Source organism: Microcoleus sp. bin48.metabat.b7b8b9.023 (genome assembly GCF_013299185.1).
Lineage (GTDB): Bacteria > Cyanobacteriota > Cyanobacteriia > Cyanobacteriales > Microcoleaceae > Microcoleus.
The window spans coordinates 57,058-104,075 of sequence record NZ_JAAFKG010000013.1 but is presented as its reverse complement, the minus strand read 5'-3'; the positions used below and the strand labels follow the sequence as shown (position 1 = coordinate 104,075).

The window sequence follows — 47,018 nt, the reverse complement described above, 5'->3', positions numbered from 1 at the left end:
CGGGTAAAGTTGCGGAATTTTCGACTAATTTTGGAGGTGCGACATCCGACAAAGTTTCGACGACTTCAGAAATTGGCAAACTTGCGGGAGTTTTGAGATTGGAGTTAAGGCTGTCGGGTAAAGTTGCGGAATTTTCTAGTAATTGTCCCGATGCGACACCTGATAAAGTTTCGACAACTTCAGAAATTGGCAAACTTGCGGGATTTTTGAGATTGGAGTTGAGGCTTTCGGATGAACTTGTCGAATTTTCCGCTGCGACATCCGATAAAGTTTCTACAACTTCAGAAATTGGCAAACTTGCGGGATTTTTGAGATTGGAGTTAAGGCTGTCGGGTAAAGTTGCGGAATTTTCGACTAATTTTGGATGTGCGACATCCGACAAAGTTTCTACAACTTCAGGAATTGGCAAACTTGCGGGATTTTTGAGATTGAAGTTGAGGCTTTCGGGTAAAGTTGCGGAATTTTCGACTAATTTTGGAGGTGCGACATCCGACAAAGTTTCGACAACTTCAGGAATTGGCAAACTTGCGGGAGTTTTGAGATTGGAGTTGAGGCTTTCGGATGAACTTGTCGAATTTTCCGCTGCGACATCCGATAAAGTTTCTACAACTTCAGCAATTGGCAAACTTGCGGGATTTTTGAGATTGGAGTTAAGGCTGTCGGGTAAAGTTGCGGAATTTTCTAGTAAATTTGGATGTGCGACATCCGATAAAGTTTCGACAACTTCAGAAATTGGCAAACTTGCGGGATTTTTGAGATTGGAGTTAAGGCTGTCGGGTAAAGTTGCGGAATTTTCCGCTGCGACATCCGATAAAGTTTCTACAACTTCAGAAATTGGCAAACTTGCGGGAGTTTCTTGAGTTGAAGTTGTACTTTCGGGTAAAGTTGTCGAATTTTCGAGTAAGTTTGGAGATATGATATCCGCCAAAGTTTCGATGACTTCAGCAATTGGTAAACTTGCGGGATTTTTGAGATTGGAAGTTCGGCTTTCGGATAAAGTTGTCGAATTTTCGAGTAATTTTGGAGATATGACATCCGACAAAGTTTCAACGACTTCAGCAATTGGTAAATTTTCCCGACTTGGCGACTGCGAAACATCAGGTAGAGAATCAACCTCGGCAACTTCCGGCAAAAACTGACTCTCAATCAAAGACAAATAATCAACAGCCTTGGCAAACTCCAACCTTGGGAAAAAAGGCGACAATTTCCAGCGTTTCGCCACTTCTAGCATATCGCGAGTCGGGCCGCCGCCGTGGTCGCCAACTCCCGGCAACCAAAGAGCATCTGGCAAACCAGTCTTAACTTGCCAATCAAAAGCATGACTTGCCATTTTAACCGATTCTATACTTTCGCCGATCGCACCAGACATCATGCTAAATATTTTAGTACCATCCAACCCTTCCCACCAAAACGCACCGTGGGGAAATTGCGTCGAATCATTCCAGCGCAACTTCTGCGTCACAAAATAGTCAACTCCACCTTGCCGCAAAATCTGAGGTAATTGCCACCCAAAACCAAAAGTATCCGGTAGCCAAGCCACCCGCATCAACTCCCCAAACTTTTCTTTCGCATAACGCTGTCCGTAAAAAACTTGCCGCACCATTGACTCAGCCGAAATCAAGTTTAAATCCGGTTCAACCCACATCCCACCAACAACTTCCCAACAACCAGCCGCCACCTGTTTTTGAATTGCTGCAAATAAGTCCGGGCGGTGCTCTTCCATCCAAGCATAAAGCGCTGGAGTTGAATGACAGAAAATCAAATCGGGAAACTCAGATTGCAATTTCAATACCGACTCAAAAGTTCGTTCCGCCGCTTCCCAAGTTTCCGGGACAGGCCACAGCCAAGCTAAGTCTAAATGAGCGTGACCAACCAAATAGATTTTACCATATATAGATGTATGGCAAGTTTCAAGTGAGTCAGGTCTAAATTGGGAATTTGTAATTGGGAATTGGTGATTTACTGGTGAGTGGATGACTTGATTGAGAAAAGCTATATCGGCAGTTTCATTTATATATATAGATGTAGAGTTCTGATTTTCTGAAACCTGAGAAAGTATCTGCCTACATCCTCCCTCTGCGCCCTCTGCGCCCTCTGCGGTTAAATCATCTAACTCTCCAGAAAAAGAAGGAATATCGGCAGTTTCACCTATATATATAGATGTAGAGTTCTGATTTTCTGAAACCTGAGAAAGTATCTGCCTACATCCTCCCTCTGCGCCCTCTGCGCCCTCTGCGGTTAAATCATCTAACTCTCCAGAAAAAGAAGGAATATCGGCAGTTTCACCTATATATATAGATGTAGAGTTCTGATTTTCTGAAACCTGAGAAAGTATCTGCCTACATCCTCCCTCTGCGCCCTCTGCGCCCTCTGCGGTTAAATCATCTAACTCTCCAGAAAAAGCCCGCAGATATCCCAGTAAATTGTGTCGCAATACAGATAAAGATCGATCGAACTTGGCGCGATTCGGCAAAGCAGACCAATCAATCAAACCAACCGCCAAATCAATCCCAGATTGCAGCCTTTCTCCCTTGACGTACATTGGGCGACTTGCTAAAATTTCAATGGATAAATTTTGGGAATGTTTGTTTCCTAAATTTCGAGCGATCGCACTTTGCAAAATCTCTAATTCGTCCGCCACAAAACCCGGATCGAAACAAGTAGAGTCCGCAGCTTCATACAAACAAATCGATCGCACTAAAGCACCGTTATCGTGTCCAGGACTTACCAACCGCAAAATAACTAAAAATTCATCTCCCGGATTCACCGACGCACTCAACAAAACTCGATCGGCACAATCGAATAAATCACCTTGTCCAACTAACTCACCGTTGACAAAAATAGTCGCATCTTCCGCCCACCAAGTCAAACTCAACAGCAAACGCAAACCTGCTAGAGGATAGCCGTGCAAATTGTCAGGAATGACAAATTTCTGTCCTAAATAAACAACTTGCTTCCCAGAGGGCCAAGCAATATGTCCTTTTTCGTTAAGTTCGACAACCTGCTTGTTAGAAATACCTACCGAACCGACAGCAGCCGAGTCAGCATCGCAGTACCTCCAACCAGACTGAACCTCCACTTGACTGAGGCGGCGCAACTTCTCTACAACTTCAGAAATATTATTGCTAGCAGGTGGCACAGCGACGCTCATATTTAGCTAAAATAGGACTTGCGTAGGAATCTGGGCTCAGTATCGAACCGCGAAGACGCAAAGGACGCGAAGAAATAAAGGTTTCAGAGGGTTTGAAACTGCGATTAATATCCAGTTTTGATTTTACTGCAAAATTCAGACATTCCGGCGCTAATCTAAAACCTGAATTCAATAATTAAACTTATGTCCGACGGTTACTACGGCCCATACCAAAGCCGACTATTAAATTTTATATCCAAACAGTCCCGCCAAGTTGCCGATAATTGCGATCGCACTTGGCGACAAATTCAAGCAGCAACTCTCACCGCTACCCAAATTCTACTTTATCCAGCTTACCTGCTCGTCCAAAGTTCCCGAATGTTGAGCCGACAGTTGCGGGAATCCAGCCAAAAAGTAGATTTACCCGAACTTCAAGAATATGACGGCGATGAAAATCCAGATTTTTCGGGAAATTGGTATCCAGGAGAAGTTTCTGATGAAAGTTCGATCGACCAAATCTTAAACCTGGCTGCAAATTTGCTAAACTCGTCCCAAACCGCTACAACTTTAGCCAGTTTTGGGCTGTTAATCCAGACAAACCCAGCAACTGAGAAAGCCGATCGCGATTTGCATCCAGCCATCAACTTTATCAAACAAGCTGCCAAGCATCAAACAACTTCCGTCTTAGAACCTCCCCAGGCCAAAACTCAATTAGACAGCCAATCCCAAAAAGTTCAGGGAATCGCGACTTTCATCCCAGCCCGCACTTTAGTCTTAGTCGGAGATGGCAATCGCATATTAGATATTTTGACACCCGAACAGCAAGAACTTCTGGAAAGTCGCATAACTTGGGAAGTCGCCAACGACGGGCCGGAACGGCGAGAAATTGCTCAAAAAGAATTAAAATTTAATCTCGGTTTAGAGTCTGCTGCGAAAAAATCTCGGTTGGCGCCGGTGCGTCGTTTTTGGGAATTGATGGCCTGGCTCCAGTCGAGTCCGGTTGCTGTGAAAAGAAATCAGTTTGGAGAATCAATCCTCGCAGTCAAAGGCGCGATCGACCGCAATGCGATCTTAGTTCAAAGAGCCACCGCATCGATCGCTCCGGCCAACACCGCAGGGCCGGCGATTGCTCCATCAAATTCGATCGACCGCAATACCCCAAAATTAGAACCTAATTTTAACAGCAAGTTCGATCGCACCGACAATCCGATCTCCTTTGTCACATTACTCGATCGCGCTGCCGTCAACCTCGAAGAATTTACCCTCCCCCCAACAGCCAAAACCACCGCTGACAATCTAGAGGTAAAAATTAATACTTCCGCCCCAGAAACAAATTTAGGTTTGTCAGCCCGCGAAATCCTCGAAAAATACGCGAAAAACATCGAAAAAATGATTTGGTCGTCCGTAGACCAACTGCTGGGCAAAGAAACGGCAGCTAGTGATAATACCGAAAAAGCTGTCGCAATTCAGTATTATTTAAAACAACGTCACCAACAAGATCGAACGGAAAACAGCCAAAAGGTCGATCGACCTTGGTTGAATTGGCAAGACTTATTCGGAGAACCAGCACCGCAGCACTTAATCGCAGGAAGTGCCGAACCCGAGGCAAATGTTAAAAACCTCATATCAGAAAACAGCCCAGAAGTCAAGCATGAAATTGCAGAAACAGTAGAATTGTCAGAAAGTCGATCGACCGCAGTCTCAATATCGCCTTACCCCGAAGCAATTCACAGGATGCTCGCCCAGCTAAAACAGAGCTTGCTTACAAAAGTCCCACAAAGTCAATCCCAAACAGGCTCAAACTTAGCCGTCACTCCAGAAAATAAATCTGGACTCGCAGCAGAATCAACCCCAGAGCGCGCGCCGGAGACCCAAGTGCCAAAAAACACCAACCCGAACACCGCACAAACCAGCAAATCCCCAGCAGCAATCGCCCCCACCACCAGCAGATACACCCCCGCCACCAGCGTCACAGCACCCAAAAATCAGAGCGCAGGTCTCCCGCCCGCAGACGAATACTTAGAAACCAAAGCAGAAGCGATGGGTTACATTAAACACCCACTAGAACAAGTGCTCGAATGGCTCGATTTAGTCATGGTGCGCGTCGAAAAAATCATCGAGCAAATCTGGAATTGGGCAAAAACCAACTTGCCAACCATCCTCAAAAGCAAAAATAAAATTGACTAATCTTTAGTTAAGCTGTTGTGCATTTAAATTGTATATTTCAAATCCCGATCGAACAATCCTCGAACCCTCTCCCTCTCCAACACCACAGGCAATCTAGATCCAACACAGCTTATCAGAACGTCAAATTGAAAACCCCGTCCTTGATGAGGATGGCTTTTTGCCATTGTTAAGTAAAAAACAAATCCATCTTCACAAATCAATATGGTAGAATCAGCACATCAGACAAGATGTAAAAACCTACCCCTGGACTGGGGGAAAGTCTACGCCCAAAACATTTTTGAGGAGATATGACGGGAGCACGCTTCGTGCAAACCCAGTCAGCCTGGGAACCCTAGCAATAGGGATATTTTGACAGAAATGTCTTAAGAATCCCCGTGCCTGTATGTCGGGGACTGTCAAGATAAAAATGTTGCCGCAACAGCAGCAAATCAGCCCGCTATTATGCCATCTTTGGAGACTCCCACAGTGCTAACCCTCAAAATCGTAGTTAATGTAGTTGTTCTATTCTTTGTTTCCCTGTTCATATTTGGGTTTTTGTCCAATGACCCAGCCCGGAACCCCAACCGCAGAGACATGGAATAAACCAGCTATCTCCGTCGCTGACTCGGGGGCACGTCACCGCAGCCCCCGCGAGTCAGCCAGCAAATCCCCAAAAATTAGTCCAACAAAACTTGACCTCGCACCACTAGCGAGGTTGACGTACAGTAAAGTATTTGCTTACATTTGTTAATTTATGCTCATATTTGCTGTATGCCATACGTTCCGCTCAGAAAAGCAGTCGAATTTCTGGGCTTGCATCCACACACAGACAAGAAAATATGCAGGCGAAGGGAAGATCAAAAGCATCAAAAACGAAGCAGGGCAACGACTCTATGATGTCGAGTCCGAAGAGCGCGGTGCAACTAGAACTACCGTTGTTTGCTACTGTCGCGTCAGTTCGCCCAAATAGCGAGACGACCTCGCTAGACAAGTTGACTTTATGCAACAGTAATACCCCAACGCCGAAATCATCCAAGATATCGGGTCAGGACTCAACTTCAAAAGGAAGGGACTGCAAGCCCTACTGGTCAGACTTATGCGCGGCGAACAGCTCACGATTGTTGTTGCCTGTGGCGACATCTAAAGCAGATTCGGATTTGAATTATTCGAGTTCATGGTTCAACAAAACGGTGGACAAATCGTGGTTCTTGACGGAACTGTTCACGCGAGCGAAAGCGAACTCACAAGCTATCTTCTCGCCATCCTTCACGACGACCGTTGCAGAATGCAGGGACTCAGAAGTTACAGCAAGAAGATCAAAGAAGATCCGGCTATTCCTAAATCCTGAACAAAAAGCTTTAATCAAGCAGTGGTTTGGAGTGAGTCGTTTTGTCTACAACGCGACTATCAAATATCTCCAAGAACCAGGCACAAAAGCTAACTGGATGACAATCAAAACTGGAATACTCAACAGTTTGCCAGAATGGGCAAAACCTGTACCTTTCCAAATTAAATCGATTGCCATCAAAGATGCCTGTTTAGCAGTCAAAGCAGCTAAACAGGGTTTTAAAAAAGATGGTCTACTCCGCCAATGCAAGTTTCGGAGTAGAAAAGACACCAAGCAATCTATTTATGTGCCGAAGTCGGCTGTAAAAGACTGCGGTGTCTACCATTCCATTCTGGGTAAGTGTCAATTAACAGAATCTTTGCCTGAAAAGTTCAGTGATGGGAGGTTGACTCTCGCCTACGGAGAATACTATTTAGTTGTTTCTGAAGAAGTGCAACAAACCAAGACCGATAAACAAGGTCGCGTCGTTGCCTTAGACCCCGGTGTCCGTACCTTCATGACGTTTTTCTCTGAAGATTCCTATGGCTGGCTTGGAAATGATTCTAATTTGTACATCCAGAAACTGTGTTTTCGGTTGGACAAATTGGTATCGAAAATCTCTAAAGCCCCCAGTCGGCAGAAAAGAAGATTCAAGAAATCAGCCAGCAGGCTTCGTTGTAAAATCAAGAACTTAGTCAGAGAGTTACATCACAAAGTAGCTAAGTTTTTAGTTGATAACTTTGATGTAATCTTACTGCCTACGTTTGAGACTTCTCAAATGATGTCGAAGTCACGCCGTAAGTTGAGAAACAAAACGGTGCGACAAATGTTGACTCTAAGCCATTACGAATTTAAGAATTTCCTTAAGTGGAAAGCTTGGGAAAATTCCAAACTCGTGATTGACTGCAACGAAGCTTATACCTCAAAAACGGTGTCATGGACGGGCGAAATTGTCAAAAATCTAGGTGGTGCTAGAACTATTAAGTCCGCAGCCACCGGATTGAAGATGGATCGGGATCTAAATGGTGCTCGCGGGATTTTCCTACGGGCATTGGTTGACACGCCTTTGTTGAGAGACTCTCTTAACTTATACGTTTGTTAGCATTTGTTAGCAAAAAAGTGTCGGTTATCTTATGGCGAAAGAAACCCAGTTGACAGTTGACAGTTGACAGTTGACAGTTGACAGCAAACAGGCTGACAGTTGACAGTTGACAGGCTCTTCTGATTTTGAAACGAAGAGGATTAGAGCAACGAATAGTCAGATTTTAATTTCTCCCTACAAGGGTGGAGGCTTTAAACCAATTGTTTCTGGCAATCAACTCAGTTTCTGAGGATCAGTCGGTTAGCTGCGAGGCACACCAGAAGATTTCCGGTTAACCTTGAAACGCTGCCTGTTAAATGCAAAAATTTGGACGATCGATTTTCCGCTATAAAATAATCCTCTAAAATTTAAAAGCTAAAATCTAAAATCTAAAATCGGATGATTCACCTGTTGTAACTATGCCCTATCCGGTACCGCCGCCCGAACCCTCTGCCATCATCTACATCGCGAAGCCCAAAAAAGTCGCCCTCACTGTGGCAGTAAATGATGGAGACACCCGCAGCAACTCCGCAGAAATACCGGAACCCAGCCCAGAAATCGTTCAGCCCGAACCAGAACCCTCAGCAGCACTCCTCGGCACCACCCCAGCCATCAGTGGGGCGCCAGAAATTGCTGACCCCGCAACCTCTGTGGAAAGTAACGGCGCAGCAGCGGAATTTCAGCCTCCGACTGCTGTAGGACAACCTGAAACTGTGACAGCCCAGAAAGATACCTCGTTTACTGCTTACCAATTGGGTTCAGTAGAAAATGCCATTGCCGCTCGGAATCGTCAACGAACAGCAAGGGATCAGAGCAAAAAGGACAATAATGCTGTCCGACAGCCAGACGACGGGTATCAGGCTAAAGGCGAGGAGTTAAAAAATAACTCCCCCGAACCTGCGGAGATTCCTGTTCCCGAAGCGCCAGAACCGCCTGCTACAAAGCAGCAAGAATTGGAGATTCCAACGACACCAACGACGCCAACGACACCCAAACCAGCCACTCCCGCAGCACCGAAACCGCAGCCCAAACCGGCCGCGCCCGGAGTCCGCACCGCGCCTTCTCAGCGGACGGTGCCATTTCCGGTAAGTCCGGCCGACACTATCGAAATTAAGGCCGACAGCCAAGAATTTGACGACAAACAGCAAATTGTCACGGCGGTTGGTAGGGTTGTGGTGCGGTTCCGACAAACTGTGATTGATGCCGATCGCGCGATCGTCAACCTAGTCACCCGCCAAGTGATAGCATCCGGTAATGTCGCCTATACCCGCGGTCAACAAGTAGTCCGCGGCAGGCAGATGGAATTCAATCTCGGACTCAACTCCGGCGCAGTCGAACAAGCCAGCGGCGAAATATTCCTCCCCGCAGCAGGTAGCGAGTTAACCCCCACACTACCCACAGATATTAGTGCTGGAACCATTCTAGAACAGCCGCTGAGCGATCGGCTCACCAGCCAACAGCCCCTACGCGGAGTCAAATCCCCCGGCGCTGCTACTATTACCATCGGTGGTGGCGGCAGCAGCGGCGGTGGCGGACAGTTAGCAGCCCCCCAAATTGTCGGCGCCGTCAACCGCGTCCGCTTTGAAGCAGACCGCCTCGAATTACTGCCAAATGGCGTCAGAGTAGCAACCAACATTCGGATTACTAATGACCCGTTTTCCCCGCCGGAACTCGAATACAGGGCTCGGAGGGCAACGATTACCAGGATTTCGCCCACGGCTGAGGAATTAGTCACAAATTCGCCCCGCTTGGTGTTCGACAACCGCATCAAAATACCCGTGTATCCCCGCAGGCAAGTTTTTGACAGCCAACAGAAAAACGGCCCCTGTTTGACTTTCGGCTACGACGGGGGCGACAGGGGCGGTTTGTTTGCCGAGTGCGGTTATGAAGTGTTCCAGGATGGGCCCGTGCGCCTGACTCTAACACCCCAAATTTACCTCCAGCGAATCGTGGAAAAGAACGGCGGCAATCCGTTTTCCCCCGACAGCTACGGGCTGAAAGCCAAGTTGAACGCGACTTTGGGCCCTCGCACCAGCCTGGAAGGATCCGCGTTATTTCTGAATTTTGATAATTTCCCGGATTTAGCTGAAAATGCTTTTCGGGGCAATTTGCGGCTGCGACAGTCGATCGGCAATCACAATCTAGCCGCAGAATATAGTTATCGCGATCGACTGTTTAACGGTTCTCTAGGCTTTCAAACCGTCAACAGCAGTCTCGGGGCCGTCCTCACTTCCCCACAGATGCAAATCGGCAACACAGGCATCAATTTCAGCTACCAAGCCGGGTATCAATTTATCAATGCTGACACCGATCGAGCAGATTTGCTCGATCCCGTGCGCGAAAACAACCGCATCGATTTGGGCCGCGCCCAAGTCAGCGTCGCCCTCAGCCGCGGCTTCAACCTGTGGCAAGGTCAACCGCTGCCCCGCACTCCCACCCAGGGTTTGAAGTACACCAGGACGCCGGTGGTTCCCTTCTTGCAACTGGCTTTGGGAGTCCGAGGAGTTGGCTCTTATTATAGTAGTGGCGATCGACAAAATTCGATCGCCAGCAGCATCGGCATTCAAGGGCAGTTCGGCCATTTCTCCCGCCCTTTCCTCGACTACACTGGATTTAACGTGACTTACACTCAGGTAGCGCGGGACGGGGTATCGCCTTATTTGTTCGATCGGCTAGTAGATTTGAAAGTCCTGTCTTTTGGACTTGTGCAGCAAGTTTACGGAGGGTTTCGAGTCGGGTTTCAAAGTGCTATTAATTTAGATAGCAGGGAAACAATCAGTACGAACTACACTTTAGAATACAGCCGTCGCAGCTACGCAATTATTTTGCGTTTTAATCCTGAGCGTCAAGTCGGCAGCCTGACATTTAGAATTAGCGACTTCAACTGGAACGGCACACCCCAACCATTTTCCGGGGACGTGCGAACAGTAGAAGGAGGTGTGCGTTTATCCGATTAATTGAATTGGGTAATGGTTCAACAGTTGACAGTTGACAGTTTGTAGGGGCGGTGCCCCCGTGCCCGCCCTCTTAACAGTTTGAGAGCTACCTCTACCCTTAAGGAAGAGGATTGGAGTAATGAATAGTCCGATCGTAATTTCTACGTCAAAGGGTTCCGGCTTTCTACCAATTCTTTCCGGTAATTGGTAATTGGTAATAACGAAGCAAAAACAATCACCAATTTCCAATTTTTCAATTTCCAAGGACTAAGGACTAAGGACTAATGATAAAGTTTGCTCTTCGGGGACAGACAACTGACAACGAAGAGGGCGGGCACGGGGGCACCGCCCCTACTAACTGACAACGAAGAGGGCGGGCACGGGGGCACCGCCCCTACTAACTGACAACGAAGAGGGCGGGCACGGGGGCACCGCCCCTACTAACTGACAACTAACAACTGACAACTGACTAATTACCAATTCCCATGACAGAAGTGACGGCAATATCTGCACAAGCAGCGGCTCTGCTGGTTCACTACGGTTTTGACCTAGGTGGCAAAAAAGCAGAGAAATTGGCTGGTGAATGGTTGACCAAGTATCCCGGCTATTGGTTGCGTTTAGCAGTGGTTGAAGCGCTTTATCAAGGGCGCTACAAAGCTGTTTCTGTCGGACAGCTATTGAGTATGTGGCACCGGATAGGTCAGCCACTCTATCATTTTAATCGCGAGTTTGAACGCTTAGTTTGCAACAATTTTCCTCAAGATTTAACCTTTGAAAGTTATGCTCAACCGTCGCAGGAAGAGATACTTTTATCCCACCCAGAATCCGAATTCGGTGTCGCCGAAATAGATACGAGCAAGCAGTCAGAAGCAGAAATCGATCGCGCGTCAGATGCAGAAGTCCCCAATACAGAGGCCCTGGAAACAGAAAAAGTCGCCACTGCCGGCGATCGCACTCAAGAAAATACAGAAGTTGTAGTATATGAAGATGTGGATGTTACCGCCCTGGCCGATGGAGCCGAACCCGATCGCAAATTAACAGACAAACCTGTCAAAAAATCATTTCCTGTTGCCAAACACACTGATTTTCACGCCAAGTTAAAAGCCGTTGCCCGGGAAGGCCGCAGAAAGAAAGGAGAAAGCATCAAAAATAAATAAGCTGTCAGTCAATTTTCCATTTTTCAATTTACTTCACAGATTCATCTGGGAGCTTGAAAAGGAGTCTAAATTTTGGGGAGAATTACTCAGAATAGTTGGGGCTTGTATTCATTTTTGGAAATTAGATATAGAGGTTCTCCCTGCAAGTCAGGTACTCACCAATTACCAGAAAGAATTGGTTGAAAGCCGGAACCCTTGTCTGGAGAAATAAAAATCAGACTATTCATTAGACTTCTTGCAAAAGTCGGGAATAGGGAACAGGGAACGGGGAACAGTCAACAAGAATTAATGCAAACAACACCGCAAAAATATTTTGGCAATTCAAGTCTATTACTCCAATCCTCTTTCTTTCTTTCTTTTTTTCTTTCTTTCTTTCTTCCTTCCTTGGTCAACTGTCAACTGTCAACTGTCAACTGTCAACTGTTTTTCGGACTTCCACCCATCCGAATTTCCGAACAAAAAGATGCTTGTTCCGTACCGTCTGCTTGCTTGACAACGCTAGTCCGCAAGCGCAGATTGGGGATGAGATACCACAGCCTTTCTTCAGCATGGACGGTATCTGATTCTGTAATCAATGTCAGCACATCGTCGCCGCCCATCACGTAACGGGTGTTTCCCTTGGCTTGCAACACTTTGCCTTCGCTAGGATTGTCGGGATTCGGGACGATCGCTAATATTGTAGAACCAACTTGTTTAGCTTGGTTGCGATCGGGAACACCGTCCCAAGAAATCCGAACGCCCCTGAGTCCAGTTGAGTCCGGGTTAGTCGAGTGCTGTTGGCAAAGTTTGACGACTGCTGCATCGTTAGCTGTCAGCATTTCTATTTTGAGGTCAGATTTACCTGCTTGCAATTCCCCAGAATTGAGATTGTGTACGGTGCGCTGGGAAAACCATTTGCCTGCACTTAACTCGAAAAACTCGATAACATCCATGAAATTTGTCTCTAAACTTAAATAGTTCTTGATTTGCGATCGCGACTTGCGCGCTATGGAGTCAGAAAACCGGTTTCTTTTTGAGTAACTAGCCGCCAAACCAATGATTTTAGCGAGAAACCCGGTTTAAGAGTGCAAGTCCTGTTTTCTATTTTAAAGGAACGGGGCGCACCTGCAAAGCTTTTCGGGAGGTTTGAGCCAAGCAGGTGCGGTTGAGGTACAAAACCCAAGCAGGCGGACATCTGTCGGGCCGATGCAGCCCGATCGACCTAAAATTAGAGCATTCGCTACCGTATTTCGCTAAACAAGTCTTGGGGAGCACATCAAACAGGATGGCGCGCTCACAAATTTTACCTTAACTCCGTCCAAAAACGGGTACAGCCTGCCAACTTAAGTTCTGCAAATTTTAGTACAACGTTCAACTTTCCAGATTCACTGCGCTCGAAGTCAATTCTTTAATTGTAAGAGCGATCGTCCTAGCCTCCGTCTCAAACTTGTACAGCGACTTTTCCTGAAGGTAGCCGAAGGAAGTCGAAGTATCCAAAATCAAAAATCAAAAATCAAAAATCAATTGTGTGGAGCGATCGACAATCATTGCCCAAAACCCGTTATGTTAAGAAAAACAACGATATATGTCAGATAGTTGTCGATCGGTAGATTTTGGGCTTTGAGTTGAACGATCTTGGTGGTGGTTGATGGCAATCGCAGGACTTGAAAATTCTCAAACCAGACTCAGACTAAAAAACCAGCGATTCATCGAAGGATCGCCAAACCGAGGGCAGCAGCCCGGTAGCAAATAGCCTTCAAATATGCCATGCTAAGTAAACGAGCAAAGTAAGTGAGAAAACTTTCTCGATCGGGTTTTGGGCAAGGTGCAGCTAGCGATCGCATACATTAAAAAAAGACATACACAAATTTATGAGCGAGTTTACACAAGGGCTGGATAAAATGCAGCCCGCAGAACAGACGCACTGTTTGGGAATCCTACCAAGTCAGCTAGCAGCGACTTCCGACTCAGAGAAATTATACAGCTTACTAACAGATTACAATTTTATTGAAGCCAAGCTGTCAGCAGCGGGAGCACAAGCGCTAATAGAAGATTACGATTTAGCAACAAGTCCCGATATTATCACCTCCGATGAAAAAGCCGACAAACTCAAATTAATCCAAGAAGCAATCAGGCTTTCTGCCCACATTTTAGCCAAAGATAAAACCCAACTAGCGACCCAACTAATTGCCCGGTTGATGCGCTTTGAAATTCCCGAAATTCAAGCACTGCTAGCCCAAGCACAACAACAAAAAATACCCTGGCTGCGGCCGCTAACCCCCAGCTTTACCCCCCCTGGCGGCAGATTGCTACGCACTCTCACCGGACATACAGATTGGGTACAAGCTGTAGCAATCACCCCCGACGGCAAGCGAGCAATTTCTGCATCCTCCGACCACACTCTCAAAGTTTGGGACTTAGAAACAGGAGAAGAACTTTCCACCCTCAAAGGTCATCTTACCTACGTTAATGCTGTAGCCGTAACCCCAGACGGAACAAAAGTAATTTCAGGTTCTTGGGACAATACTATTAAAATTTGGAATTTAGCTACTGGAACAGAAATATTAACATTTGCAGGCGATACTTTTGCAGTAGAAGCTGTAGCAGTAACTCCCGACGGCAAGCGAGTAATTTCTGGTTCCTGGGACGGCAGCATAAAAGTTTGGGATTTGTCAACAGGGGCAGTGATTTTCAACCTCAAAGGTCACAGCAGTTTTGTCCAGTCCGTAGCAGTAACTCCAGACAGCAAGCGGTTGATTTCCGGGTCTGGCGACAACAGCATTAAAGTCTGGAAACTAGAAACAGGAAAAGAACTTTTTACCCTTACCGGTCACGCAGATTGGGTAAAAGCTGTAGCAGTAACTCCCGACGGCGAACACATAATTTCCGGCAGTTACGACGGCACAATCAAAGTTTGGAGTTTGAGTGCCAGAGAAAAACTTTTCACTTTAGGAATTCACAGCAGTTTCGTCCAAGCTGTGGCAGTCAGTCCCGACGGAAAACGCGTAGTTTCGGCCGCAGGCGACAAAACGCTGAAAGTTTGGAATTTGGAAACAAAAGAAGAACTATTTACTTTTACCAATCACATCGCCCCGGTGAATGCTGTTGCTGTCACCCCCGACGGCAAGCGGATAGTTTCTGGTTCCTCTGACAAAACTCTCAAAGTTTGGCACTTAGAAACAGGCAAAGAAAATTTATCATCTGCCGGTCACGATGACTGGGTAAATGCTTTAGCAGTGACAGCCGACGGTAAAAAAGCAATTTCCGGTTCGGGAGATAACAGCATTAAAGTCTGGAATCTGGAAAATGGAGAGGAAATTTTTGCTATTCCCGGTCATAAAGATTGGGTAAAAGCAATCGCTGTTACCCCCGACAGCCAGAGAATAGTTTCAGGTTCAGGTGACAAAACAGTTAAAGTTTGGAATCTGGAAACTGGAGAAGAAATATTTAGTCTGACAGGTCATACAGATTGGGTAAATTCGGTTGCTGTTACCCCCGACGGCCGGCTGGCAATTTCTGGTTCGGGAGACAAAAGTATTAAAATTTGGAATTTGGAAACAGGAGAGGAAGTTTTTACATTTATCGGTCACACCGACGGGATAAAAGCTGTGGCAGTTACTCCCGATGGCAAGCGGATAATTTCGGCTTCCGGCGACACAAGTCTGAAAGTTTGGAGTTTGGGAAAAGAAAATAATATTTTGGCAAATTTATGGAATTTAGTCGTAAAAAATCAACTTTTTACTCTCAAAGGTCATGAGAGTTTTGTGAATGCTGTGGTAGTTACCACAGACGGTAAATGGGGAATTTCTGGGGGGAGGAAGAAACTGATTAAAGTTTGGGATTTGTCGAGTCAAAAGGAAATTTTTACTTTGACGGGTCATGCGGATGCGATTACAGCTTTGGCGACTGTGGGAAATAGAGTGATTTCAGTTTCGGATGATAATACTCTGAAAGTTTGGGATTTGTTGAGTCGAAAAATAGTTGCTACTTTCAGGGGAGATAGTGCTTTGAAAGCTTGCGCTATGGCACCAGATGGGGTGACAATTGTCGCGGCGGAAGCTTCGGGACAAGTGCATTTTTTGAAGTTGGAAGAGTCAGTTGACAGTTGACAGTTGACAGTTGTCGTGGTTCCAGATCGCACTTTTGCTCAATTTGAAAAGTGCGATCGATCTTTTCCCCAATCCAGTTTAAAATTGTTCCGGGTCAATGCCGATCGATTGGAGTCTGTCTAACTTAATTCATCTGGGTTAATGCCCATTTCTCGCAACCGTTCCACCAAAATCTGCGATCGCCGTCGTTCCTCTGCTAAAGTGGTTTCTGCAAGTTCGGCCCGCTGGCGTTCCTCTGCTAAAGTGGTTTCTGCAAGTTCAGCCCGTTGTTGGGCTTCCTCTAACAGTTGACAAATCTCAACGTAGGAAAAAAACCAGGTTCCATCTGGTCGATAAATTTGCAATTCATCGCCGGATAAATCAAAGCGAATTGCCAATCGAGGACTGACGAAATTTTCCATTAAGGCGATCGCATCTAAGCCATCTTGTCCCCGCAGCCACCCTCGCAGTTGGTTGTTGGTAGGATTGTAGATATAATATTCTTCAACTCCGTGGCGATCGTAAAATAGCAACTTCTTATCCATTTCATCCTGCGTGTTGCTAGGAGAAAGAATTTCAAACACAACTTGCGGTGCAATTCCTGACTCATTCCACTGTTGGTAAGAACTGCGTCTCCCTTTAGGTATGCCGAACGCAACCATCACGTCGGGCGCATTAACAATATTCGATCTTCCCTCGATTGGATACCAAAACAAATCACCAGCTACGAATACATTCTCGTCATCAGCATACATCCATTCTAAATTTTGTTCGATGACGAGAATCCACCGAAATTGATCGGTATTATTTGCCATTGGTAAGCCGTCGCTGTCGGGGTAAACAACTGCTTCCTGAGTAGGGGATGGGATTTGAGTTACCATAACAGTTGTGCGGGGTGAAAGACTGTTGAATTTAATTTTAGCAGTTTGGGAAGAGTTAGAAGTGCGATACTTCTGAATAAATAGCCGATTCATCTGACTCTTTATTCTATTCCTCAGCGTTTCTTCCCTGTTCCCGGAATGACTTCGGGTAAATTATCCCGGCACCGGCAAGCATCGACAGTTACCTTCGGCAGAATTGATGCCATAGCCACAAGCGATAAAATACTTTTTCAGCTAACTACTCATCCCAGAAATTCCCTGTTTGATCCGATTAAGCACTGGTTCAGCTAAATCATCATTTTCGCCCAAAATTTCTTTAACGCGGTCTACCGATGCTGTTTGCCATGCTTCTTTTGTGGGGTACTGTTCGGCTAAAATTTGCCAAATTTTATCTTCTAGATATTGCATTTTAGTGACTGCTTTCAAGAATTTTGGTGAAATATACCGTTCCCGTCCTGTTTTATTAAGCAGAGGTTTAATCCGTTCATCTGCGCGTAATTGCGTCTCCAAATATTCTGCTAATTCTTGACCTTCTTTTTCACCGTAATCGACATAGATACGTCCTTGGAGATCGACAGGCAGATATTGGTTGTTATTCTTACGCATTAAGACAATTGGACGTTCGCGCAAATCAAAGCGAGCCGCCCCTAATTCAAACATCACATTCGGATTGGCATCAGTGACTTCAGCAATAAAAGAATGGGCTTGATCCATGTGATAGCGGACATTCTCAATTACAGTGTCTTCATACTGTTTGTCACTAGCTACAAATAGCTGGCAGCCGAAATGATTTTCAATGACTTCTCGTACTGTTTCAATAAATGGTTGATATGTATTTTCTAATGGAGTCATTAAAAAGAAAATAAGATGCTTGGGCGTTTTGCCTTCTTTCTGATTTTTTTGCATGGCTTGACGCTGTTTTTCTAAATCCTCAGCTTGACGCTGTAAATCGGCTTTTTCAATGATGTAATCAAGATCGCGCCGCAGCAGCTTTTGAAAATCATCATAAAATATGCGAGCATTCTGTGGAGTCATTAACTCTTGGTTATAGAGAATAGAACTGTTATAGATACCAAGCATAATATCTAACACATTAGGGTTGTCAAAGCTTTGTTTAGCTAACAGTCGTACCATTGGATTTCCAGCATTGATAATTAACCGTAAAGCAGAATTACGGGACATTCGCATCATTTCTTGAGCCATTTCGCGCAAATCTTCTGGCGTATTAGGATCGCTTAAGAGTTCGCGGGCTTTCATTCCACCTGTACTCTCTTCAGTAGACCGAATGATAGCTGTTAATTCTATGGGTTTAAAGTAACGTGCCTCTACCCGAATGCGTCCCGTACCGCCTGGACGGATCACTTGAGACATATATTCGGCTAATCGTTTCAGTTTGACATCAGCTTGCTCGTGAAGTTCCTGAAAGACATTCGGATCATCTTCTTCGCGGTCAACTGCTACTACCTTAATCTTGTCTTTAGCACGTTTCTCATACTCTTTGATCAGATTTTGTTCAAAAGGATAACTAGCATCGACGACTAAGGTTCTGGCAGCATCAGCCATTTGGAAATATTGATTAGCAGCGTTACTATCGCTGAAATAAGGCAAAGATTGAGATTCCCCTTCTAGGCTGGGAAGTTCCTCTAAAACTTGCGATAAAGTACGCCACTGGTGGGTAAATTCACTTCCATAAGTAGTAGGTTCACCTTTGTTGGTACGCCATTGTAGTAAATCGGCAAATTTATCAAAAAATTCATCATGATACCAACAGGCGGCTTTAATACTAAGATCGTGGAAGCGGAGAATTTCTGAGAAGCGCTTAGGATTGCTTTGAGAAAGTTCTTCAAGATGTTTAACCACTAAATTGCCTAAAGCATCTTGCAAAAGCTGAAGATTCTCATCGCGAATAAAATTATCGCGGGCTGCTGTCAGGGTTAGTGTTTGATCTCCAGAGCAGATTACTCCATTGATAAATTGGGCCCATTCTGGCAATAACTCTGTTTCCTTCTCGCAGATAAACATCCGATTAACAAACAAGCGCACAGCACGAGGTAACTGTCGCTGAAAAGTACGAAATCGTGTGATATAAAGTACCCCTGATGTGTTTAAATCAGGCAGTTGCACAGGGATAGCCTCTAACACGCTGTCGCGCATAGTTTTTTCGAGATAAATGCGTGTATCTAGCAATATTTCTTGGCTACTTTTTCCTTCCTGTTCCCAAGGCATCCGCATGGCGTTGATCGGTTCAGAACTACCATTAAGGTGAATTGGTACTTTTAAAAAATCAGTATAGTAACGAATCACATCTTGTACTTTTTCTTTATGGATCACTCCTTTTTCTTCTTCACCTTTGAGGAAAACTGTTACAGTTGTCCCTGGTTCGCTGACTTCGCAGGGGTCGATAGTGTAATCTTTATTCCCAGAGTTTTGCCACACCCACCCCTCTTGTTCACCTAAACGGCGGGTGCGGACTTCTACTCGACTAGCGACCACAAACGCTGACAAAAAACCGATGCCGAATAAGCCAATTAAGCCTTCTATGTCCTGTTCTTTTCTGGCGATTCTAGTTGCTCCTTTACCAACTGTTGACAAATACTCAATTAGGTCATTTTTATTCATGCCTATCCCCGTATCTCTGAGTACAAATCGCAATTCATCTGGACGAGTTTCAATGCTAATCTTCCCAACAAAAGCATCACCTTCTTTGGCACGACGACGCATAATGGCATCATGAGCATTTTGAATTAATTCTCTAATAAAAACTCGCTTTTCTCTATATAAATTTCGAGCTAATAGTTGAATTAGACCATCGAAATCAAATTTCATTTCTAGCATAATAATCCTCGTATTTAGGTTAATTAGTTGACTGTTGGCACTAGCTCTTTCAATCGTTCAAAACGTTGCTGTACTTCCGCTTGTCTCCAAGTACATCGGAAACAATTATCTAAATATTTTGCCTGAACCATAGCCCGGTTTATGCCTCGACGAGCTAACTGTTTTCTCAGTCGAAAATCTGCCTCCTGAAAACCGGATGGCCAGCAACTAGGAACTTGTTGGGGTTGGCGATACCAATAATCATCAACTGGGAGAACTCCTGCCGAGTAGCGAATACTAGCGAGTCGATAATCTGCCAATAATAAGGCTTGATTGTACTTATTATATACGTCAATTTTTCCGGAAAAACGCTGTCTCAAACGAAAACGGGCGGGATGATTAGTGTCAGCGGGGTCGCCTAAATCGGGCTGGAGGAGTAGGGTTCTTACCCGAAGGTCAAGCGCGGGAATTGCAAACTCATATTCCTGAACTAGATCGGCTTTCTTTTCTGCTTGGATGGCGTGTTGCTCTGCTTGATGCCAGTTTTCTTGATAAAGGGCAAGATTACCTTGTAGATTATACCAAGCAATTCGGCTACTGGGCCAGTCTGTCTCTGTTTCGCCCAAGAGATCGCACCACCTTTGGGCAGAGTCGGGCTTTCCTAATCGAAGATTGCAGAACCCAGCGAGTGAGGCTTTCCAGAATTTAAGATAACCACAGTCATTATATTCACTAAATTCACTCCAAGCGAGTTCATATTCTGCTAATGCCTCCTGCCACCTGCCTTGCGATATGAGTAAATCACCTGTATTTTGATGAATATCGGCTATTGGTAATTCGGGATATTCTTGTTGAAACAGGCGCAGCTTTTCTAGATTTCTTTCTAGTTGATCCAGGTCTGGCGAGTAGCATCTAGAAATGCAAAAAACTCGCTTTCTTGCACGCCATTTGTCTGTAATATCTAGGTCACTATCAGCAGTGCTTAAAATATCGATCAGCAAACTATAGGCTTTCAAGGGATGAGAGGCTCCATGCCAACTAATAGCTGCCCACACCCCTGCTGTCGCTGCTTGAGGATTTAAGCCGTACTCTTTAGAAATTTGGCGGGCTTGCTGGAAAAGTACAGCCGCATCATAGCAGCGGTTTTTTTTGTATAGTTCAACAGCCTCATCGTAAACAGTTTGGTAGCGAGTAGTCATAGTTGTATTTTTTCTATTTGTTTACATCTCAAGCCATTGATATATACGTTTGAGAATGATCTCTGCCACATCCTTTTGTCCATCAACAATAGAAGCAACTTTATTTACCGTAGCATTTTGCCATGCTTCTCTAGTAGGGTAAGTGTTTTGTAGCTCTCGCCAAGTTTTAGAGTTAAACCACTGTAAAGCGACAATTCTTTGTAGTTTTGAAATAGAAATAAAATGTTCGCGTACAGATGTTTTAACAGTTTGTATAAAATGAATATTTCTGGAGAGTTCTGCTTCTAGATAATGCACTAACTCTTGCTGATGGGAACATTCATAGAAAATGAATTGACGACCCAACAAACTTCTTGGCAAGGTGTTTTGTGTTTGAGTTAAGATGATGCAAGGACAATGGCTTTGAAAAAAATTTGCGGCTCCAAGGAGGTACATTACATCCGGGTCAGCGTTTGTTACCTCTGCTATATAAGCATCAGCTTGTTCTAAGTGCATCCGAATGTTTTCAGCCTTGATATTACTGAAGTATTTATCAGATTCCAATAAAAGCTCACATTCCCATTGTTCTTCTACTACTTCACGTAAAGCCGATATTAGAGAAGAGTAATTTTCTATATTAAGGTAATCACCTGTAGCCGTTGCACCTATTACTCTGCTTGTATTTTTGTCAAAATCAGGCAAAATCAATAATATTGCTCGATGACCACCTCGATCTTGATTTGAGGGATGTCGATCAGCCCGATCGCCAACATTTAGGGAGCGAGTCGTCATGGTATAGCCTGCCCGATACGCTTCAGGATAATGCTGGCAAAGTCAGCGTCTTTACCTAGCAGAGATTCCAAAGTATTTACACTTGCCTGTTGCCACGATTCTTTTGTGGGATAACGTTCTTGCAGAAGCTGCCATGTTTTTTCTGGTAAAGAGAACCGCATCAGGGTTTGCAATTTATTGATAGAGAGAAAATGCTCCCGTTCAGGATCGTTGAGCATTTGCTTGATTACTTCAATTCGCGTTAATTCGCTATCAAGATAGTTTGCTAAGTCAGCAGTTTCGCTAGCATAACGAATAACCATCCGCCCTTGTAAACTTTTAGGTAAGTTCGGCTGACCTTGAGCTAACAAAATAGATGGAGAATGACTCAAGTAGAATTGAACTGCACCCAGTACAAACATCACTTCAGGGTCAGCCGAACTAATGTCAGCAATAAAGGCATGGGCTTGTTCCATGTGGCAGCGGATATTTTCCAGGGTGCTGTCGCCATACTGCCTATCTTTTGCCGTCATTAATTGGCATCCCCAGCGATCTTCGACAACCTCGCGGAGGGTATTCAGCAATGAATAATAGTTGCTGTCATCTGGTAACATCGCAAAAAAGATGCGGTGTTTGAGTTCGTTAGTCTGGAAAGTTTGTAATCTTTTATCCCATATTTGAACTGCGGCTTGGTTAATTTCGGATAACTCCAGCCATTTGTTAAACAGCTTGTCGAGACGTGTAGCTAAACCTGAATTAGCCATCACACTCTCATGATAGCGTTCAGTAACCACACCAATAACTCGCCTGCTGGCATAGTGATAAACAGAACCTCCGCTATGTCCTTTGCCCTTAATAGCTTCTGACAACTCAACAAATTCATCGTGACGCCATCTAGAAATATGTCCCTTATAAACACCAACTTCCTGATTTTGAGACAGATGACTGGCTGGATAGCCAATTGTTACCACCTCATCGCCGAAATTTTTCTCGGTTACATATCCCAACGGTAAATAGTGACTCGGCTGATGGTTGGCTTTGAGAATGGCTAAATCGTATTGGGCGAGGGATTTGTCAGGATCTAATTGGGCTGGGAACTTACCATCGTAAGGGCTTTCCAGTGTAATGCTACCTGTCCCAGCACCAACGCAGTGGTAAGCAGTCAAAACATAGCCGTCGCGGGTAATGAAAAAACCAGTCCCTATAAATTTGCCGTTGACAAAAATTTTGAGGGTGGCATTCTTGATGTACTGCTCAATTCGTTTGAAATCGGGCTTTGGCATGGCGCTCTGCTGCTGAATTGATCTCTGCTCATAGCTTATAGCGATTCAGGGGTGTAGTGCTAGACAGATACACGGATTTAGAGACGAGCATGGTTGTGTCCCTACTGTATTGTCAGCTATGGAGAATTTATATATCCATCAAGCAGCCCACCCAATCAGACAGGGTGGGTAAAAATGCTATGGAGTTTGACTTGTAGAAGATGGAGTTGCAGGATTAGGCTTGCGCTTCCAAGTGTATGTACACTTTAATGCTCCCTCTGGCATAATCTTGGCTACAGCACCAACGTTAGTACCTGCTTCAGTCTTGATGCCCAAATTAAATTCTACTGAAAACTGCTCAAGTTCGTAGCGATCGCTTGGCGACGGTTCTGGTAGGGAAGCCATCAAAACCTTTGCCAGTCCGGTAAGCGGAAGTTTCAGCACTTTACGAGCATTTACCTTTACTTGTTCACCAGTTTGGCGTAAAGTATCGCGGAAACCTGTCTTTTCTGTCGCTTCATCTCCTTGAATTAAACCGTTACTATCTGCCGTATCAATCAGAATTTCACCATCTTCGCCCAAGTCAATTACTATTTCTGCCATTAATTTACCTCTATTGGAAAGACGGATGGAGATTCTTAATGAACTAGGTTAACAAATTTCTACGATGACAGCGCTTTTCAAGTGAGTCAGGTACAGGTGTCGGCTAGGGACACGACACGGCGCATTGGTATAAAAAATCACCTCAAACTCTTGATAAATCTTGCTTTTGGCTGATTCTCGCTCTCCGGCGACGCCACGAGAGCGAGATCGTAATTCTTAGACAGCATTCTGGCACTAGGTTTGAGCTTAAGTTGATATCTATGGCGGACACCGCCCGCCCCAGCAAACTACTGCCTCTGCAACCTAACCCCACGAATAGAATAATCCAAAAGCTCGATCGGGTGCATCAAAGTAACAGCCTTACCCTGCAACTCCAAATGCTTCTTAATTTGCAAAGAACAACCCGGATTAGAAGAAGCAATCAACTCCGCCCCCGTATTCAGCAAATTCTCCACCTTTTGTACTCCCAATTCATCAGCAATCTCCGGCTGAAGCATATTGTAAACCCCCGCACTCCCGCAACATAAAGCAGCATCCACAGGTTCTTTCAACTTCACCCCAGGGATTTGTTGCAACAACTGACGCGGCTGCAAACTAATCTTTTGTCCGTGCAACAAATGACAAGCATCCTGATAAACAATCGTCAAATCTCCCTCAGTCAAAGGATTGAGTTTAGCCGTAATTCCGGCACTTGCCAAAAACTCTTGGATATCCTTTACATTCGCAGCAAAATGCTCAGCTTTCTCCCGATAATCCGGGTCATCAGCTAAAATATGACCGTATTCTTTCAAAGTGTGGCCGCACCCAGCAGCGTTGATAATCACAAAATCAACGTTAGTATTTTCAAAGCTGTCAATCATCTGTCTTGCCAAAGCTTTCGCCTGTTCGGCTTGTCCTTGGTGTTCCGGTAAAGCAGCACAGCATCCCTGACTTTTCGGAATCACAACCTCGCAACCGTTAGCCGTCAAAACTCGCACCGTAGCCTCATTCACAGGCGAGAATAACAGCCGTTGCACGCAGCCTAAAATCACGCCGACTCGATAGCGTTTCTCCCCTTGTGCGGGAATGACTTCGGGCAAATTATCCCGGAAAGAATCGACAGTAACTTTCGGCAAAATTGATTCCATCGCCGCCAAGCGAGGAAATACTTTTTTCAGCAAACCTGTTTTGCGGACAAGTTTTGGCAGTCCTAATTTTTGATAAATAAACAGCGGTACAAGCAGAGGGCGCAATCTGTGAGGATAAGGAAAGAGATTAAAAATCAGAGTCCGAATTACATTGTCAGAAAAAGTGCGTTTCTGATTTCGAGTAACTTGGTGGCGAGTTGCGGAAATTAACTTATCGTATTGAACTCCCGACGGACAAGTTGTCACGCAGGCCAAACAGCCCAAACAAGTATCGAAATGCTGCGAAGTTGCTTCGTTTAAAGGTGCGTCGCCTTCATTAATGGCATCCATTAAATAAATGCGGCCTCTAGGCGAATCCATTTCTTTACCGAGTACACGATAACTGGGACAAGTTGACAAACAAAAGCCGCAGTGGACGCAGGTATCGATTAATTTCGGATCTGGCGGATTGTTGGGGTCAAAACCGGGAATTTCAAGGGTTTGCAAGTGGGGATTTTGGGCTAGGAAATTGCTTTCTTTCGCGGGTTTGAAATCGTCGCTGGGAATTTGAGATGTTTCTGAAGTTTGCATATATTACCTAATTCTTTTGGTTCGTAGTGAGGACTTTAGTCCTTTTCCTGGGATTTAAGAAGGACTGAAGTCCTCACTACGAACCTTAAATTCCTGGTTTGTAGTGAGGACTTTAGTCCTTTTCCTGGGATTTAAGAAGGACTGAAGTCCTCACTACGAACCTTAAATTCCTGGTTTGTAGTGAGGACTTTAGTCCTTTTCCTGGGATTTAAGAAGGACTGAAGTCCTCACTACGAACCTTAAATTCCTGGTTGGTAGTGAGGACTTTAGTCCTCTTCCTGGGATTTAAGAAGGACTGAAGTCCTCACTACGAACCTTTTAAGATCAAACGATCGCAATTTAAAATATTCTCCGGGTCAAACTCTTGCTTGATGCGGCGCATTAGATCGATCGCACTTCCAGTATAGCCCCAAACATCTAACCCTTGCTTGATGTGGGCTGGCGCAGCCAAAACCGTCAGAAAACCGCCTTTAGCTTCGCACCCTTTGCGTACCTGCAACAGCGTTTCGGCTGTCGCAGTCTCAAACCGCAAAACTCCCAAACCGCTGCCCGCATGAATCCAAGCATCCTGTACCGGCAACTCGTTAATTGCCTTGACTGCTTCCGACGGTCTGATACCTATTTTACAAATAATTGTGGAATTATTGGCAGAATTCCAGACTGTTTCTGGCAATCTTTGCCATAATTGATGCTCGTCATTTTCGCCGCAGCTAGTGCCTTGCAAGCCCAACTTTTCGCCAACTTCCAACAAGCGGGCGGATTGTTGTTTAACGCTTTCGGCGATGCTTTGAAACCTCACTACCAATCCCGAACCTTTACCCAAACTCAGTTTTTCTACTAACTGCGGTGACAGCAAATCAACGGCCGTCGGTGTCAAAGCAGAAGATAATAAAATTTGAGCAGCTTCAGCTAAAGCATTCGTTTCTCCTGTCAGTATGACAGTTCCCGACGATTCCGGCAGCGGATAAACTCGGAATGTTACTTGAGAAATGACGCCCAATGTGCCGTAGGAACCAGTCAACAGTTTCATTAAGTCATAACCGGCAACATTTTTCACAACTCGACCTCCGGCTACAGCAATTTTACCGTCCGATCGCACAAAGCTAATTCCCAACAACAAATCGCGCACGCCCCGGTAGCGGTGTCGCAGCGAACCCGTATCAGCAGTAGCGACAATCCCGCCCAAAGTTGCCTGTTGCGGATATGCTGGATCGATCGGCAAAAATTGACCTGCTTTACCTAAAATTTCCTGCAAATCCGCAAACTTCATGCCCGCCTCCGCAGTCACGGTTAAATCCCCCACAGCGTGTTCTACCAGGCGATTCAATCGTGCCGTACTCACAGCCACCATCCCCCCTGCATCAGGAGATCCCCCTAAATCCCCTTCCCGGGGGACTTTGACAACATCTTGCTTTCCCCTTGGTAGGGGCGGTGCCCCCTTGCCCGCCCTAGGCTGGGGAGGATCCGGGTCAAATTTAACTAAACCGCCCCAATCGAGTTTGCTGCCACTTCCACAAGGCAAGAGTGGCCAGCGATTTTGCCCGGCCAAAGCAATCACCGCGGCGAGTTCTTTCTGGGTATGGGGATAAACGGTACAGGCTATTGAATTGCCTGGGGCAACTGCTTTTTCTACCCTTTCTTGCCAAAAAGCCTCTATATCTTGGCGCAGACAGATGCCCGAAGTGCCGACAATACCCTCTAATTCTTGTGTGCTAACGTAATTTTCTGCCGAAATATTTTTCATGAAGGTTCTCAGACGCCCAGTAAACAAACAATCAAAACAGCCCCTCAAACCATTAAATATGAATACGAGCCCCATATTCCAAAGATCGACAAACAAATGTCTCAAAATCGTCTTTCTGTAGGAGTGACCAGTCTCAACAAAGTGATTGGTGGCTGCTTGATTCCTGAGTGTTCTTATCTGGTACGTGGCGGCCCGCTTCCAGAAATAGATGAACTGCTGCACGGAGGGGGCTGGAACGGGAGGCTGTGATGGTGATTGCTGGGCCTACCGATGTGGGCAAAACGACGGTGGAGATTCAGTTGATGAAGGAGTCAATTTCTACTCTGCTGCGCCGCTGCGAATCGCTTTTTATTGACGATTATCGATGTATCCGCACCCTACGGTTACTGTTGCATAAATACCTAGAAATTCGTATTGCTCGGTTTTGCTAATTATCGAAAATAACCGCATCAAAAAGGTTTACAAGCTTCAAGTCAGAATAAATTTTTAGATGATGATAAGTTGCCAGTTTTTGCCGACTCGCCGGCAAAAACAAACCCAGGCCAGAAAAGTTTTGATACCTACCTCGAATTGTCGAGCTAAGCAATCTACCATTTTGTTGCAATCTCTCAATTAAAAATGATTTGAAAAAAGTTAAGAAAACATTGCAAGCTGTTACGTCTGCACCAGAAACCTTCGTGATTTCTAACATAAAGTTAGCCAAGTCAACGAAGGATTCTCCACTATAATGATATACTTGTATAACAGATTGTGTATGTTTGACTTTTGAGGGAAACAAAGCTGAATAAATGAGCTTTTTGACCGCATCAGTGTTGGACATGAGAATTGAATCGATCGCCGGATTAAGTTTCTCTGATAGCTGGTGAAAGTAATCATTTTTAGTCAGTGTCAAACTATGATACATATCCAAACGTTCAAAATCCATAATTTTTTTAGCTATTTGACCTCCGTCAAGATTTGGATGACAGCTAAGGTGGTTCAGTAATGATTCATAATAGTAATTTGGTGCTCCCAGTATTATTTGAGATGACAGGGTATACTTGGCGACATTTTGAAATGTATAGTGTACTTCAATATTGCCCCGATGGCAGTTTTGAAAAAACAGAAGTTCTAATCTACCATTAATATCTTGATTGAATTTAGATATAACTTCACTGACTTTTTGTAAATCCATCCATTTAGGTTGTGTGATTGAAGTCGAACCGTAGTTGGGATTTTCATCGGGACTAATTTGCATGAGACTTCCACCATGACCTAAAAATACAATGACCCAATGTTTGGTCTGAAATTGTGACAAAGCCCAAGTAAGATATTCATTCAGAACATTTTCACTACTACTGTCTGCTGTTTCCAAGTATTGAACTGTAATGTTACCTTTGGTAATAATATTTCTTGATAATCGCCTCGATCCACTAAAATCAGATTGTACTAATACCAAAACTTTGTCAGTCTGTACACCTTTGCGTAACATTTCAAGAATAGGTTTGCCCAAGGTTGATAAATTGTTGTCATACGGCATCCAGTATAAAAGTATATAATCATAGTTTGGGAGAGGTCGATCGGCAGCGTTCAAGTTACTATTCTCCAGTTGTTTGCCTAGATATAGTGTACTCAAAAAAGCAGCATTACTTGTCGCTAAGTATTGAATGGCTTCTCTGCGTTTCATGATTTTATGACCTCAGCGAGCTTGGAATGAGAATTAAATAACTTATAATTTGATGGTTCGTGGGATGGGCGGGATATCCGGTCTTTCCGGGACGGGCGGGACGCCCATCCCACTTTCTTTGTGTAAATTATTTAATCTGCGATCCTTAGTTCTGTCAATTTAACATGGTTGGGGTCTTGTTGGTAGTGAATATGCTGGTCATCTTTGAAGACCAATAGATTTTCTGTGATATCAAATTCGATTGCATTACTCTGTAGTCATCTCTATATTCTCTCTCTGTGTTCTCTGCGTTCTCTGCGGTTAAAATTATTCTTATATAAGCCGAAACGATATGATTTATATTTTTGATTTTTCTAAAATTTTGTGATGGTGTTTAATACAATTTCTCTGGTGCACTATTGCCAAAAACCAGTGTTTTTCGTGCTAGTTCCAAAAATCACCGAATAGCAGGGGTTTGAAGCCCTTACTCATCAAGGCAGATTGTGATCGGAACGGAGTTTAAATCTCGGTTCTTATCACTTCACTGTCAACTGTCAACTGTCAACTGTCAACTGTCAAATGTTTAAGCACCCGAAAATCCGATCGCGTACAATCAAATCAAAGTTCTATAGGAGCCATGGCATTTAATAGCTCTTCTAGGATAAACCGCAGCAAAGATTGAGTTGCCAATATTAAACCCAATCGGGCTTGAGCGAGTTTTGGCTGTTCTGTTTTGACTTCGCCCCAAATTCGGCACTGGCTGTAAAAAGTCTGAAATGCTGCGCTCAAACTATTGGCTAATTTGAAATAATTAACAGGTTTTTCGGGTTGATTTGCCTCAAAAACTGGAGATAAACAGTCTAGCACTGCGATCAGTTCCGAAATTAAACTGCGTTCTGCTGGAGCTACTAATAGCAGCCGACGATCGCCCTCGTCAACCCAAGGAATAGGATTTGGGGCCGCCAGCGACCAAATTTGCGGCGCTGTGGTGACATTCGGCTGTGCGATCGCAATTAACCGATCGCGATCGGCCATTCGCAGCAGGGAACAGCAGCGTGCGTGGCTGTACTGAATCGGAAACAGCCGATCGGCGGATATAACAGGAGATAAAGTGCGATATTCTGGAACAGGGAGGGGAATTTGAGCTAATCGCTGCAACCAGAAAGCTAAACCCGCATCAGTCAGCTCTAGCTCAATTATTCCTGACGGTGCGACTTGAACGGCGAAATCTGGACAACACAGCGGTTTGAGAATTTCGGCCAACTGTGCGGCGATCGCCTGCGGTGTCTCGTCCCAAGTTGCAGCTAATTTCAGGGCGATCGCAGACACGTACACCACCCGCTCCCTATTTTTAGCCCGATTTAACGGAATTTCGCTCGTTGTGCCTTGCTCTTCGATCGCGAAGAGAAACCTTAAGAGCAAAAAACACTTCACTGTAACTTCCGGGCACTGGAATATATTTAATGTATCCATATCGGCTATTCTTGCAGTAAAAGTGCCTAGAGACTGTTACCACTTGCGCTATCTTTGTACGTTAAACTGCTGATGTCAAAGATAGTCGATCGGCTCGCCCGGGCGAGTTCACATCGAAGGAATGGGCTTTCTAGCGATTTTTGGGGTAAATATACAATAATTTACGATCGACTTATTGCCGAATTCTACCATTTTCATGTACTTTTTGCTACATTGAGTTTTTAGGTGAAACTGAGAAGAGTCAGCACAGTTAAGAAGCGTGTCGGCTCGATGGGGGGTTAGTTGTCTCACTTAGTATCGCAATGCAGGCAAAAACCGTTTTCTCACTAACTAAATATATCCCAGAGCCTCACTTATGCAATCAACTTCCACACCTCTAGAAACGATCGATCGACCGTTTATCACCTGGCAGCGAATTATCGACTGGGCCCAGGAACACTACCGCTGCCGGACTTTTAGCAAAGACGAGAAGATTCCCGCCAGACCCGGACTGCTCTATTTAGTCCAGAAAGGTTCTGTGCGGCTCGTCGGTAGCGCTCAAGTTAGCGCCGCTGCAACAAAGTCCAAATCCGTTTCCAAAACTACAGAAGAAGCTTTTTTGGGCTTCGTCGGCGCCGGTCAGCCCTTTGAACTGGTTGCTCAGTCTCCGTTTACGCTCCAAGCTTACGCCCACGCCGATCACACTCACGTAGTGTGGATGTACTGGCACGATTTGGATAATTGGCCTCACTTCCGCCGGGAAATTTTGGATGCGTTTCGCTACCAGCACCAGCGAAAGCTCCTCTGGCTGAGCACTTTGGGACAGCGCCGGACGATCGACAGATTGCTGGGTTTTCTCACTTTGTTGATCGAAGAGTTCGGCGAACCCTACGTAGGTGATGGAGAACCGGATGTGGTGCGGGGCTATCGACTGCCTTGGGCCTTGACTCACGCTCAAATTGGCAGTGCCATCGGCTCGACGCGGGTAACGGTGACGCGGCTGATGGGCAAATTGCGATCGAAAGGTTTGATTAATACTGAGGATGATAATTTAATCTGTTTGCCCGCTAAGGCTACTCCCCAAAAGACGAAAAATCAAAAGCAGGATGTAGAAGCATTCCTCGAAGACGATCTCGAAGACGATCTCGATGACGATTTGGATGATTCTATCGATGAAGATTTCGACGACGATCTCGATGACGATCTGGAAGAATCCGCATAAAATCCTGCGGGCGATTGCTAACAGCACTTAGCTATTATAGTATGGCTGTTTTCTTCTTGCTTCTTGCTTCTTCGGTGTACGATGAGTTTTGTAAACTTTTCTCGTTCTCGAATGGTGCGAATAATGTCGGACAAGCAAAAATCTCCAATCCCGAACAATCAGCAACGGGTGGTATTCTGCGACTTTGACGGCACGATAACTGTTGAAGAAACTTTTGTGGCAATGCTCAAGCATTTTGCACCGGAATTGTCGTCTCAACTGATGCCGGAAATGTACGCGAGAAGGATCACTTTGCGCTCCGGAGTGCGACAGTTACTAGAGTCTATTCCCTCGGAATGTTATGGGGAAATTGTGGAATTTTCTAGGGGACAACTGATGCGGCCGGGATTGGTGGAATTGCTGGATTTTTTGGAGGCGCAAAGGGTGGATTTTGCGATCGTTTCGGGCGGCCTGCGGGTTATGGTAGAGACGGTTATGGGTGATTTGGCACACCGGGCGATCGCAATTTATGCTGTAGATGTGGACGCTAGCGGCCCTCACTTGCAAGTCAATTCTGAGTTTGAAGGAGATACAGAATTGGTGTCTAAGGTGCGAGTGATGGCGCAGCACCCCGCCCGGGAACAGGTGGCCATCGGAGATTCGCTGACGGATTTTAACATGGCTTTGCAGGCGAACTCGGTGTTTGCGCGCGATCGGCTTGCCGAATACCTAGACGAGCAGCAAAAGCCGTATACTAAATGGGATAATTTTTTTGACGTGTTGGAAAATTTATCCCAGCAATGGAATTGAAACTATCGCCTTTCTCAGGTGAAATTAGATGCTCCTGGGAATTGGGCATAGGGCATAGGGCATAGGGCATAGGGCATAGGGCATAGGGCATAGGGCATTGGGCATAGGGCATACCTCACCACGCGATCGAACCGCTATAGGAATTGCGTGCGGGAACTGAGAAACCCGGTTTCTTCCTCAATTCCTGGTTGCCCAACCAAAATTTTTTTCGTAGAAACCGGGTTTCTTTCCGCAATAACTATTAACGTAAAAGGTAGATAAAAAACTGAGGATTAGTAGAGAATGAGTGAGGATTTGAGAACGGATTTAATTGTAGCAGCCAAACATTTTTACGATCGCGGTTGGATGGCTGGGACTGCTGGCAATCTTTCAGCCCGCTTACCAGACGGCAGTTTTTGGATTACTGCTAGCGGCCGCCAGAAAGGGCAGTTAACTGCTTCAGATTTTATCAGAATGAACTCCGAAGGCGCGATCGTCGAACAACCGGTTCCTGACAGCCGCCCTTCCGCCGAAACCAGCATTCATTTAGCCGTTTACGATTGTTTTCCAGGCGCTAAAGCTTGCTATCACGTGCATTCAATCGAGGCAAATTTAGTTTCTCGGCTAACAGCAGGCGATTCAGTGCCTTTACCTGCGATCGAAATGCTGAAAGGTTTGGGGGTGTGGGAGGAAAACCCCCAGGTGGCGATACCCCTATTTGCAAATTATTTAGAAGTGCCTAAAATAGCCAAAGAAATTTGTGAATATTTTGCCGTTTGTGCACCCTCTGTACCCGCGTTGTTAATTCGCGATCACGGCATCACAGTCTGGGCAGACTCAACCGCCGCCGCCTACAATTATGTAGAAATTGTAGAATATATTTTTCGCTACACCCTCGCAGCCAGCCAATTAAACTTAAATTTGAGATGTTAGATTGGGCCCAATACGGTTTACTTAACACTTTTTATGCCCCGGAGATCCCCCTCGCATCCCCCTGGTTGTAGGGGGACTTAAGAGCTTTCTTGTCCCCCCCTTGGGAAGGGGGGTTAGGGGGGATCTGCCTTAAGTAAACCGTATTGAGATTGCGCCAGTCTCGGACGCAAAATCTAATATTTCTAGGGTGTGCAGAGGCGCAGCTTGCCACTAAATATCGTGTCCAACCACTTTTTGAGTCCGGGACTGTACCAACGAGCAAATATCGAGAAAAGGCAAAAATATGGCTAAATATACCCGAGTTTTATCGATAGATGGAGGCGGAATTAGAGGGATTATCCCCGCGCAAATTGGAGTTACCATAGAGTCAAAACTACAACAAAAAAGCGGCAACCCAGATGCCAGAATAGCTGACTATTTTGATTTGATTGCCGGCACAAGTGCGGGAGGAATTTTAACCTGCCTCTATTTGTTTCCGGATGCCAAAAATCCCAGCAGACCTCAGTGGACTGCCCAAGACGCGGTTAATTTTTCGATAGATAGTGGCATCGACTTTTTTCAAAGTTCATTTTTGAAAACACTCGAATCTCTAGACGGTTTAATAGATGAGAAATATCCGAGCGATGCGTTAGAAAAATTCTGTTGGCAAAACTTCAAAGATTGCAAACTCAGCCAACTCCTCAAACCTTGTTTAATTTCCAGTTACGATGTCGAAAGGAGAAAAGCTCATTTTTTTAATCAAATAGATGCTAAAAAATATCCAGCAGCAGACTATTTTCTCAGAGATGTCGCCAGAGCCACATCTGCTGCTCCCTCTTACTTTGAACTTCCCAAAATCTACTCTTTGACAAACGAATCCTACGCTTTAATTGACGGAGGAGTATTCGCCAACAATCCCGCACTTTGTGCCTATGCAGAAGTGAGAAATAAATTAAGAATTCCCGAGACTCGCTCCGACAAAGGCCCGACAGCAAAAGATATGGTAATTTTATCGCTGGGGACGGGACAAGCTCAGAAAAGATTTCCTTACCAGGAAGTGAAAAATTGGGGTAAAATAGAGTGGGTTCAGCCTTTGATTAATATCATGATGACGGGAGTTGCTGAAACTATAGATTATCAAATTATCCAAATTTTTGATGCCATTGACAAACCCAATCAATATTTAAGAATTTCTCCAGATTTAAGCCACGAACCACGACTGCCGATTGATGATGCCTCGGCAGATAAAATATCAACTCTGGTCAGAATTGGCAAGGAGCAAGCCAAAAAGTATAATCAAGAGTTGGATAAGTTTATCGACTTGTTGCTTGCCGAGTAATCAATAGAAATTAATTCTTTGGTACGTAGTTGCGCTTCAGCGCTATACGCTTATATTATAAAGAGCGCGCTTTGTGCAACTGCATACCTTTTGTATAAGTTACCAACCGCAGGGCTGGCAGACTTAAAAAATATATAGCCTTTCTCAAAAAGATGAGGTATAACAGACAGCTCATATAACTACTAAACTTAGGGGGCTAAAGCCCAACAACGTACCTCATTTTTGTGATAACCGCTATATGTTGACAAATTGTGCAATAATTGCTGTACAATTGGCGAAAATCTCAGTAGTGGCAGTGCTTCGCCTTGTTTGCAATTAATCGCCAGCAGTCAGTCATTGGTTAAGAATTACCAAAAGCGCGATCGACATTTAGATGAAACCTTTAATAACAGGTGGTTTCAGCGTTTTTTAGTGACGCTGTTCCTAGGTGGCCAAGTCTTGCTGCGCCTACTTCAAGGCAAAGTTGACCGCCGCAAAATCATGGAACATTTAGTCACAGTAGGCTTGGATTCTTTGCGCTCCGTGCTGCTAATAGCCTTTTTTGCAGGGATGATTTTTACTGTTCAATCCGCGAGAGAATTGATTCGGTTTGGGGCGGTTGGGGCGGTGGGAGGTGCTTTTGCAGTGGCATTTTGCCGCGAATTAGCACCAGTTTTAACAGCGGGCGTGGTGGCGGGACAAGTAGGTTCTGCCTTTGCCGCAGAGATAGGAGAAATGCAGGTGACGGAACAAATAGACGCCCTGTATATGTTGAGAACAAATCCCGTTGATTATTTGGTAGTCCCGAGGGTGATAGCTTGCTGCGTCATGTTGCCGATTTTAACAATTTTTTCGGTGGCGGTGGGAATTTTGGGCGGGCTGTTTGTGGCGGTTAATTTTTATGAGTTGGAACCTTCGGTATTTTTGGAATCGGTGCGGACTTTTTTGGGGCCTTGGGATTTAGTAACTGTGGCGATTAAGAGTGTAATTTTTGGGTTGATAATTGCGCTTGTCGGTTGCGGTTGGGGGTTGACGACGGCGGGCGGAGGGAAAGGGGTAGGCCAAGCTGCAACGGCTGCGGTGGTGACTTCTTGGGTGTTTGTTTTTATAGCAGATTTCTTTTTATCGTTGTTGCTGTTTCACGAGTTGGGAATTACGAGAAACTGAGGTTAATTGTTGTTAGAAGACTCGGCGGTTGAAACCGCGTTTATGATTCAACTTGTAGGGTGCGTCAGTTGGCAAATTCTGGATTGCTAAACTACTAACTCAAACTGACGCACCTACTCAATTACTAAGGTTAATCGATTTTCCATTTTTCGATTTGAGATTTTATATCGTGTCCGGTCGATTGACCGCGATAATATCCGTTCGTAGTGCGGACTTCAGTCCGCAGCATATTGCGGACTGAAGTCCGCACTACGAACAGTTGTTTGTTATAGTAATCGACAGGACATGATATTAAATCATTTATCAAAATTTGTGCTGTAGAATAATTGTTGTTGTTTTCTCAACTATTGTCGATGGTGCGTCGCCATGAGATTGTCGATATAATTTTGGGATTAATCGTGGCGACGCACCCTACGAATACTACAGAAATTAAGTTCGTAGTGAGGACTTTAGTCCTTCTTCATGAGGGAAGGAATATAAGGGGGGCGATAAACTCGAAATGCTTGAATAGGAACTGTCCCGTCTGTTTCGGGGACGATTTCGAGGATGTGTTTGGAGTTGCTCAAATTCTGAGCCAATGTTGTAGAATACTCGCGACTTGAATCTGCAATTTGTGGCGGAATGTATGAATCTACAAACATCGGCTGAACTTGCCACGAAATCTCAAAGCCTTTCGGAGTAGGCTTTTTCGAGTATTCATAGGCATTTTGCAGCCACCAGTTTCTCGGTTCAATCGCGACGCGGCCGGATTTTGAAACAAACATTTTGTCGTTGGTACCGCTGCCGTCGTAACCTGTTTTAGAACCTACTACGTCAAATTTAAACTTGGTAGCATCGCTGTTAATCTCAGTGATTGTAGCTTTCCAATCTTCGACGATGAGCGGTTTTTGATTGGATACTTGGATGATTGCTGGCCAAGAGACGCCGAGAGTAACGCTGGGTCTGGTGATGCTGTAAAGTTCGGGAAATTCTGAGGGTTTTTTGCCGTCGATCGCAATTTTAGCAGAAATTGCCTTGCCGTTGAAGCTTCGATCGGCGATCGCATCTATCCGATTCCCTTCAAACTCTAAAACCAACTTGCCATCCTGCCACTTAACATCAGTGCCCACTGTATAAGTTTTGACTAAATTCTGCTGCCCAGTTTGAGGAGAATTTGGATTGTATCGCAGGTAGGGTTTAATGAGAGCAGCTAGCAGAAAATTCCCCCAAGCGTTGAGGTGAATGCTGTCGCTCAATAACTGTTTTGGCTGCAAGCGATTGTCTATCAAATAGCTGCGCCAAGGTGTGCGAATTTCCGCGATTTCGCAGCCGTATTTATCTGCCAACTCACGCAACCATTTGGTAGAATGAGTGTTGTGCCATTCGTAGCCTTTGATTTCATTTTCATTATCATTTTTACCTGTCGGCAGCCAGGTTATGTGGTCTGAATGCAAGAGTATTTCGCTAGCAGTGCGGCGGCGGACATTGGCAATTATCGCTTCGTAATCTTCCTCACCTCCGTAGACGTGAAAAATTAGCAAGTCTGGATAAAAAGGATACAAATCATGTTCGCTGGGACGGATTAAAAGCGACGATGCAAATCCTCCGATGGCGCGATTTTCCACAATCAAATCAGCATGGGGAAATCGCTTTTTTAAATCCTCGACTACATCTTGCCACCAATCTTGCTGAGTGATAGATTGACCGTAAAATAAAATGCGTACTTGGTGGCGTTTTGTAGGAGTGCTGGTTGCAAGTAACCCCATCGTTCGTTGAATTCTCGCTCCCAAATTAGCATTATTTGCAATAGGATCGGGCGGGGGAAATGGGGTAGCGACAGCTATTTTTTTGAAAGCCGGAACTAACAGGAAGCTCAAACACAACAAAAGTAGCCACCAGTATCTATAAATCTGGGATTTGATGCTATTTTTCTGCCGTTTTGTCATTGTTTTATTTTTCCGTCATCTAAAACTTACTTCTACTCTAACTAGCAAGAGTAGCTGTAGGCTGTGCAATGTAAACCTTCCGAGACCTTGTACTGTACATGAGAATGCGCGTTTCACGAGTAGCCTTGAGCACCACAGCGCGCGCCTTACGAGTTGCTTGTTGATTCTTAATTTTGCTATATTAACAAATATACTGCGACAAAAGATGATATAGAGGAGTTCACGAAAAAGTGAAGTATATCCTATTCCCTATTCTCTATTCCCTATTCCCCATTCCCATGAGTACGCCATAGGGGAACTCGAAAGGCTATAATATCTACTGATTAATTGCAAGAACTCGATCGCACGTCAAATGGATTACAAAACAGCCCGCAGTTTTCTGATCGACCAAGGAACCGCCCTGGAAACCAAGAAAAATCCCGACGCCTTCCTGATGCGCCTCAAACAAGGCCAGCCACCCGTACCGGGACAGGTGACATCGATTTTATTAGCTTTAAAAATATTGTTTGAAGGGCTTCAAGAATCGCCAATGCTCGATCGCCAATTAATCTCGGCCCTCCATTTACTCTCAACAGACAGTTTACTGCAATTTGAAGCAGGGCGGGCCAGAGGAGTTTCTTGGCCGCCGCTGCTGAAAGAAGACTTAAATCGAATTGCGATCGGAGTCAAGAATATCTTTTCGGGAGTCTGGCAATAATTAACTAAAAATAATTAGCTAAGTCAACTCCCGACGTTCAACAAGAGAGAGAAAATCTCAAACTCTACTCGCGAAAGCTTTCTAGGGATGCTAAAAGATCGGGAAGTCCCGCCAGGGAAGCCGAGACTAAAGCCTCATCTTTGTAAACTCGCGATCGGACTATGCGGATATTTTTAGGAGCCGAGGTTTTACAGCCTCGCATCTCCCTATTGCTGGTTTCTCGGTTCAGGCAAAACATAGCTGTATCCTCATTTTATCCGTAGAGTTTCGCCTCCAAATTTCTCGGGGCTTGCTCAATATTTCTATTATTACTCGGATTGGTAATAGGGATGAAACCATGAAATAATTATTCACGATAGTCAGGGATCGAGTTAAACTGTATCATAACTCTTATCAAACTCCATCACAACTCTTATTAATTTGTTACAGAGGGTGTTTGTTTGAGCCGATCGCCCGCAGCTACACAGACACCAGCAACTAAAAAGGCGATTTCACAGGAGGAAGTCATATAAATGATTCTAACTCTTAGTGCAGCAACCGTTATCGCTCAAATCCGGCCGACTGTCCAAAGTTTGCCTGACGGAGACTACCGCTACCGAGACTCATTTGCGATCGATCGACCTTTTCGAGAAATCCAATTTCGCAAACGAGATAGATACATTACCGGCAGCGACTCTGACACGCGTACTGGTAAAAGCTACTGCTTTCGCGGCTTCCCCCAGCACAACAACATTGTTAACATCACGAGGGCGATCGCAATTTCGTCGAAAACAGCACAGCAAACCCAATGGAAATTAGAGCCGGGAAACCCGATTAATTTTGACAAGCTTTATCCGCTGCAAGCTGGGCCGGGATTAGAATTATACAAATGTTTGACTGCATTTTTACCGGAATTCAAAGAGTCATCAGTCATTAGTCATTAGTCATCAGTCATCAGTCATTAGTTATTAGACCTCTTGCAAAATAATTTTATGATATAATGAAAAGTTTTGCTGAAAGTTGATTGAATACCAACTGTTAACTTATTTTCACTCTTGTCTTGTTATCAACAGAATAAAATGCTATAAAGTGCTGTTGTCGTTACAAAACGAGTAAATCATGAAAAATCAATTTTATCTAAACTTAAAACCTTCTCAATTTCAACGTAGATTTGGTGTGAAGATTGAAACCTTGAAAGCAATGGTTAGCGCATTGGAAAATTTTAAGTCAGAAAATCAGAAAGACAATCTTAGGGCGTCGCACTATCCTAAATCTAGAAGAACAGGTCTTAGTAACCTTGGAATATTGGAGAGAGTATCGAACATATTTTCATATTGGGACAACTTGGGGAGTATCTGAATCAACAATTTGCCGAATTGTCACTGATATTGAATCTACTTTAATGAAAACAGGAAAGTTCCGTATTCCGGGGAAAAAGGCATTACTCAAAGACTCTGATTATCCAGAATTCGTGGTGATGGATGTCACAGAAACAACTATTGAACGACCCCAAAAAAACAGAAGAGATATTACTCAGGAAAGAAAAAGTGTCATACTCTAAAAACTCAATTGGTAATCAATCAAGAAACAAAAGAAATTATTTGCACTGCTTTTGTACCAGGGCATTGCCACGACTTTAACTTGTTCAAAAAAAGTAAAGTTCGTTTTCATCCCGAAACAAATAGCTTACAAGATAGTGGCTATCAAGGGATAAAAGACTATCACACTAATAGTTATATACCGAGAAAAAAACCTAAAAATGGGAAATTTTCTCGAATAGAAAAAGACTACAATCTAGTCTTAGCGCAGGAGCGAATTGTTATTGAACACGTTAATCGGAGTCTCAAAATATTTAAAATATTGTCGAGTCGTTATCGGAATCGCCGTCGCCGTTATGGTCTACGTTGTAATTTGTTGTCAGCAATTTATAATTATGAGTTAGCTCTAGCCGATTAAAATTAAAACTTCTGATTATAACATATATCTTTTTTGCAAGAGGTCTAATAATGGCTTTTGAGATGTTATGATTTAGCCAGGTTTGGTATCTTCTTTCGCGCCCCGATAACCGTTTCAAAATCTGTCTAGCTCTACGTCTAGATGACCTTGTGCCTTGAGATGCTTTTTTTGTAAAGAAGCCCGAACACGGCTATACTTATGTCTAGTTTTTTGAATCTCCTTACCTGACCACGATTTACCTGTGCTGGTTACAGCTAGATCGCGCCTTCCGAAATCGACACCAATTACATTAGTTGTTTTTTGAGGTTTAGGAGTTTCCGATTTGAACTGAATGTGGACGTACCAGCGATTATCTTTATGCAAACAAACTTGAGCCGAAGTAGGATTATGACCTGTTAGCTTGCTCTTATGGTAGTTACTAGCTCTTAGAGGAGCGGTTAACCGCTTGAGAGTGGTAGAAATGCTCAGCGTCCAATTTGACTAGGGCGGAACGAAAAGTCCTAGCATCACAATCAAAGCTAGTGGGCTTAAAATTCTTGACCTTTTTCCCTTTCTGTTTTGCCGTTAGACGATTTGCTGCTACTCTGGCACAAGCTCTAACAACATGGTTAGCTGTTAGTCCAAACTGTTCTTTCACATCTTTGTAACAGACAGCTTGGATTGAGTTTCTATTCGTTAGGTTACGATCGACATTTCGATCTATCCAGTTACAAGCTGACGCAAAAGCTGACGCTGTATCGGACAACAATTGTTGCTGTTCGATACTAGCTTGAAGCTTTACAACTAAAGTCAGGACTTGTTCCATCTCACCAAAAAACTCACTACTATGAGTATAACTTAATGATTGCCGTTGTGCTGTCGCACGTTGATACTGATTGCAATTCCTCTCGCCGCTAAACTTCGTTATAGCGGGAGCCTCCTTGCAACATTAAGGTGAGATTGCCTTGCTGGCGGCGCAGAAACGCGGGCTTCTAGCCCGTCCTTTATGGACGGGCGGGACGCCCATCCCACAAACTTGTGTAAATTATTGAATTTGCGTTCCTAAGGAATGAGAATTAAATAATACCATTTTTCTAAAATCGTGCAACACTCGAAGACCCCCCTAGCCCCCCTTGGCAAGCAGGGCAGTTTTATTGTCGGAAAAAGAAATCTGAAACTATCGAAAGCATCGCTCAAAGGTCGGATAGCACTTTTGCCAAGGTACGTAGTTGCGCTTCAGCGCTCTGTCCTAATCTTAGAAAGAGCGCTGAAGCGCAACTACGTACCTAATTTATATGACAACAATAAAACCACCCTGCCTAGCCCCCCTTGGCAAGGGGGGGGGACAAGAATACTGTTATTTCGTTTAAAATTGGTATAACTTACAATTTGATAGTTCTTCTGGCCCATCCCACTTTCAAGAGTGTAAATTATTGAATTTGCGATCCTAAGAGGGCCCAAGCCCAACAACGTCCGCGAATCTTTCTGAGAACCGCTATGGTTTCAACCGCGAGGGTTTTCTTGTTAGTGTTTCTTCGGGTTTTTGGGAAAGGGAATTCCTAAACTTTCATGGAAAACAAGTTGAGTTTTATACGTCAAGCGGCGGTTGACTTGTTTGATGATTTTTTCCAAAAGCGCATCGCCGGTTTTTTCAATCAGAGGTTGAGACATCGATCGAATAAACTTGGGAAAGCAAACCCCTACAGCTAAATCTAGCTTCCAGGTGGCGCTGGTAATCGCAGGCGGTAGCTGGGCGCGTTGCGACGCAGGCCAATCGGCTGCAAACTCGTCTGACGGTATCTCGACTAGCTTCATTGCCGATCGAAAATCCACTTCATATCCGGGCGCGGTATAATTCGGAACCGGAATAGTTTTAATCAAATAGCAGCCTTGGGCGTCAGGCGGCAGCAACTCTAAACCAATTCTCGCTTCAACTCGGTAGCCGAAGGCCCCAAAACGACCGATTAATAAATCGTAGCCGTTTTCGCCGATCGGCTCAGCCTTCATCGGCAAAGCGCACTGACAAAACCAAGTCTTGTGATTGTTAAAATGCTGCGCCACCGTTGCAGCATCGGCGTACATCTCCATGCTGTCTTCAAAGTGGGTGTGAAACCAAATCGGCTCAACTTCCTCGCCTGTATCCGCACCTGCACTTTCGGGCTGTCTGAAACTCGCATCTGCGTAGCAATTTTCGTCAGAAGCTTCAACAGTTTGATATTCAGCGGAATTCTGCTTCATCATCAAAATTATGGGTAGAAACCCCGTCCTTCTAGGACGGCTTTGCATTTTTGAATTTACTACCGCCTTGGGATTGGTTAATTCGGGGTACTTTTGTATTGCACTTTCAACGGGACAATTACCGCTTCAAATCTTCCAATCCTGTACGCATAGTATTTTGCTCAATTGAGCCTCCCTTTCGGGGTAATGTTAGCTTTGCCAAAGTTTTCTGAGCTTGTTGGGCTAGCAGCACTGTTTCTGTTACCTGGAAACTGTTTAACCACCAGCGACAGAGCAAGAGACTAGCGAAAGCATCTCAGGGTGTCATGACTCAAAAAACGTAGTCAGTTAAGACTTAGGCCCGTCAGAATGGCTTGTCCGATTTCTCTTTCAAGCCTCATGCCGTTGGGGCTGAGGTTCCTGACATGCTCTCCTGCTAATACACGCCAATCAGTCGGGTTGGGGATGTGGTCGGGGAGTTTTCTCCCTACAATTGAGAAATTGATAGTAACAAAACTTACCCTAGAACAGCATAACTCGTCTTATGAAAGCATTTGTAGCAGGAGCGACAGGTCAGACTGGCCGCCGAATCGTCGCAGAATTAGTCAAACGGGGCATTCCCGTGCGCGCCCTCGTCCGAAATCTAGAGACAGCAAGGCAAATTTTACCTCCTGAGGCAGAGTTAGTTACTGGTGATGTATTAAATGCGACTTCTCTGGGCGATGCAATTGGTGATAGTACGGTGTTGCTGTGCGCGACGGGGGCGGCCCCTGGTTTTGATCCGACTGCGCCTTACAAGGTGGATTTTGAGGGTACTAAAAATTTGGTGGAGGCAGCTAAGGCTAAGGGAATTGAGCATTTTGTGCTGGTGACTTCTCTGTGCGTTTCTCAGTTTTTTCACCCGCTGAATCTGTTTTGGCTGATTCTGGTGTGGAAGAAGCAGGCGGAGGAATATTTGCAAAAATCCGGCTTGACTTATACCATTGTCCGTCCGGGCGGTCTCAAAAATGAGGATAATTCAGATGCGATCGTCATGAGGAGTGCGGATACACTGTTTGAAAGCAGCATTCCCCGCACGAAGGTAGCCCAAGTGTGCGTGGAGGCGCTGTTTCAGCCGGCTTCTCGCAACAAGATTGTGGAAATTGTGGCAAAGCCGGAGGCCCCGCAAAAGAGTTTTGAGGAGTTGTTTGCCGCCGTGGTTTGATTGCATTAGGGTTCCTTGGGTTCGGTGCGTCAGACTACAACGCTTTGACTTGAGTCAAAAATTTGGACTGACGCACCCTACAACTGAGGCCGGCAAAAGAGTCGCTTGGGTTCGGTGCGTCAGACTACAACGCTTTGACTTGAGTCAAAAATTTGGGCTGACGCACCCTACAAAAAAATCGAGTTTTTTTACGGTAAATCCAAGATATCAAATCGAAAAGTGGAAAATCGATGCTCCGCAACCGCGCGCAAGTCCCATCAGTGCAAACCGTAGGGGAATTGCTAATTTTTCGATCGCCAAATCTGGCAAAATCTTAAGAGCTTGACAATCCGCCATTGAAATTTCCCCTTCCCCGCATGATGAAAACTCTCAAGTGGCCAGCTTGGTTCCCCTATCCGATTTCGTGGTTAAGGGCATTTGCTCTCGCTCAGAGTTTTAGTTTTGTCCTTCGCAGGGGCATTCCTTTCGCCAACGACGATATCGGCTTTCTGACTCTGCTGCTGGCGGCTTGGCTGATTCAGTTACCTTTGTTTTTTGTCGCTCACTTTTTGGCCGTCAAAATCCTCAATCCCTTGCTGACTGTGCTGCCGGGCCGCTTTCGAGTGGCGCGCAAGTTCAAGCGGCGGCATACTGGAGTGCGATCGCACTTGCGAGAAGGGTTGAATGCTGTAGTAGTGCTTTTTTTTGCGTTTAATCTGGCGCTGCTGGTGCAAATGGCGATATATTATTGGCCAGCGCGATCGATCGATCCGGCGCAAATGCTCGCAGGAATCTCTACTCTGACAAATGTGGCGATCGCCGGTGAATTAGATTTCTGGCTGGTAAAATTGGCAGGAGCTTTATCGAGTTTAACGCTATTAGCCGCGCCGCTATACCAACACGATTTTCGCGTGCGGCGGATGCGGGCGGATCGAAAATTAGCCGAAATCGCCGAAATGGAAATGACGGCATTTGAAACCGAGAAACTGCGCCGCCACCAAAAAAGTTTGCTGAGGCGATCGGAACTTCAAATTCTGGGATTTATAATTGTCATCGGCGCTGTAATTAGCGGGGCTGTTTTTTTGGTTGCCAATTTGCGGGGAAATCAGCAGTTTTCGCAGTCAACAAGCGAGGTGAGAAAAATGCCACCGCTGGCTATGAAAACGGGCGATCCTTACATTCGAGCTTTGATGCGGACTATTTCTGCTAGCGAGTCCAATGTTTCTCGGCCTTATCACGTTGTTTACGGCGGAAAATATGTATTAGATTTGAGCCGTCATCCTGACTGGTGCGTGAAGATTGTTAACGGCCCAAATGTTGGCAAATGTACTACGGCTGCTGGTAGGTATCAATTTTTGACTTCAACTTGGAAAGACAAAGCGAAGCGCTATCACCCAAAGCCTGGTAATTTTGTATTGTGGCAGGATTACAGTTTTGAACCGGAATATCAAGATGCTGTGGTTTATGCCTGGTTGAGCGATCGCAAATTTTGGAAAGCTGATATTCCTGAGATGTTGCGGCAGGAAAGATTAACTGATGTTTTGCGAATGCTGTCGGGAACTTGGACGAGTTTGGGATATGGAATTGAGAACAATTCTATGAGTTCTAGTTTGCCGAAAGTCTACCAGAAAGTGCTGCGAGAAGAATTGGCAAATACTGGCTCCTAGGGAATTATATCAAATAGGTTCGTAGTGCGGACTTTAGTCCGCAGATTAGAAATCAAGTCCTCACTAAAGGTTCGTAGTGCGGACTTTAGTCCGCAGATAAGGACAAAAGTTCTCCGCACTGTATTTCGCCGACACTTTGAATAGCAATTGGGGCAATTAGAATCCGATGAGACGATCGCACGACACTCGGAAAATGATCATTTCGCTCTAACTAACTACATATAGCCCAATACGGTTGACTTAAGAAAAATCTGACTTGCCAAAAATGCCTGTATTGTCAGAAAATCGTCAGATGAAATTCGTTGAAAAGCGTTAGGTAACACCACAGAATGATTGATCCTATAATGACCAAAAGATAATTTCAGTGTGCAGCCTATCTTAGGGCTTGCTGAAAAAGTCAGAAAACAGCATTTAGAAAGATGAGTGAATTTGAGAATGCCTCGGCAATATAAGTTTTCTCAATCTTGTGATGGCAAAACATAGCTTTTGCCAATCATTTGAGCCAAAAAACATCCCAAAGGTTTTTATTATGAAATAGACCGAAAAAAAGCCAAAAAGCCTGCCTTACCCTGGCAGAAAGATTCATCACCAGAAAAGTTATTGCGATGCTTGTTTCAGAAGTATTATTAAGTTTAGCCATCACTCTACCAAGGCTAAATCTTCTTTTAGCTTCTCCAAATTTCCCCTCAATTAAGTTACGAATTCTTTCGTCTGATTGAGCTTGTTTTTTGATTGCTTTGCTCGGATTTTTGGGAGGTCTTCCTCCTAGACGAACACCGCTCATTCTAATGCCGAGTTCTTTGCACCAAGCTCTATTTTCTTTGGTTCGATATATCTGATCTACATGAATTGATTCAGGATAAAATCCGGTAAATTGTTTAAAGGCTTCTACTTGTCTTTTAAGGTCTCCTGATTCGTTGAAGTTATCCCAACTAATTCGGTCTAAAAATACGTAACCCTGGAGACAACTGGCTGACAGTTTTGCCCCAAATTCAACGGATTTCCCAGCTTTTCCTCTGATTATAGGGCGGATATGTGGTTGCTTTAAACTTACTATTCTGTCAGGAATACTATGTTCTTTCTTTTCATACATTGACAACTTTTGGCGGTAGACTTCTGTCACTACTAACAGCATTCTATAATCAGATTTGGTCATTTGTGACAAGTTAAGAAAAAGTGCAAATTGTCAAGGGGGTACACAAAAAAAAGTAAAATAGAATGAAACCTTGGCCAGACAAGCATTTGAGACAGTCATGAGTAGTAAAAAACGCATCCACCGAGATCATGCAAAGAAAAAAAATCGTCCCCAAGTAGAAAACGAAGCGATCGCGAATTACCTGGAAGATTTATTAATTCCTGCAATGGCGGCCCAAAAAACTTTTTATCGCCAACTAAATTTAAGAGATAGAATTCTAACACTGCCGTTAATGATGGCAGCAATATTAAGCTTACTATGGCGAGACGTAGCAGGAGTAACAGAATTAACCAGATTATTAAATAGAGAAGGATTTTTATGGTGTCAGCCACAAAACATTAGCCAACAAGCCTTGTCACAAAGATTTTTAACTTTTCCAGCAATTTTATTTGAGAAAGTATTTAAAGAATTACTACCTCATTTTCGACAAAAATGGTTAATGAGAAAATCGAGACCATTACCAGACAGCGTACAATTTGCTTTAAAAAACTTTGAGAATATCTGGATAGCAGACGGCTCAACATTAGAAGCATTATTTCGGAAACTAGATAGTTTATCAGATGTTCCAATTGGTCAATTATCCGGAAAAATAGGAGTAATAATAGACCTAGTAACTCATCTTCCCCAAGAAATTTGGTTTTGGACAAATCCCAAACAAGCAGATGTTCATTGGGAAGAAGATTTGCTAAAAACAGTTAAACCAAAAACCTTGCTGTTACTGGATCGAGGCTTCTATCACTTCGCTTTTTGGTCAAAATTAATGGAGCAAGAAATTGGATTTATTACTCGAATAAAGAAAGGTGCATCTTATCAAGTCAAAGGAGTATTAACAAATACTTATGATGTCAAAGACCAGATAATTCAGATAGGTGCAGGAACCCAAAAAACACCAGCTTTGACGATAAGATTAGTACAAATTCGG

At 44.6% G+C, this 47,018-nt stretch carries 35 protein-coding genes and 3 pseudogenes (1 of these 38 running past the window's edge); 19 read left to right on the top strand and 19 right to left on the bottom strand.

The features are described 5' to 3' along the window. Positions 1-3,151: pseudogene (locus QZW82_RS10450) on the bottom strand (hypothetical protein); the annotation flags it as partial. A 183-nt stretch (positions 3,152-3,334) separates the two neighbouring features. Between QZW82_RS10450 and QZW82_RS10445 the strand changes: the two are divergent. From QZW82_RS10445 to QZW82_RS10430, 4 genes are all read left to right on the top strand, one after another. Beyond that, complete coding sequence (locus QZW82_RS10445) at positions 3,335-5,317, top strand: hypothetical protein (protein ID WP_293147715.1); 1,983 nt, start codon at positions 3,335-3,337, stop codon at positions 5,315-5,317. Positions 5,318-5,782: 465 nt separating this feature from the next. Next, positions 5,783-5,899, top strand: coding sequence for a photosystem II reaction center protein I (locus QZW82_RS10440; protein WP_039887172.1), 117 nt, complete (start codon positions 5,783-5,785; stop codon positions 5,897-5,899). A 527-nt stretch (positions 5,900-6,426) separates the two neighbouring features. Next, entirely contained in the window at positions 6,427-7,725 is a 1,299-nt protein-coding gene (locus QZW82_RS10435; protein ID WP_366664999.1) for a transposase, read from the top strand. A 398-nt stretch (positions 7,726-8,123) separates the two neighbouring features. Beyond that, a complete protein-coding gene (locus tag QZW82_RS10430; RefSeq protein WP_293147713.1) occupies positions 8,124-10,661 on the top strand; it encodes a DUF3769 domain-containing protein in 2,538 nt (845 codons plus the stop codon). Here QZW82_RS10430 and QZW82_RS10425 read toward each other — a convergent pair. Further along, entirely contained in the window at positions 10,650-10,889 is a 240-nt protein-coding gene (locus QZW82_RS10425) for a hypothetical protein (RefSeq protein ID WP_293147712.1), read from the bottom strand. The two genes, QZW82_RS10430 and QZW82_RS10425, sit on opposite strands and share 12 nt — an antisense overlap. Before the next feature lie 236 nt (positions 10,890-11,125). Here QZW82_RS10425 and QZW82_RS10420 point away from each other — a divergent pair, with 236 nt between their 5' ends. Further along, a complete protein-coding gene (locus QZW82_RS10420; protein WP_293147710.1) occupies positions 11,126-11,797 on the top strand; it encodes a hypothetical protein in 672 nt (223 codons plus the stop codon). Positions 11,798-12,213: 416 nt separating this feature from the next. Here QZW82_RS10420 and QZW82_RS10415 read toward each other — a convergent pair whose 3' ends face one another. Continuing rightward, positions 12,214-12,729 (bottom strand): phycobiliprotein lyase, encoded by a 516-nt coding sequence (locus tag QZW82_RS10415; RefSeq protein WP_293147708.1) that lies wholly within the window; start codon positions 12,727-12,729, stop codon positions 12,214-12,216. Between the two features lie 918 nt (positions 12,730-13,647). Between QZW82_RS10415 and QZW82_RS10410 the strand changes: the two genes are divergently transcribed. Continuing rightward, on the top strand, positions 13,648-15,885 hold the full coding sequence (locus QZW82_RS10410; protein WP_293147706.1) for a hypothetical protein: 2,238 nt from the start codon (positions 13,648-13,650) through the stop codon (positions 15,883-15,885). A gap of 119 nt (positions 15,886-16,004) precedes the next feature. Here QZW82_RS10410 and QZW82_RS10405 read toward each other — a convergent pair whose 3' ends face one another. The 8 genes from QZW82_RS10405 to QZW82_RS10370 form a co-directional block, all read right to left on the bottom strand. Next, complete coding sequence (locus tag QZW82_RS10405) at positions 16,005-16,745, bottom strand: Uma2 family endonuclease (protein WP_293147758.1); 741 nt, start codon at positions 16,743-16,745, stop codon at positions 16,005-16,007. 234 nt (positions 16,746-16,979) lie between these two features. Then, a complete protein-coding gene (locus QZW82_RS10400; protein ID WP_293147704.1) occupies positions 16,980-19,580 on the bottom strand; it encodes an ATP-binding protein in 2,601 nt (866 codons plus the stop codon). A 23-nt stretch (positions 19,581-19,603) separates the two neighbouring features. Continuing rightward, positions 19,604-20,758, bottom strand: a complete 1,155-nt coding sequence (locus QZW82_RS10395; RefSeq protein WP_293147702.1) for a hypothetical protein — start codon at positions 20,756-20,758, stop codon at positions 19,604-19,606. A 21-nt stretch (positions 20,759-20,779) separates the two neighbouring features. Beyond that, positions 20,780-21,529, bottom strand: a complete 750-nt coding sequence (locus QZW82_RS10390) for a hypothetical protein (protein ID WP_293147700.1) — start codon at positions 21,527-21,529, stop codon at positions 20,780-20,782. Further along, positions 21,526-22,791 carry a serine protease gene (locus tag QZW82_RS10385; RefSeq protein WP_293147698.1) on the bottom strand — a complete coding sequence of 422 codons (1,266 nt, stop codon included), beginning with the start codon at positions 22,789-22,791 and terminating at the stop codon, positions 21,526-21,528. The genes QZW82_RS10390 and QZW82_RS10385 overlap by 4 nt, the downstream gene beginning before the upstream one ends. A 177-nt stretch (positions 22,792-22,968) precedes the next feature. Further along, positions 22,969-23,373: a hypothetical protein gene (locus QZW82_RS10380; protein WP_293147696.1), complete on the bottom strand. Its 405-nt coding sequence runs from the start codon at positions 23,371-23,373 to the stop codon at positions 22,969-22,971. A gap of 287 nt (positions 23,374-23,660) precedes the next feature. Then, positions 23,661-25,070 carry a heterodisulfide reductase-related iron-sulfur binding cluster gene (locus tag QZW82_RS10375; protein ID WP_293147693.1) on the bottom strand — a complete coding sequence of 470 codons (1,410 nt, stop codon included), beginning with the start codon at positions 25,068-25,070 and terminating at the stop codon, positions 23,661-23,663. A 307-nt stretch (positions 25,071-25,377) separates the two neighbouring features. After that, positions 25,378-26,814: an FAD-binding oxidoreductase gene (locus tag QZW82_RS10370; protein ID WP_293147692.1), complete on the bottom strand. Its 1,437-nt coding sequence runs from the start codon at positions 26,812-26,814 to the stop codon at positions 25,378-25,380. A 96-nt stretch (positions 26,815-26,910) separates the two neighbouring features. On the opposite strand from QZW82_RS10370, the gene QZW82_RS10365 reads away from it, so the two are divergent. Together QZW82_RS10365 and QZW82_RS10360 are read left to right on the top strand one after the other, a co-directional pair. Beyond that, positions 26,911-27,063, top strand: coding sequence for a hypothetical protein (locus QZW82_RS10365; protein WP_293147690.1), 153 nt, complete (start codon positions 26,911-26,913; stop codon positions 27,061-27,063). Further along, entirely contained in the window at positions 27,063-27,245 is a 183-nt protein-coding gene (locus QZW82_RS10360) for a hypothetical protein (protein WP_293147688.1), read from the top strand. Before QZW82_RS10365 ends, QZW82_RS10360 begins: the two co-directional genes overlap by 1 nt. Here the strand turns inward: QZW82_RS10360 and QZW82_RS10355 are convergent. Continuing rightward, a complete protein-coding gene (locus QZW82_RS10355) occupies positions 27,242-28,480 on the bottom strand; it encodes a clostripain-related cysteine peptidase (RefSeq protein ID WP_293147686.1) in 1,239 nt (412 codons plus the stop codon). The two genes, QZW82_RS10360 and QZW82_RS10355, sit on opposite strands and share 4 nt — an antisense overlap. 597 nt (positions 28,481-29,077) lie before the next feature. Continuing rightward, on the bottom strand, positions 29,078-29,932 hold the full coding sequence (locus QZW82_RS10350; protein WP_293147684.1) for a DALR anticodon-binding domain-containing protein: 855 nt from the start codon (positions 29,930-29,932) through the stop codon (positions 29,078-29,080). Positions 29,933-30,287: 355 nt separating this feature from the next. Between QZW82_RS10350 and QZW82_RS10345 the strand changes: the two genes are divergently transcribed. The 5 genes from QZW82_RS10345 (at position 30,288) to QZW82_RS10325 (ending at position 35,298) form a co-directional block, all read left to right on the top strand. Continuing rightward, positions 30,288-31,133 carry a Crp/Fnr family transcriptional regulator gene (locus tag QZW82_RS10345; RefSeq protein WP_293147683.1) on the top strand — a complete coding sequence of 282 codons (846 nt, stop codon included), beginning with the start codon at positions 30,288-30,290 and terminating at the stop codon, positions 31,131-31,133. Positions 31,134-31,256: 123 nt separating this feature from the next. Then, positions 31,257-31,922, top strand: coding sequence for an HAD-IB family phosphatase (locus QZW82_RS10340; protein WP_293147681.1), 666 nt, complete (start codon positions 31,257-31,259; stop codon positions 31,920-31,922). Between the two features lie 282 nt (positions 31,923-32,204). Further along, positions 32,205-32,834 (top strand): methylthioribulose 1-phosphate dehydratase, encoded by a 630-nt coding sequence (mtnB, locus tag QZW82_RS10335; RefSeq protein WP_293147679.1) that lies wholly within the window; start codon positions 32,205-32,207, stop codon positions 32,832-32,834. Between the two features lie 283 nt (positions 32,835-33,117). After that, positions 33,118-34,152, top strand: a complete 1,035-nt coding sequence (locus QZW82_RS10330; protein ID WP_293147677.1) for a patatin-like phospholipase family protein — start codon at positions 33,118-33,120, stop codon at positions 34,150-34,152. A 336-nt stretch (positions 34,153-34,488) separates the two neighbouring features. Continuing rightward, on the top strand, positions 34,489-35,298 hold the full coding sequence (locus QZW82_RS10325; protein WP_293147756.1) for an MlaE family lipid ABC transporter permease subunit: 810 nt from the start codon (positions 34,489-34,491) through the stop codon (positions 35,296-35,298). A 130-nt stretch (positions 35,299-35,428) separates the two neighbouring features. Here QZW82_RS10325 and QZW82_RS10320 read toward each other — a convergent pair whose 3' ends face one another. Both QZW82_RS10320 and QZW82_RS10315 read right to left on the bottom strand, forming a co-directional pair. Next, positions 35,429-35,605, bottom strand: a complete 177-nt coding sequence (locus tag QZW82_RS10320; RefSeq protein WP_293147675.1) for a hypothetical protein — start codon at positions 35,603-35,605, stop codon at positions 35,429-35,431. Between the two features lie 142 nt (positions 35,606-35,747). Next, entirely contained in the window at positions 35,748-37,223 is a 1,476-nt protein-coding gene (locus QZW82_RS10315; protein WP_293147673.1) for an SGNH/GDSL hydrolase family protein, read from the bottom strand. Positions 37,224-37,575: 352 nt separating this feature from the next. Here QZW82_RS10315 and QZW82_RS10310 point away from each other — a divergent pair, with 352 nt between their 5' ends. Next, the gene (locus QZW82_RS10310; protein ID WP_293147671.1) at positions 37,576-37,920 is read left to right on the top strand and encodes a Dethiobiotin synthetase; all 345 of its coding nucleotides are present in this window, start codon (positions 37,576-37,578) and stop codon (positions 37,918-37,920) included. Positions 37,921-37,984: 64 nt separating this feature from the next. Here the strand turns inward: QZW82_RS10310 and QZW82_RS10305 are convergent, their stop codons facing one another. Further along, positions 37,985-38,158 (bottom strand): hypothetical protein, encoded by a 174-nt coding sequence (locus QZW82_RS10305; protein ID WP_293147670.1) that lies wholly within the window; start codon positions 38,156-38,158, stop codon positions 37,985-37,987. A 274-nt stretch (positions 38,159-38,432) separates the two neighbouring features. Here QZW82_RS10305 and QZW82_RS10300 point away from each other — a divergent pair, with 274 nt between their 5' ends. Both QZW82_RS10300 and QZW82_RS10295 read left to right on the top strand, forming a co-directional pair. Then, positions 38,433-38,843 (top strand): hypothetical protein, encoded by a 411-nt coding sequence (locus QZW82_RS10300; RefSeq protein WP_293147669.1) that lies wholly within the window; start codon positions 38,433-38,435, stop codon positions 38,841-38,843. A 175-nt stretch (positions 38,844-39,018) separates the two neighbouring features. Beyond that, a pseudogene (locus QZW82_RS10295) lies at positions 39,019-39,855 on the top strand (IS5 family transposase). A gap of 1,503 nt (positions 39,856-41,358) precedes the next feature. On the opposite strand, the gene QZW82_RS10290 reads toward QZW82_RS10295, so the two are convergent. Continuing rightward, positions 41,359-42,072, bottom strand: a complete 714-nt coding sequence (locus tag QZW82_RS10290) for a DUF1997 domain-containing protein (protein ID WP_293147755.1) — start codon at positions 42,070-42,072, stop codon at positions 41,359-41,361. Between the two features lie 523 nt (positions 42,073-42,595). On the opposite strand from QZW82_RS10290, the gene QZW82_RS10285 reads away from it, so the two are divergent. Further along, the gene (locus QZW82_RS10285; RefSeq protein ID WP_293147667.1) at positions 42,596-43,255 is read left to right on the top strand and encodes an NAD(P)H-binding protein; all 660 of its coding nucleotides are present in this window, start codon (positions 42,596-42,598) and stop codon (positions 43,253-43,255) included. Between the two features lie 207 nt (positions 43,256-43,462). Here the strand turns inward: QZW82_RS10285 and QZW82_RS10280 are convergent, their stop codons facing one another. Then, positions 43,463-43,591: a hypothetical protein gene (locus QZW82_RS10280; RefSeq protein ID WP_293147665.1), complete on the bottom strand. Its 129-nt coding sequence runs from the start codon at positions 43,589-43,591 to the stop codon at positions 43,463-43,465. Positions 43,592-44,196: 605 nt separating this feature from the next. Here QZW82_RS10280 and QZW82_RS10275 point away from each other — a divergent pair. Then, the gene (locus QZW82_RS10275) at positions 44,197-44,901 is read left to right on the top strand and encodes a glycoside hydrolase family protein (RefSeq protein ID WP_293147753.1); all 705 of its coding nucleotides are present in this window, start codon (positions 44,197-44,199) and stop codon (positions 44,899-44,901) included. A 411-nt stretch (positions 44,902-45,312) separates the two neighbouring features. Here the strand turns inward: QZW82_RS10275 and QZW82_RS10270 are convergent. Then, positions 45,313-46,036, bottom strand: a pseudogene (locus QZW82_RS10270) (transposase); the annotation flags it as partial. Positions 46,037-46,154: 118 nt separating this feature from the next. Here QZW82_RS10270 and QZW82_RS10265 point away from each other — a divergent pair. Continuing rightward, positions 46,155-47,018, top strand: the 5' portion of a protein-coding gene (locus QZW82_RS10265; protein ID WP_293147751.1) for an IS4 family transposase. It continues 498 nt past the right edge of the window; the window shows 864 of its 1,362 coding nt (coding positions 1-864); it begins with the start codon at positions 46,155-46,157; its stop codon lies off the right edge, out of view.

Coding starts and splice junctions, on each gene's coding strand:
- QZW82_RS10445 (WP_293147715.1), top strand. CDS start 3,335: ATGTCCGACGGTTACTACGGCCCATACCAAAGCCGACTATTAAATTTT.
- QZW82_RS10430 (WP_293147713.1), top strand. CDS start 8,124: ATGCCCTATCCGGTACCGCCGCCCGAACCCTCTGCCATCATCTACATC.
- QZW82_RS10420 (WP_293147710.1), top strand. CDS start 11,126: ATGACAGAAGTGACGGCAATATCTGCACAAGCAGCGGCTCTGCTGGTT.
- QZW82_RS10415 (WP_293147708.1), bottom strand. CDS start 12,729: ATGGATGTTATCGAGTTTTTCGAGTTAAGTGCAGGCAAATGGTTTTCC.
- QZW82_RS10410 (WP_293147706.1), top strand. CDS start 13,648: ATGAGCGAGTTTACACAAGGGCTGGATAAAATGCAGCCCGCAGAACAG.
- QZW82_RS10405 (WP_293147758.1), bottom strand. CDS start 16,745: ATGGTAACTCAAATCCCATCCCCTACTCAGGAAGCAGTTGTTTACCCC.
- QZW82_RS10400 (WP_293147704.1), bottom strand. CDS start 19,580: ATGCTAGAAATGAAATTTGATTTCGATGGTCTAATTCAACTATTAGCT.
- QZW82_RS10395 (WP_293147702.1), bottom strand. CDS start 20,758: ATGACTACTCGCTACCAAACTGTTTACGATGAGGCTGTTGAACTATAC.
- QZW82_RS10390 (WP_293147700.1), bottom strand. CDS start 21,529: ATGACGACTCGCTCCCTAAATGTTGGCGATCGGGCTGATCGACATCCC.
- QZW82_RS10385 (WP_293147698.1), bottom strand. CDS start 22,791: ATGCCAAAGCCCGATTTCAAACGAATTGAGCAGTACATCAAGAATGCC.
- QZW82_RS10380 (WP_293147696.1), bottom strand. CDS start 23,373: ATGGCAGAAATAGTAATTGACTTGGGCGAAGATGGTGAAATTCTGATT.
- QZW82_RS10375 (WP_293147693.1), bottom strand. CDS start 25,070: ATGCAAACTTCAGAAACATCTCAAATTCCCAGCGACGATTTCAAACCC.
- QZW82_RS10370 (WP_293147692.1), bottom strand. CDS start 26,814: ATGAAAAATATTTCGGCAGAAAATTACGTTAGCACACAAGAATTAGAG.
- QZW82_RS10365 (WP_293147690.1), top strand. CDS start 26,911: ATGTCTCAAAATCGTCTTTCTGTAGGAGTGACCAGTCTCAACAAAGTG.
- QZW82_RS10360 (WP_293147688.1), top strand. CDS start 27,063: ATGGTGATTGCTGGGCCTACCGATGTGGGCAAAACGACGGTGGAGATT.
- QZW82_RS10355 (WP_293147686.1), bottom strand. CDS start 28,480: ATGAAACGCAGAGAAGCCATTCAATACTTAGCGACAAGTAATGCTGCT.
- QZW82_RS10350 (WP_293147684.1), bottom strand. CDS start 29,932: ATGGATACATTAAATATATTCCAGTGCCCGGAAGTTACAGTGAAGTGT.
- QZW82_RS10345 (WP_293147683.1), top strand. CDS start 30,288: ATGCAATCAACTTCCACACCTCTAGAAACGATCGATCGACCGTTTATC.
- QZW82_RS10340 (WP_293147681.1), top strand. CDS start 31,257: ATGTCGGACAAGCAAAAATCTCCAATCCCGAACAATCAGCAACGGGTG.
- mtnB (WP_293147679.1), top strand. CDS start 32,205: ATGAGTGAGGATTTGAGAACGGATTTAATTGTAGCAGCCAAACATTTT.
- QZW82_RS10330 (WP_293147677.1), top strand. CDS start 33,118: ATGGCTAAATATACCCGAGTTTTATCGATAGATGGAGGCGGAATTAGA.
- QZW82_RS10315 (WP_293147673.1), bottom strand. CDS start 37,223: ATGACAAAACGGCAGAAAAATAGCATCAAATCCCAGATTTATAGATAC.
- QZW82_RS10310 (WP_293147671.1), top strand. CDS start 37,576: ATGGATTACAAAACAGCCCGCAGTTTTCTGATCGACCAAGGAACCGCC.
- QZW82_RS10305 (WP_293147670.1), bottom strand. CDS start 38,158: ATGTTTTGCCTGAACCGAGAAACCAGCAATAGGGAGATGCGAGGCTGT.
- QZW82_RS10300 (WP_293147669.1), top strand. CDS start 38,433: ATGATTCTAACTCTTAGTGCAGCAACCGTTATCGCTCAAATCCGGCCG.
- QZW82_RS10290 (WP_293147755.1), bottom strand. CDS start 42,072: ATGAAGCAGAATTCCGCTGAATATCAAACTGTTGAAGCTTCTGACGAA.
- QZW82_RS10285 (WP_293147667.1), top strand. CDS start 42,596: ATGAAAGCATTTGTAGCAGGAGCGACAGGTCAGACTGGCCGCCGAATC.
- QZW82_RS10280 (WP_293147665.1), bottom strand. CDS start 43,591: ATGGCGGATTGTCAAGCTCTTAAGATTTTGCCAGATTTGGCGATCGAA.
- QZW82_RS10275 (WP_293147753.1), top strand. CDS start 44,197: ATGACGGCATTTGAAACCGAGAAACTGCGCCGCCACCAAAAAAGTTTG.